Annotated in this window: 56 protein-coding genes, 1 tRNA gene, 1 pseudogene and 1 riboswitch (2 of these 59 running past the window's edge); of the genes and pseudogenes, 26 read left to right on the top strand and 32 right to left on the bottom strand. The window is 60.0% G+C overall.

The genetic code is table 11. The annotated features are described in order from the left end of the window. The 4 genes from ACZZ0D_RS17620 to ACZZ0D_RS17605 all read left to right on the top strand — a co-directional run. Positions 1-385, top strand: partial view of an amidase gene (locus ACZZ0D_RS17620; RefSeq protein ID WP_463553897.1) — the 3' end only. The gene continues 1,073 nt to the left of window position 1, outside the view; only the last 385 of its 1,458 coding nucleotides appear in the window; its start codon lies off the left edge, out of view; it ends in the stop codon at positions 383-385. 59 nt (positions 386-444) lie between these two features. Further along, entirely contained in the window at positions 445-1,215 is a 771-nt protein-coding gene (locus tag ACZZ0D_RS17615; protein ID WP_463553896.1) for an IclR family transcriptional regulator, read from the top strand. A 259-nt stretch (positions 1,216-1,474) separates the two neighbouring features. Then, the gene (locus ACZZ0D_RS17610) at positions 1,475-2,065 is read left to right on the top strand and encodes a YceI family protein (RefSeq protein WP_212545252.1); all 591 of its coding nucleotides are present in this window, start codon (positions 1,475-1,477) and stop codon (positions 2,063-2,065) included. Between the two features lies 1 nt (position 2,066). After that, positions 2,067-3,224: a phospholipase D-like domain-containing protein gene (locus ACZZ0D_RS17605; RefSeq protein WP_463553895.1), complete on the top strand. Its 1,158-nt coding sequence runs from the start codon at positions 2,067-2,069 to the stop codon at positions 3,222-3,224. Between the two features lie 139 nt (positions 3,225-3,363). Here the strand turns inward: ACZZ0D_RS17605 and bglX are convergent, their stop codons facing one another. After that, positions 3,364-5,655 carry a beta-glucosidase BglX gene (gene bglX, locus ACZZ0D_RS17600; protein ID WP_463553894.1) on the bottom strand — a complete coding sequence of 764 codons (2,292 nt, stop codon included), beginning with the start codon at positions 5,653-5,655 and terminating at the stop codon, positions 3,364-3,366. Positions 5,656-5,917: 262 nt separating this feature from the next. Between bglX and ACZZ0D_RS17595 the strand changes: the two genes are divergently transcribed. From ACZZ0D_RS17595 to ACZZ0D_RS17580, 4 genes are all read left to right on the top strand, one after another. Further along, the gene (locus ACZZ0D_RS17595) at positions 5,918-6,526 is read left to right on the top strand and encodes a LemA family protein (RefSeq protein WP_463553893.1); all 609 of its coding nucleotides are present in this window, start codon (positions 5,918-5,920) and stop codon (positions 6,524-6,526) included. A gap of 115 nt (positions 6,527-6,641) precedes the next feature. Further along, entirely contained in the window at positions 6,642-7,397 is a 756-nt protein-coding gene (locus tag ACZZ0D_RS17590) for a TPM domain-containing protein (RefSeq protein WP_053117926.1), read from the top strand. A gap of 33 nt (positions 7,398-7,430) precedes the next feature. Beyond that, on the top strand, positions 7,431-8,048 hold the full coding sequence (locus ACZZ0D_RS17585) for a TPM domain-containing protein (RefSeq protein WP_159815848.1): 618 nt from the start codon (positions 7,431-7,433) through the stop codon (positions 8,046-8,048). Positions 8,049-8,292: 244 nt separating this feature from the next. Then, the gene (locus ACZZ0D_RS17580; protein ID WP_463553892.1) at positions 8,293-9,510 is read left to right on the top strand and encodes a class I SAM-dependent methyltransferase; all 1,218 of its coding nucleotides are present in this window, start codon (positions 8,293-8,295) and stop codon (positions 9,508-9,510) included. A 172-nt stretch (positions 9,511-9,682) separates the two neighbouring features. Here ACZZ0D_RS17580 and ACZZ0D_RS17575 read toward each other — a convergent pair whose 3' ends face one another. Next, positions 9,683-10,573 carry a DMT family transporter gene (locus tag ACZZ0D_RS17575; protein ID WP_212545246.1) on the bottom strand — a complete coding sequence of 297 codons (891 nt, stop codon included), beginning with the start codon at positions 10,571-10,573 and terminating at the stop codon, positions 9,683-9,685. A gap of 269 nt (positions 10,574-10,842) precedes the next feature. On the opposite strand from ACZZ0D_RS17575, the gene ACZZ0D_RS17570 reads away from it, so the two are divergent. From ACZZ0D_RS17570 to ACZZ0D_RS17560, 3 genes are all read left to right on the top strand, one after another. Further along, the gene (locus ACZZ0D_RS17570) at positions 10,843-11,424 is read left to right on the top strand and encodes a DJ-1/PfpI family protein (protein ID WP_463553891.1); all 582 of its coding nucleotides are present in this window, start codon (positions 10,843-10,845) and stop codon (positions 11,422-11,424) included. 13 nt (positions 11,425-11,437) lie between these two features. After that, complete coding sequence (locus tag ACZZ0D_RS17565; protein ID WP_053117936.1) at positions 11,438-11,743, top strand: ribbon-helix-helix domain-containing protein; 306 nt, start codon at positions 11,438-11,440, stop codon at positions 11,741-11,743. A gap of 172 nt (positions 11,744-11,915) precedes the next feature. After that, a complete protein-coding gene (locus ACZZ0D_RS17560) occupies positions 11,916-12,260 on the top strand; it encodes a YegP family protein (protein WP_159815797.1) in 345 nt (114 codons plus the stop codon). A 136-nt stretch (positions 12,261-12,396) separates the two neighbouring features. On the opposite strand, the gene ACZZ0D_RS17555 is transcribed toward ACZZ0D_RS17560, so the two are convergent. Both ACZZ0D_RS17555 and ACZZ0D_RS17550 read right to left on the bottom strand, forming a co-directional pair. Beyond that, positions 12,397-13,278, bottom strand: coding sequence for a dihydrodipicolinate synthase family protein (locus ACZZ0D_RS17555; protein WP_463553890.1), 882 nt, complete (start codon positions 13,276-13,278; stop codon positions 12,397-12,399). Positions 13,279-13,301: 23 nt separating this feature from the next. Further along, positions 13,302-14,084 (bottom strand): aldolase, encoded by a 783-nt coding sequence (locus ACZZ0D_RS17550; RefSeq protein WP_008076855.1) that lies wholly within the window; start codon positions 14,082-14,084, stop codon positions 13,302-13,304. A 106-nt stretch (positions 14,085-14,190) separates the two neighbouring features. On the opposite strand from ACZZ0D_RS17550, the gene ACZZ0D_RS17545 reads away from it, so the two are divergent. Beyond that, positions 14,191-14,733, top strand: coding sequence for a helix-turn-helix domain-containing protein (locus ACZZ0D_RS17545; protein ID WP_159814246.1), 543 nt, complete (start codon positions 14,191-14,193; stop codon positions 14,731-14,733). 186 nt (positions 14,734-14,919) lie between these two features. Here ACZZ0D_RS17545 and ACZZ0D_RS17540 read toward each other — a convergent pair whose 3' ends face one another. Continuing rightward, on the bottom strand, positions 14,920-15,939 hold the full coding sequence (locus tag ACZZ0D_RS17540) for a DUF4917 family protein (RefSeq protein ID WP_463553889.1): 1,020 nt from the start codon (positions 15,937-15,939) through the stop codon (positions 14,920-14,922). 156 nt (positions 15,940-16,095) lie between these two features. Between ACZZ0D_RS17540 and yiaY the strand changes: the two genes are divergently transcribed. Then, on the top strand, positions 16,096-17,244 hold the full coding sequence (gene yiaY, locus ACZZ0D_RS17535; RefSeq protein WP_053117976.1) for an L-threonine dehydrogenase: 1,149 nt from the start codon (positions 16,096-16,098) through the stop codon (positions 17,242-17,244). Here the strand turns inward: yiaY and ACZZ0D_RS17530 are convergent. After that, on the bottom strand, positions 17,241-18,407 hold the full coding sequence (locus tag ACZZ0D_RS17530; protein ID WP_463553888.1) for an MFS transporter: 1,167 nt from the start codon (positions 18,405-18,407) through the stop codon (positions 17,241-17,243). The genes yiaY and ACZZ0D_RS17530 overlap by 4 nt on opposite strands. 15 nt (positions 18,408-18,422) lie before the next feature. After that, a complete protein-coding gene (locus ACZZ0D_RS17525; RefSeq protein WP_463554818.1) occupies positions 18,423-19,667 on the bottom strand; it encodes an aminotransferase class I/II-fold pyridoxal phosphate-dependent enzyme in 1,245 nt (414 codons plus the stop codon). 222 nt (positions 19,668-19,889) lie between these two features. On the opposite strand from ACZZ0D_RS17525, the gene ACZZ0D_RS17520 reads away from it, so the two are divergent. The 4 genes from ACZZ0D_RS17520 (at position 19,890) to ACZZ0D_RS17505 (ending at position 24,640) form a co-directional block, all read left to right on the top strand. Continuing rightward, a complete protein-coding gene (locus ACZZ0D_RS17520) occupies positions 19,890-20,792 on the top strand; it encodes a LysR family transcriptional regulator (RefSeq protein WP_053117982.1) in 903 nt (300 codons plus the stop codon). Positions 20,793-21,020: 228 nt separating this feature from the next. Then, on the top strand, positions 21,021-22,214 hold the full coding sequence (locus tag ACZZ0D_RS17515; protein WP_463553887.1) for a CaiB/BaiF CoA transferase family protein: 1,194 nt from the start codon (positions 21,021-21,023) through the stop codon (positions 22,212-22,214). Next, positions 22,211-23,137, top strand: coding sequence for a hydroxymethylglutaryl-CoA lyase (locus ACZZ0D_RS17510; RefSeq protein WP_463553886.1), 927 nt, complete (start codon positions 22,211-22,213; stop codon positions 23,135-23,137). Before ACZZ0D_RS17515 ends, ACZZ0D_RS17510 begins: the two co-directional genes overlap by 4 nt. A gap of 171 nt (positions 23,138-23,308) precedes the next feature. Beyond that, positions 23,309-24,640 (top strand): MFS transporter, encoded by a 1,332-nt coding sequence (locus tag ACZZ0D_RS17505; protein ID WP_159814235.1) that lies wholly within the window; start codon positions 23,309-23,311, stop codon positions 24,638-24,640. 89 nt (positions 24,641-24,729) lie between these two features. Here ACZZ0D_RS17505 and ACZZ0D_RS17500 read toward each other — a convergent pair whose 3' ends face one another. Continuing rightward, positions 24,730-25,215 (bottom strand): DMT family transporter, encoded by a 486-nt coding sequence (locus tag ACZZ0D_RS17500; protein WP_159814233.1) that lies wholly within the window; start codon positions 25,213-25,215, stop codon positions 24,730-24,732. Positions 25,216-25,292: 77 nt separating this feature from the next. On the opposite strand from ACZZ0D_RS17500, the gene ACZZ0D_RS17495 reads away from it, so the two are divergent. Further along, the gene (locus ACZZ0D_RS17495) at positions 25,293-26,222 is read left to right on the top strand and encodes a LysR substrate-binding domain-containing protein (RefSeq protein WP_463553885.1); all 930 of its coding nucleotides are present in this window, start codon (positions 25,293-25,295) and stop codon (positions 26,220-26,222) included. Positions 26,223-26,237: 15 nt separating this feature from the next. Here ACZZ0D_RS17495 and ACZZ0D_RS17490 read toward each other — a convergent pair whose 3' ends face one another. Further along, complete coding sequence (locus ACZZ0D_RS17490; protein WP_463553884.1) at positions 26,238-26,477, bottom strand: CopG family ribbon-helix-helix protein; 240 nt, start codon at positions 26,475-26,477, stop codon at positions 26,238-26,240. Between the two features lie 298 nt (positions 26,478-26,775). Between ACZZ0D_RS17490 and fos the strand changes: the two genes are divergently transcribed. From fos to ACZZ0D_RS17470, 4 genes are all read left to right on the top strand, one after another. Then, positions 26,776-27,192 carry a fosfomycin resistance glutathione transferase gene (fos, locus tag ACZZ0D_RS17485; protein WP_463553883.1) on the top strand — a complete coding sequence of 139 codons (417 nt, stop codon included), beginning with the start codon at positions 26,776-26,778 and terminating at the stop codon, positions 27,190-27,192. A 60-nt stretch (positions 27,193-27,252) separates the two neighbouring features. Then, positions 27,253-27,891, top strand: a complete 639-nt coding sequence (locus ACZZ0D_RS17480; protein ID WP_053117996.1) for a LysE family translocator — start codon at positions 27,253-27,255, stop codon at positions 27,889-27,891. Between the two features lie 167 nt (positions 27,892-28,058). Further along, positions 28,059-28,217, top strand: coding sequence for a KGG domain-containing protein (locus ACZZ0D_RS17475; protein WP_082341401.1), 159 nt, complete (start codon positions 28,059-28,061; stop codon positions 28,215-28,217). 74 nt (positions 28,218-28,291) lie between these two features. Beyond that, complete coding sequence (locus tag ACZZ0D_RS17470; protein WP_053117998.1) at positions 28,292-28,795, top strand: DUF4142 domain-containing protein; 504 nt, start codon at positions 28,292-28,294, stop codon at positions 28,793-28,795. Between the two features lie 180 nt (positions 28,796-28,975). On the opposite strand, the gene ACZZ0D_RS17465 is transcribed toward ACZZ0D_RS17470, so the two are convergent. Then, entirely contained in the window at positions 28,976-29,386 is a 411-nt protein-coding gene (locus ACZZ0D_RS17465) for a low affinity iron permease family protein (RefSeq protein WP_038358294.1), read from the bottom strand. Positions 29,387-29,525: 139 nt separating this feature from the next. Between ACZZ0D_RS17465 and tam the strand changes: the two genes are divergently transcribed. Next, on the top strand, positions 29,526-30,341 hold the full coding sequence (gene tam, locus ACZZ0D_RS17460) for a trans-aconitate 2-methyltransferase (RefSeq protein WP_463554817.1): 816 nt from the start codon (positions 29,526-29,528) through the stop codon (positions 30,339-30,341). A 222-nt stretch (positions 30,342-30,563) separates the two neighbouring features. Here the strand turns inward: tam and ACZZ0D_RS17455 are convergent, their stop codons facing one another. The 16 genes and pseudogenes from ACZZ0D_RS17455 to ACZZ0D_RS17380 all read right to left on the bottom strand — a co-directional run bounded on the left by ACZZ0D_RS17455 (position 30,564) and on the right by ACZZ0D_RS17380 (position 46,532). Beyond that, positions 30,564-31,292 (bottom strand): class I SAM-dependent methyltransferase, encoded by a 729-nt coding sequence (locus tag ACZZ0D_RS17455; protein ID WP_053118004.1) that lies wholly within the window; start codon positions 31,290-31,292, stop codon positions 30,564-30,566. A gap of 174 nt (positions 31,293-31,466) precedes the next feature. Then, a pseudogene (locus tag ACZZ0D_RS17450) lies at positions 31,467-31,589 on the bottom strand (type II toxin-antitoxin system HicB family antitoxin); the annotation flags it as partial. A 95-nt stretch (positions 31,590-31,684) separates the two neighbouring features. Further along, a complete protein-coding gene (locus ACZZ0D_RS17445) occupies positions 31,685-32,041 on the bottom strand; it encodes a helix-turn-helix domain-containing protein (protein WP_212545229.1) in 357 nt (118 codons plus the stop codon). Continuing rightward, entirely contained in the window at positions 32,041-32,343 is a 303-nt protein-coding gene (locus ACZZ0D_RS17440; RefSeq protein ID WP_463553882.1) for a type II toxin-antitoxin system HigB family toxin, read from the bottom strand. Before ACZZ0D_RS17440 ends, ACZZ0D_RS17445 begins: the two co-directional genes overlap by 1 nt. A 287-nt stretch (positions 32,344-32,630) precedes the next feature. After that, a tRNA-Gly gene (locus ACZZ0D_RS17435) sits at positions 32,631-32,704 on the bottom strand. 156 nt (positions 32,705-32,860) lie between these two features. Next, positions 32,861-33,745 (bottom strand): alpha/beta fold hydrolase, encoded by an 885-nt coding sequence (locus ACZZ0D_RS17430; protein WP_053118011.1) that lies wholly within the window; start codon positions 33,743-33,745, stop codon positions 32,861-32,863. 318 nt (positions 33,746-34,063) lie between these two features. After that, positions 34,064-34,756, bottom strand: a complete 693-nt coding sequence (locus tag ACZZ0D_RS17425; RefSeq protein WP_400750394.1) for a pseudouridine synthase — start codon at positions 34,754-34,756, stop codon at positions 34,064-34,066. Between the two features lie 33 nt (positions 34,757-34,789). Then, positions 34,790-35,020 carry a cysteine-rich CWC family protein gene (locus tag ACZZ0D_RS17420; RefSeq protein ID WP_053118015.1) on the bottom strand — a complete coding sequence of 77 codons (231 nt, stop codon included), beginning with the start codon at positions 35,018-35,020 and terminating at the stop codon, positions 34,790-34,792. After that, positions 35,013-36,500 carry a sensor domain-containing diguanylate cyclase gene (locus ACZZ0D_RS17415; RefSeq protein ID WP_212545225.1) on the bottom strand — a complete coding sequence of 496 codons (1,488 nt, stop codon included), beginning with the start codon at positions 36,498-36,500 and terminating at the stop codon, positions 35,013-35,015. The genes ACZZ0D_RS17420 and ACZZ0D_RS17415 overlap by 8 nt, the downstream gene beginning before the upstream one ends. A gap of 214 nt (positions 36,501-36,714) precedes the next feature. Continuing rightward, the gene (gene atzF / locus ACZZ0D_RS17410) at positions 36,715-38,487 is read right to left on the bottom strand and encodes an allophanate hydrolase (protein ID WP_463553881.1); all 1,773 of its coding nucleotides are present in this window, start codon (positions 38,485-38,487) and stop codon (positions 36,715-36,717) included. Positions 38,488-38,511: 24 nt separating this feature from the next. Next, positions 38,512-42,159: an urea carboxylase gene (gene uca / locus ACZZ0D_RS17405; RefSeq protein WP_463553880.1), complete on the bottom strand. Its 3,648-nt coding sequence runs from the start codon at positions 42,157-42,159 to the stop codon at positions 38,512-38,514. 282 nt (positions 42,160-42,441) lie between these two features. After that, the gene (locus tag ACZZ0D_RS17400; protein ID WP_053118023.1) at positions 42,442-43,083 is read right to left on the bottom strand and encodes an urea amidolyase associated protein UAAP2; all 642 of its coding nucleotides are present in this window, start codon (positions 43,081-43,083) and stop codon (positions 42,442-42,444) included. An 11-nt stretch (positions 43,084-43,094) separates the two neighbouring features. Continuing rightward, a complete protein-coding gene (locus tag ACZZ0D_RS17395) occupies positions 43,095-43,820 on the bottom strand; it encodes an urea amidolyase associated protein UAAP1 (protein WP_463554816.1) in 726 nt (241 codons plus the stop codon). Between the two features lie 25 nt (positions 43,821-43,845). Continuing rightward, complete coding sequence (locus ACZZ0D_RS17390) at positions 43,846-44,634, bottom strand: ABC transporter ATP-binding protein (RefSeq protein ID WP_400750403.1); 789 nt, start codon at positions 44,632-44,634, stop codon at positions 43,846-43,848. Further along, positions 44,631-45,446, bottom strand: a complete 816-nt coding sequence (locus tag ACZZ0D_RS17385; protein ID WP_077571513.1) for an ABC transporter permease — start codon at positions 45,444-45,446, stop codon at positions 44,631-44,633. Before ACZZ0D_RS17385 ends, ACZZ0D_RS17390 begins: the two co-directional genes overlap by 4 nt. 18 nt (positions 45,447-45,464) lie before the next feature. Beyond that, complete coding sequence (locus ACZZ0D_RS17380) at positions 45,465-46,532, bottom strand: putative urea ABC transporter substrate-binding protein (protein ID WP_463553879.1); 1,068 nt, start codon at positions 46,530-46,532, stop codon at positions 45,465-45,467. Positions 46,533-46,595: 63 nt separating this feature from the next. Then, a riboswitch (guanidine-I (ykkC/yxkD leader) is annotated at positions 46,596-46,696 on the bottom strand. Positions 46,697-46,981: 285 nt separating this feature from the next. Here ACZZ0D_RS17380 and ACZZ0D_RS17375 point away from each other — a divergent pair. Together ACZZ0D_RS17375 and ACZZ0D_RS17370 are read left to right on the top strand one after the other, a co-directional pair. Further along, positions 46,982-47,254 carry a hypothetical protein gene (locus ACZZ0D_RS17375; protein ID WP_053118030.1) on the top strand — a complete coding sequence of 91 codons (273 nt, stop codon included), beginning with the start codon at positions 46,982-46,984 and terminating at the stop codon, positions 47,252-47,254. Positions 47,255-47,434: 180 nt separating this feature from the next. Continuing rightward, positions 47,435-47,842 carry a hypothetical protein gene (locus ACZZ0D_RS17370; protein ID WP_212550568.1) on the top strand — a complete coding sequence of 136 codons (408 nt, stop codon included), beginning with the start codon at positions 47,435-47,437 and terminating at the stop codon, positions 47,840-47,842. Between the two features lie 54 nt (positions 47,843-47,896). Here ACZZ0D_RS17370 and ACZZ0D_RS17365 read toward each other — a convergent pair whose 3' ends face one another. Next, complete coding sequence (locus ACZZ0D_RS17365; protein WP_463553878.1) at positions 47,897-49,009, bottom strand: enoyl-CoA hydratase/isomerase family protein; 1,113 nt, start codon at positions 49,007-49,009, stop codon at positions 47,897-47,899. Between the two features lie 132 nt (positions 49,010-49,141). Between ACZZ0D_RS17365 and ung the strand changes: the two genes are divergently transcribed. After that, positions 49,142-49,834 (top strand): uracil-DNA glycosylase, encoded by a 693-nt coding sequence (ung, locus tag ACZZ0D_RS17360; protein ID WP_463553877.1) that lies wholly within the window; start codon positions 49,142-49,144, stop codon positions 49,832-49,834. 85 nt (positions 49,835-49,919) lie between these two features. On the opposite strand, the gene ACZZ0D_RS17355 is transcribed toward ung, so the two are convergent. The 5 genes from ACZZ0D_RS17355 to ACZZ0D_RS17335 form a co-directional block, all read right to left on the bottom strand. Then, positions 49,920-50,954: an AbrB family transcriptional regulator gene (locus ACZZ0D_RS17355; protein ID WP_463553876.1), complete on the bottom strand. Its 1,035-nt coding sequence runs from the start codon at positions 50,952-50,954 to the stop codon at positions 49,920-49,922. Further along, entirely contained in the window at positions 50,947-52,461 is a 1,515-nt protein-coding gene (locus ACZZ0D_RS17350) for a tripartite tricarboxylate transporter permease (RefSeq protein WP_053118038.1), read from the bottom strand. The genes ACZZ0D_RS17355 and ACZZ0D_RS17350 overlap by 8 nt, the downstream gene beginning before the upstream one ends. 1 nt (position 52,462) lies before the next feature. After that, positions 52,463-52,921, bottom strand: coding sequence for a tripartite tricarboxylate transporter TctB family protein (locus tag ACZZ0D_RS17345; RefSeq protein ID WP_053118040.1), 459 nt, complete (start codon positions 52,919-52,921; stop codon positions 52,463-52,465). Between the two features lie 56 nt (positions 52,922-52,977). Continuing rightward, positions 52,978-53,955 (bottom strand): Bug family tripartite tricarboxylate transporter substrate binding protein, encoded by a 978-nt coding sequence (locus tag ACZZ0D_RS17340; RefSeq protein ID WP_053118042.1) that lies wholly within the window; start codon positions 53,953-53,955, stop codon positions 52,978-52,980. A 104-nt stretch (positions 53,956-54,059) separates the two neighbouring features. After that, a protein-coding gene (locus ACZZ0D_RS17335) for an OprD family porin (protein ID WP_463553875.1) crosses the window boundary here: on the bottom strand, positions 54,060-54,885 show its 3' portion. Its footprint extends 467 nt past the window's final position; the window shows 826 of its 1,293 coding nt (coding positions 468-1,293); its start codon lies beyond the right edge, outside the window — the gene reads right to left on this strand; it ends in the stop codon at positions 54,060-54,062.

The following is a 54,885-nucleotide window of genomic DNA, read 5'->3' as shown; positions in this document are numbered from 1 at the left end:
GAGCGCTGCCGATGTTTACAAGGCCTCGGTCGACCGCAGTGAGTGGTATCGCGCGCTGAGTGAATTGTTCGAACGTTACGATTTCCTGCTGTTGCCTACCGCACAAGTGTTCCCTTTTGATGCACAACAGCCATGGCCGCGCGTGGTCGGCGGGCAGACCATGGACACCTATCACCGCTGGATGGAGGTGGTCATCGGCCCGACGTTGGCAGGATTGCCGAGCATCAGCGTGCCGGTCGGTTTCAACCCGGCGGGGCTGCCGATGGGCCTGCAAATCATTGGCCCGGCGCAGGCGGATCGCGCGGTTCTGCAACTGGCGTATGCCCATGAACAACTGACCCGTTGGGTCGAACGGCGCCCGCCACCATGCCTGCAATCGGCTTGAGCGGCCCGCATTTTGCTGCAAAAAGTGTTCATCCATCTGTGCGCAGGGAGATCGAACACATGGGCAGCAAAACAGATACCGGCAGCGTGCGTTCGGTTGAACGAGCGCTGGCGATCGTCGAATTGCTCGGCGAGCATCAGGCGCTGGGGCTGGAGGAATTGCACTACCTCACGAGTCTGCCGAAGGCCACGGTGTCACGGATGCTTGCGACATTGCAGGAGCAGGGCTGGATCTATCGCGGCCTCAGCGACCGGCGTTATCGCCTGTGCGCCAAGCGTCTGTTTGGTGATCGTCAGCAACGTTTCAAACGGCATCTGGTGGAGAGCGCGGCGCCGATGCTGGTGGAGTTGTGCGAGCGCACCGGGCTGGTGGTGGATCTGTCGTGCTTCGATGGCGAGCGGGTTGAGGTGATGGAAAGCGCGATTCCGCAGGTGTTGCGCAAGCGTTATCCGAACAACTGCCAGATCGTCGGGCATCACGCGAGTTTGTTTCACTCAGCGATGGGCCGGGCGTGCCTTGGCGAGTTGGGCAGTGATGAGGTCGAGCGGCTGGCCCAGCGTGAGCAGTTGAGCGCGGAAAGTTTGTTCAGTGCGACAGAGCAGGCGTTGCAACAGGGCTTTGGCCAGCGCACGGAAGGTTATTGGGAGTACCCGGTGCGCCTGCCGTTTCTGATTCGCGCGGTGGCGTTGCCGATTCGTGCTGAAGGGAAATTGGTGGGCAGCATGGCGCTGCACTGGCCGATGGATCAGGCGCCGGTGGAGCGGGTGTTGAGTCTGCATTTGAACAGTCTGGCGGCGACGATTGGCGATGTGCAGCAGGTATTGGCCTGACAGCCAAAAGATCGCAGCCTGCGGCAGCTCCTACAGGGGAATGCATTTCAAATGTGGGAGCGGGCTTGCTCGCGAAGGCGTCGTGTCAGTCAATACATGCACAGTCTGGCACACCGCTTTCGCGAGCAAGCCCGCTCCCACAGGGGATCTGCGCTTTAGGCAGGAGCTGCCGCAGGCTGCGATCTTTTGATCTTGATGTTTGCAATAACCCCATGGCCAGTTAAGGTTCGTGCAGGTTTATCGGCCCCACGAGTCCTCAATGTTCAACCGCTCCCTCATTGCATCCCTGTCCAGCCTGCTGCTCGCCGCTGTCGCGTTGCCGGCGCAGGCCAATTGGTATCTGGACGGCGAGTCGTCGCGGCTGTCGTTCGTCAGCACGAAAAACGCCAACATTTCTGAAGTGCAGCGCTTTCTGGTGCTGCACGGCAAGGTCGACCCCAACGGTCGTGCCGAAGTCGAAGTCGAACTGGATTCGATCAACAGCGGCATCCCGCTGCGCGATGAGCGTATGCGCAAGGAGCTGTTCCAGATCGAGCAATTCCCCGAAGCGACCATCACCACGCAGATTGACCTGCGCCCGATCAACGATCTGGCGCCCGGCGCGCAGCTGGAATTGCGTCTGCCGCTGACCGTCAACCTGCACGGCAAACAACACGAATACCCCGCCGAATTGCTGGCGACGCGGCTCGATGATCGACGCTTTCAAGTGGTCACCCTCGAGCCGCTGGTGATCAACGCCGAAGATTTTGATCTGGCGCCGGGCCTCGAAAGCCTGCGCAAACTCGCCGACCTGTCGGCCATCAGTCTGTCGGTACCGGTGGGTGCGGTGCTGATTTTCACGGCGCGCTGACATGCGCGGCGCGGTGTTCCCATGGCGTGACGGCAACCGGTTCGAGCTGTTGATCGACGGCCCGCAATTCTTCCCGCGCATGCTCGAGCAGATTGCTGGCGCGCAGGAGCAGATCGAACTTGAGCTGTACCTGGTCGAGGCCGGCGCCTGTGCCGAAACCATCGTCCAGGCGCTGGTGCTGGCGGCCGAACGTGGGGTGCGCGTGCGCTGCCTGTTCGACGATTACGGCAGCCTCGCGTTCACCCTCAATCTGCGCCAGCGCCTGACCCATGCCGGGGTGGAACTGCGTTTCTACAATCGGCTGAACTGGCGGCGCTGGGTCGGTAATTTCTATCGCGATCACCGCAAGTTGCTGCTGGTCGATCAGCGTCTGGCGGTGGTCGGCGGCACTGGCGTCACCGATGAATTCTGGACGCCGGGGCACGACACCAGCGAATGGCACGAAGTGATGGTCGAGATCAGCGGCCCGTTGGTGATCGACTGGCAATTGCTGTTTGATCGCCAATGGATCGCCAACCGCTACCGCCGCGCCTGGCGCCCGGCTGCGCATTTCGGTCTGCCACGGTTGCCGCGCGTGCCGGACAAGGGCGAGGGCATGGGCCGCGTGGCGTATGCCGATGCCCGTCAGCATCGCGACATTCTGCAGTCGCTATTCCGTGCCCTGAACAGTGGGCAAAAACGCGTGTGGATGGCCACGCCGTATTTTCTGCCAACGTGGAAAATCCGCCGCTCCCTGCGCAAGGCTGCCGCGCGTGGTGTCGACGTGCGTCTGCTGCTGACCGGGCCGCGCACCGATCACCCGTCAGTGCGTTACGCCGGGCATCGTTACTACCCGCGCCTGCTCAAGGCCGGGGTGCAGATCTTTGAATATCAGCCGTGCTTCCTGCATTTGAAAATGGTGCTGGTGGACGATTGGGTGAGCATTGGTTCGTGCAACTTCGACCACTGGAACCTGCGCTTCAATCTGGAGGCGAATCTGGAGGCGCTGACCTCGTCGTTGACGGCAGCGGTAGAGGCGAGTTTTGTGAAGGACTTCGGGCTGAGTCAGCTGGTGAGTCTGGAAGAGTGGCAGCGTCGGCCGTTGTGGCGGCGGGTCAAGCAGCGGATCTGGGGGTGGGTGGATCGGGTGGTGGTGAACATCCTCGACCGCCGCGGATAAAACCGATTTTGAATACACCCTAAAACCAATGTGGAGGGGGCTTGCTCCCGAAAGCGGTGTGTCAGGCAATAATATGCTGAATGACACTCCGTCTTCGGGAGCAAGCCCCCTCCCACAGGGTTTTGCAGTGTTGCTGGGGTTACAGCAGTTCAAAGCTCTGCTGTGTGACGTCCTGCGAATCCAGGCCGATCTGTACGTTGAACTTGCCAGGCTCGGCCGCGTATTTGAGCTGGGCGTTGTAGAACTTCAGGTCATCCTCGGTGATGGTGAAGTGCACGACTTTCTGTTCGCCGGCCTTGAGCATGATTTTCTGGAAGTTCTTCAGTTCTTTGACCGGACGGATCATCGAGCCGGTAACGTCCTGAATGTACAACTGCACCACGGTTTCGCCGTCACGCTTGCCGGTGTTTTTCAGCATGACGCTGGCGTCGAGCTTGCCGGTGGCGTTCAGGGTGGTCGACGACAGCGCCATGTCGCTCAGGGCGAAATGGGTGTAGCTCAGGCCATAACCGAACGGGAACAGCGGCCCGGTGGTGTCATCGAAATACTGCGAGGTGTAGTTGCCCGGTTTGCCAGGCGTGAACGGCCGGCCAATGCTCAGGTGGTTGTAGTACGTCGGGATCTGGCCCACGGAACGCGGGAAGGTCACCGGCAGTTTGCCCGACGGGTTGTAGTCGCCGAACAGCACGTCAGCGATGGCGTTGCCGCCTTCGGTGCCGCTGAACCAGGTTTCCAGAATCGCGTCAGCCGACTGGTTCTCTTCGAGAATGGTCAGCGGGCGGCCGTTCATCAACACCAGCACCAGCGGTTTGCCGGTGGCTTTCAACGCGCGGATCAGCTCACGCTGGTTTTCCGGGATGTTCAGGTCGGTTCGGCTGGACGATTCGTGGGACATGCCACGGGATTCGCCCACAGCCGCGACGATCACGTCAGCATCCTTGGCCGCTTTGACCGCTTCGTCGATCAACACGTTAGCCGGGCGCGGGTCATCGACCACTTCCGGCGCATCGAAGTTGAGGAAGTTCAGGTAATCCAGCACTTTCTTGTCGCTGGTGATGTTGGCGCCACGGGCGTAGATCAGGTTCGCCTTGTTGCCGATCAGCGAGCTCATGCCGTCGAACAGGGTGACCGATTGCGTCGGTTTACCCGCCGCTGCCCAACTGCCCATCATGTCGATCGGCGCCTTGGCCAACGGGCCGACCAGCGCGACTTTCGCGTCTTTCTTCAGTGGCAGGGTTTCGTTCTGGTTCTTCAGCAGTACCAGGCTGCGACGCGCGACGTCGCGGGCCTCGGCGCGGTGCAGACGGCTTTCGGCGTAGGTGTCGGTCGGATCGTCTTCAGCCTTGCCGATGCGCAGGTACGGATCCTTGAACAGGCCCATGTCGTACTTGGCCGCGAGCACTTCACGCACGGCGTTGTCGATGTCTTTCTGTTCGATCTCGCCGGACTTGAGCAGCCCCGGCAGCTCTTTGCCGTAGAGGGTGTCGTTCATGCTCATGTCGATGCCGGCCTTGATCGCCAGCTTCGCCGCTTCACGACCGTCGCGGGCGACGCCATGTTTGATCAGTTCGAAGATCGCGCCGTGGTCACTGACCGCCAGGCCTTTGAAGCCCCAGTCGCGACGCAGCAGATCGTTCATCAGCCAGGTGTTGGCGGTGGCCGGAATGCCGTTGATCGAGTTCAGCGCAACCATCACGCCACCGGCGCCGGCATCAATCGCGGCGCGGTACGGCGGCAGGTAATCCTGGTACATCTTCACCGGACTCATGTCGACGGTGTTGTAGTCGCGACCGCCTTCAACCGCGCCATACAGGGCGAAGTGTTTGACGCTGGCCATGATGCTGTCGGCCGCGCTCGGGGTGGCGCCCTGATAGGCACGAACCATGACGCCGGCAATGCGCGAGGTCAGGTAGGTGTCTTCACCGAAACCTTCGGAGCTGCGGCCCCAGCGCGGGTCGCGGGAGATGTCGACCATCGGCGCGAAGGTGATGTCGAGGCTGTCGGCGGCGGCTTCTTTGGCAGCGACGCGGCCGGATTTGCCGATCGCGTCCATGTCCCAGCTCGAGGCGAGGGCCAGCGGAATCGGGAAAATCGTGCGGTGACCGTGGATCACGTCGTAGGCGAAAAACATCGGGATCTTCAGACGGCTGCGCATCGCCGCGTCTTGCATCGGGCGGTTTTCCGGGCGGGTGATCGAGTTGAACGTGCCGCCGATGTTGCCGGCGGCGATCTCTTTGCGGATCAACTCACGAGGCATTTCCGGGCCGATGCTGATCAGGCGCAACTGGCCGATCTTCTCGTCGAGGGTCATTTGCTTCATCAGGTTGCTGATGAACGCGTCCTTGTTTTCCAGGGGTACCGGGGTCGTGGCGGCCAATACTTGATGACTGGCCAGGCTGACGAACAGACCCAGCAAACACAGCTTCTTCATGAATTTTTTTCTCAAGGGCCCAAGCGGCGATGCAACGCCGGCCAGCCAAAATTTAGGGAGCGACTATTGTTGTTCGGGTGCAGGCTCAAAAAACCAGAGCCAAAAACGACAGCCGACACTGCGGCAGCGTGATCGCGCAGGGCACTTTTTAGCCCATTGGCGCGTCGTAATCCAGCGGCGCGGCCGATTATGCCCCAAGAGCCGGCGCAGAGTGTTTCGCGCTCGGTTTTTATAATGAAATGTGCCAAGGAGCATCACTGCGATGAATGTAAGCCCAACCAATCGCTCGCGTTTGCAGGTCGTCACCCTGCTGATGCTGGCCACGCTGTTGACCGCGTGCGGCATCAACAATATCCCGACCCTCGACGAACAGGCCAAAGCCGCGTGGGGCCAGGTGCAGAACCAGTACCAGCGCCGCGCCGACCTAATCCCCAATCTGGTGGAAACGGTGAAGGGTTACGCCGAGCATGAAGAGGAAACCCTGACCGCCGTAATCGAAGCGCGGGCGAAAGCCACGTCGATTCAGGTCGACGCCAGCACCCTCGACAATCCCGAGAAGCTCAAGCAGTTCCAGCAGGCGCAGGATCAACTGACCGGTGCGTTGAGCCGTTTGATGGTGGTCTCCGAGCGCTATCCGGATCTGAAGGCCAACCAGAACTTCCTCGCCCTGCAATCGCAACTTGAGGGTACGGAAAACCGCATCGCCGTGGCGCGCCGCGATTTCATTCTGGCGGTGCAGAAGTACAACACCGAAATCCGCACCTTCCCCGGTCGCCTCTGGCACAGCGTGATGTACAGCGACCTGCCGATCCGCGAAACCTTCGAAGCCACCACACCAGATGCCGATAAGGCACCCCAGGTCAAATTCTGAAAACACACCTGTGTAGGAGCTGCCGAAGGCTGCGATCTTTTGATTTTGACCGTAAGAACAAGATCAAAAGATCGCAGCCTGCGGCAGCTCCTACAGGGATTGGTGGGGGTAATAGATGCGCGTGTTGAAGATGGGGCTGGTGTTGCTGTTGTGGGTATTCGCCCTCAGCGCTCGGGCCGAGTTGACGTTCCCGGCGCTGAGCGGGCGGGTGGTGGACGAAGCGCAGATGATCGAGCCGTCGGTGCGCGCGCAACTGGGCCAGCAGTTGCAGGCCCACGAGCAGGCGACCGGCGAGCAATTGGTCGTCGTCACTGTGCCGGATCTGCAGGGCACCACCATCGAGGATTTCGGCGTTCAGCTCGGCCGGCACTGGGGCATCGGCCAGAAGGACAAAAACAACGGCGCGCTGCTGATCGTCGCCCGTGACGAGCGCAAACTGCGCATCGAAGTCGGTTATGGTCTGGAGGATCGGCTGACCGATGCGCAGTCGTCAGTGATCATCCATCAAGTCATCACGCCTGCGTTCAAGACCGGTAACTTCAGCAAAGGCATCAGCGACGGCGTCGCGGCGATGCTGGTGGTGCTCGGCGGCAATCCGCTGGACGAGCCGTCGACGGTGTATGAATCGAGCGGTGATCCGTCCGATGATTTCATCTCGCGGCATCCCGGTTTGTTCGTATTTTTGGTGATGTTGTTCATCCTGACCGTGTTTGTCTTCCAGATGCTCGGTATCCTGCCCGCCGGCCGGGGCGGTGGTGGCGGAGGCGGCGGCTTTGGCGGTGGAGGTTTTGGTGGCGGCGGCGGTGGAGGCGGGGGCTTCAGCGGCGGCGGGGGCAGTTTCGGCGGCGGTGGATCGTCCGGCGGCTGGTGACATTAAAAGAATAATGAGCAGGCACTTTTCAATATGGCATTACTGACCGAACACGAACAACGCAAAGTCGCCGAAGCGATTGCCCGGGTCGAGCGCGACACCGACGCCGAACTGGTGACGGTGCTGGCTGCCCGCGCCGACGATTACGCGTACATCCCGCTGCTGTGGGCGAGTTTGCTGGCGCTGGTGGTGCCGGGCGTCGTGCACTACCTGACCGGCTGGCTGACCATGCACAGCCTGCTGTTGGTGCAGTGGGGCGCGTTTATCGTGCTGTGCCTGCTGTTTCGTTTGCCGAAAATCACCACGCATTTGATCCCGCGTCGCGTGCGCCATTGGCGGGCGTCGAACCTGGCGCGACGGCAGTTTCTCGAACAGAACCTGCATCACACGGTGGGCAGCACCGGGATGCTGATTTTTGTCTGCGAGGCGGAGCGGTATGTGGAGATTCTGGTGGATGAGGGGATTTCCAAGCGGCTGGATAACAAGAGCTGGGATGTGATTGTCGCGGCGTTTACCGAGCAGGTGCGGCAGGGGCGCACACTGGAAGGGTTTGTGACGTGCATTGAGGCGTGTGGGGAATTGCTCAAAGTGCATGTGCCGGTGACGCAGGTGCGCAATGAATTGCCGAATCGGTTGGTGGTGTTGGCCTGATTCTCCCAGGCTCAGCAGTCCCCTGTGGCGAGGGGATTTATCCCCGTTGGGCTGCGAAGCGGCCCCATGCGATGTGTCAATCAAAGCAGACATTCAGATTTTGCGCCTGCTGCGCAGCCGAGCGGGGATAAATCCCCTCGCCACAATGGATTGTGCCGTTCGGTAAATAAGAGCGTGTCCCCAACCCCCATCCCCCCTAAAATACCCGCCATTCCCGATTTCGCCCGTCCGAGGCCGCTTTTTCATGTCCGTTACCGCCCCGTCCACCAAGCCTGCGCCCGATCACCACGCCCAGTTCATCGAGCTGCTGCAAACCAGCCTCGAGCAGAACGGCTTCATTAAACTGGTGCTGGCCAAGTACGTCGGTGAAGAGGCGGAGCTGCAGCGGGTCATCATCAAAGCGGTCACCGTCAAAGCGCAGCCGAACCTGTCCTTTGTCTATCGCTACAAAACCCGCGACATCACCAAAAACCTGCCGCTGAGCGAAGGCGTGGCGACGATTGCCGCGCTGTTGCCGGCCTCGTTCAAAAATGCGCATTTACTCGCTGTGACTGACGAAGCTCAGCTCGAATACAGCAAAAAGGGCAAGAGTTCGCTGTTCAAGAGCAAACCTCAGCAATTGCGTGAAGCACCGTCCGCCGAGCACAACCGAGAGAAAAACCGCTTTCTTGAGTTGAGCCGACCGTTCCTCAAGGATCTGGGCGTGACCAACGCGCAGCAAGAGCTGATCCCGGCGATGTCGCGCAAGTGGAAGCAGATCAACAAGTTCATCGAAGTGTTCAGCCATGCGCTGACCACCTCGCCGCTGGCGCTGGACAAACCGGTGCGCGTCGCGGATTTCGGCTCGGGCAAGGGCTATCTGACCTTCGCGATTCACGATTACCTGCGCAACACCTTGAAGGCCGAGGGCGAAGTCACCGGCGTCGAGTTGCGCGAAGAAATGGTCAACCTGTGCAACGCCGCCGCGGCGAAGCTTGATCATCCGGGGCTGGTGTTCAAGTGCGGTGACGTGCGCAGCGTGGCGCCGAGCGAACTGGACGTGATGATCGCTTTGCATGCCTGCGATATCGCCACTGACTACGCGATCCACACCGGCATTCGTTCGGGGGCGTCGATCATCATGTGCTCGCCGTGCTGCCACAAACAGATCCGCCTGCAAATCCAGAGCCCGGCGCCGCTCAAGCCGATGCTGCAATACGGTTTGCACCTTGGTCAGCAGGCAGAAATGGTTACTGACAGTTTGCGTGCGCTGTTCCTGGAAGCATGCGGTTACGAGACTAAGGTGTTCGAGTTCATCTCGCTCGATCACACCAACAAGAACAAGATGATTCTCGCGGTGAAACGCGCCGAGCCGGTCGATCCGGCTCAGCTGTTGGTGAAGATTGAAGAATTGAAAGCGTTCTATCACATCAGCGAACACTGCCTGGAAACCCTGCTGCGCGCCGACGGTTACCTCTCCTGACGGCCATCTGCCTTGGAATAAACATCCTGTAGGGGCTGCCGAAGGCTGCGATCTTTTGATCTTAAAAACAAAATCAAAAGATCGCAGCCTTCGGCAGCTCCTACATAATCAACCGTTCAACCGTTCAACCGTTCAACCGTTCAACCGTTCAACCGTTCAACCGTTCAACCGTTCATACGGTGGCAATGCGGGCCGGTTGCACCGTGGTTTTGCGCCCGAGCATGACGGTCGCAATCACCCCGCAAGCAAACACCCAGGTAATCGGCTCGACGTGCTCGCCAAAGAACAGCGCCGAAAACGCGATGGTGAAGAAGATCTGCAACAACTGGATCTGACTGACCCGAGCGATCCCGCCCATCGCCAGCCCGGCGTACCAGGCAAAGAATCCAAGAAACTGCGAAAACAGCGCAACATAGCCAAACGCCCACCAAGCCTTGGCCGACACCGCGCCGTGATGTTGCAGCGCCAAGTAAACCACCGGCCCGATCAACAACGGTGTCGACAGCACCAGCGCCCAGCAGATCACCTGCCAGCCGCCCATCTCCTTGGCCAACCGGCCGCCCTCGGCATAACCCAGCCCACCCACGGCAATCGCGCCGAGCATCAGCAAATCCCCCGCCTGAATACTCCCAGCCCCGGTGTACAACGCATAACCGAGCACCAACGCACTGCCCAACGCGGCGCAGGCCCAGAAGGCTTTTGACGGACGCTCATGAGACAACCACGCGGCATACAGCGCCACGCACAGCGGCTGCAAACCGTTGACCAATGCCCCGTGCGACGCCGGCAGCGTTTGCATGGCCCACGCCGACAACACCGGGAAACCGAGAATTACCCCGGCGATCACCAGGCTCAGGCCTTTGACTTGCTGCCACGTTGGCCACTTCTCACGGCGCCACAACAACAGCATCGCCGCCGGAATCGCCGCGAATAACGCGCGACCCAAGCCGTTGAGCAGCGGATGCAGTTCCTGCACCACGATGCGGGTGAAGGGCAGGGTGAGGCTGAAAATCACCACGCCGAGCAGGCCGAGGGCCATGCCGGTGTTTTCGCGCGAGGACATGAGGGGAGACCAGGATCGTAGAGAATTGGAAGGTGTCCTCATCTAGCCATAATCCGCGAATTTCGGGGTGTTACAGCTAGGCACTCACTTATCCGTACAGTTTGCCGGCGCCATCGCGAGCAGGCTCACTCCTACATTTGAAATGCGTTCCCCTGTAGGAGTGAGCCTGCTCGCGATGGCGTTAACCCGGTAGTAGCCCGTTGTTACCCGTCACTGTCGAATAGGTCTACCTTGAACACTCCCAAGCATTTCCCAGAGGAGTCCTCCCCATGGCCGCGAAAAAGATTCTAATGCTGGTCGGCGATTACGTCGAAGATTACGAAGTGATGGTGCCGTTCCAGGCCCTGCAAATGGTTGGTCACACCGTCCACGCCGTGTGCCCGGACAAGGCAGCCGGTAAAACCGTACGCACCGCGATCCATGATTTCGAAGGCGATCAGACCTACAGCGAAAAACCCGGTCACCTGTTCGCCCTCAACTTCGACTTCGCCAAGGTCAGCGAAGGCGATTACGACGCGCTGTTGATCCCCGGCGGTCGGGCGCCGGAATACCTGCGCCTCAACGAAAAAGTCCTCGACCTGGTGCGCGCCTTCGACAAGGCTGGCAAACCGATCGCGGCGGTCTGCCACGGTGCTCAGTTGCTGGCAGCGGCCGGCGTGCTCGAAGGTCGTGAGTGCAGCGCCTATCCGGCCTGCGCCCCGGAAGTGCGACTGGCGGGCGGTACGTACATCGACATCGCCGTGACGGATGGCCACGTTCAAGGCAATCTGGCCACAGCCCCGGCATGGCCGGCGCACCCGAACTGGCTGGCCGGTTTCCTCGGCTTGCTCGGCACTAAAATCACCCTGTAACGAGGATTCGCCGATGTGCGAGCTCTACGTCAAGGCCGACCCGATTCTCTACGAATCACGCTCGCGCTCGCTGCGCATCTGCGGCGTGGTGACGACGTTGCGTCTGGAGAATCAGTTCTGGGACATCCTCAGCGAGATCGCCGAGGTCGACGGCATGACCACCAACCAATTGATCGCCAAGCTGTATGAAGAGGTGATGGATTATCGCGGGGAGGTGGTGAATTTTGCGTCGTTCTTGCGGGTGAGTTGTACGCGGTATTTGAGTCAGCGGCGGGTGAGTGCGCCGGAGTTGTCGGTGGTGCGGGCGCAAGTGAAATAGTCCAGACCGGGTTGACCCTATCGCTGGCAAGCCAGCTCCCACAGGTATCGTGTGTGCCTCGAACCCTGTGGGAGCGGGCTTGCCCGCGATGGGGCCGGTATAGGCGACAGATACGCTTGGCTGGTCTTTACTCTGAAGCGCGAAATCTCTTAATTGCCCAGGAGAAACGAGCATGTCCGGATGGTACGAGTTGAGTAAAAGCAGCAACGGCCAGTTCAGGTTCGTCCTGAAAGCGGCGAACGCCGAAACGATTCTGACCAGCGAGCTGTACACCACTCGCGCGGCGGCCGAAGGCGGCATCGCCTCGGTGCAAACCAACAGCGCGCTGGATGACCGTTACGAGAAAAAATCGACGAAGGACGGCCATCCGTACTTCAACCTCAAGGCGGCCAACCATCAGATTATTGGCAGCAGCGAGGCGTATTCATCGGATGCGGCGTGCGATAAAGGCATCGCCAGCGTCAAGGCGAACGGGCCGACAAAAGCCATCAAGGACAAAACCCTGCCTGTCCTTTAACCCCATTTTAAATCCACCATAAATCCCCTGTAGGAGCTGCGGCACGCTGCGATCTTTTGATCTTGATTTTTAGAAGATCAAAATCAAAAGATCGCAGCGTGCCGCAGCTCCTACAGGGGTTTTGATTGCCGGGGGATCAGCGCAGGGTTTTCAGGATTGTTTGTAGTTGGGTCTGGCCTGCCGCGCTCAATGCAAATACCGGCAGGCGTGGATCACCCACTTCCAGCCCGGTCTGGCGTAACCCGGCCTTGATCGTCGCCGGCAAGCCGCCCTTCAGAATGAAGTCCAGCAGCGGCAACTGGCGATAAAACAGATCCCGCGCGCGATCCAGATCGCCCGCCATCGCTGCTTCATACAGATCCAGATTCAACTGCGGAATCAGGTTCGGCGCTGCCGTGCACCAGCCCTTCGCCCCGGCCGCGAACGCTTCCAGTGCCAGTGGATTGCAGCCGTTGTAAAACGGTACCTGACCTTCGCCGAGCAATTGCAGTTTGTGCATGCGCTGGATGTCGCCGGTGCTCTCCTTGACCATGGTCACGTTTTCCACGGCATTGACGATGCGCAGAATCAGATCGACCGACATGTCGGTGCCGCTGGTGGCCGGGTTGTTGTAGAGCATGATCGGCACGCCGATGCTCTCGCCAATCGCGCGGTAGTGGGCGAGGATTTCCGCTTCGGTGAGTTTCCAGTACGAGGCCGGCAGCACCATCACCACGTCGGCGCCATGGGCTTCGGCGAAGCGAGCGCGGCGCACGGCTTTGGCGGTGGTCAGGTCGGACACGCTGACGATGGTCGGTACACGTTTGGCCACGTGCTTGATACTGAATTCGGCGACTTGATCCCACTCCGAATCGCTCAGGTAAGCGCCTTCGCCAGTGCTGCCCAATGGCGCGATGGCGTGGACGCCGCTGGCGATCAAGCGATCAATCGATTGGCCGAGTGCTGGCAGATCGAGCCCTTCGCCATTGGCACTGAACGGGGTGATGGTGTAGCCGATGATGCCGTGAATGTTGGACATGGGAGCGTCTCCGTAATGAGGTTTCAGTTCAGGCAATCGGCGTGTTGGCGCAGGTTCTGCCGAGCGTAATAGTTGAAGGCGGCGGCGTGGCGTTTCGGTTTGGCGATCCAGTCATGGGCTTCGCGGCCCAGCGCGGGGATGATCGGTTTGATCGTGCCTGCCGCCATCGCCAGCAGCTGCAACTTCGCCGCGCGTTCGATCAATTGGGCGATGACACACGCCTCTTCAATCGTCGTGCCGGTCGACAGCTGACCGTGGTGCGAAAGCAAAATCGCGCGTTTGTCGCCCAGCGCACCGGCGATCAACTCGCCTTCTTCATTGCCCACCGGCACGCCCGGCCAGCCTTCGAGAAACGCGCAGTCGTCGTACAGCGGGCACAGATCCATGTGCGAAATCTGCAGCGGCACTTCCAGCATCGACAACGCGGCAACGTGCGTCGGGTGGGTGTGGATGATGCAGTTCACGTCCGGGCGAGCGCGGTACACCCAGCTGTGGAAACGGTTGGCCGGGTTAGCCATGCCGTGACCTTCGAGAACCTCCAGATCCTCGTTGACCAGCAGCAGGTTGCTCGCGGTGATTTCGTCGAAACCCAGGCCCAGTTGCTGAGTGTAATAGGTGCCGGGCTGCGGGCCACGGGCAGTGATTTGTCCGGCCAGGCCGGAGTCGTGACCATTTTCGAAAAGAATCCGGCAAGTCAAAGCCAGCTTTTGCCGGTCTGTCCACGTATTATCCGCGAGGCTTTTTTGCATCTGGGTCAGCGCTTGCTTGACCAGTTGGTCTTTGGGTAGTGCTAATGTCTTGGCCATGTCTGTGTCCTTTGGGGGATTGCAAATGACACGAAAGAGGCTATATGACACAAAGTGTCATTGGCAAGCACAAATCGTCGCTTCCTTGATGGAATAACCGCTGCGCATGTCTATCCGTTTGAAATTATTGAGAAAAAAACTTGGCGTAACCCTTGAGGCACTGGCCGAAAAATCCGGCATGACCAAGAGTTATCTGTCGAAAGTCGAGCGCGGGCTGAACACCCCGTCGATTGCCGCCGCGTTGAAACTGGCGAAAGCGCTGAACGTGAAGGTCGAGGAATTGTTCTCGGAAGACAACGTCAGCCTCGACAGCTACAGCCTGGTACGCAGCCACGAGCGGCAGTCATTGGCGGCAAACGATCAGAGCCCGGGTTATGCGGTGCTGGCGCATCAGGTCAGCGAGCGCAATTTGCTGCCGTTCATCATCTATCCGCCGAGCGAATTCAGCGACAAGACCTTCAAGGAGCATCTGGGCGAGGAGTTTTTGTTCGTTCACGAAGGGCAAGTTGAAGTGGATTTCATGAACGAGAAAGTGCTGCTGCAACGCGGTGACGCGCTGCACTTCAATGCACAGAAACCGCACCGAATCCGGTCGGTGGGGGAGGTGCAGGCGCAGTTGCTGGTGGTGGTGCACAGCGCTGAGGATTGAGGCGCCCCCAAAAGCTTCGCGAGCAAGCCCGCTCCCACAGGGGAATGCATTCCAAATGTGCGAACTGGCTCTCCAGCGATTGATGCTGACTGACTCAACGATATCGCTGGCAAGGCAGTTCCCACAGGGGAATGCGATTCACATGTGGGAGCGGGCTTGCTCGCGAAGGCGTCGGTGCGGCTTACATCAAACCTCGACCGGCACCGACAATTTCGGACTGCCCAGCGCATGCGTCTTCGCATCAAAAAACCGCAACTCAACCCCCGTCCCGTCAAACACCTGCGCGTAGTGCCGCTTCTGGTGCTGCACAAACGCCGCACTGCGCGGATAGATCGAGATCGCTACAGTCTTCGGTTTCGCCAAGCGTAGCGCCCGCACAATGTGCGCATCCTGCTCGGCCAACGCGTGGCCAAAGATGCACAAACCGCCGCCATGCCCGAGCAATTGCTCATAACAGAACGACAGATAATCCGAACTGCGAATGGTTTTGAGCTTGTCCGCACTCGGCCCTTCGGTGACGAACAGCGGCACGTCATCCAGCGTCTTGATCGTATTGTTGATCGCGAAGCTGCCGAGCAGCGTGCCCTCGGTCGAGGTCAGTTTGCGCGCGGTGCCGTCCTGATTTCGCACCAGGTGCAGGCCACCGTGCAGGTACAGCAAACGCGGTTTGTCAGTGGCGCTTTCGGCCAGATCGAAACTCGCGTTGGCGCCGTTGAACAGGTCGTCGATGGCATCGCTTTGGTGTTGCAGCGCCCAGTAGTTGAGCAAGTCGTAATTGGTGGTGAACACTGTGCGATAGCGCGCCAGTTCTTCATTCAGCGTCGCCAGCGTCGAGGCTTTCACCAGGCGCCACGGAATGTGCACGGCGTGCACCGTGTTGATCAGCGCTTCTTTGATGGCGTAGTAGCGATTGCGCGGGGCGGCGGAGCTGACGGCCAGCGCCTTGTTGACCCGGCTGGTGGTTTTCAGCGCGCCGAGCACCTGCTCGAAACTGCGCGTCTGCATGGCGTCGAACACCGCCAGTTCCGAGGCACTCAACGGTTTCTCTTCGACGGTGCGGGCGTTTTCGAACAGCGAGTCGTAGCCGAAATCGTCCCACACCGCGCGGCTGGCGCCATTGCCCACCAGCAGGCCGTTGAAATCGGTCGCGGCGCGCAGGGTGTTCCAGTCTTCAAGGCTGGCGTCGACATCCAGAAAATCGGTCATTGCGTAGGCGGTCTCAAAACATAGGGGCTGATGGGCGGCGACTTTATCACGAGCGGGCATTGAGCCAGATCAACATCGGCGCTGACCGATCGGTCGATGCTGTGCTTATCCGCTGAATCGCAGCAGTCGATTCGGCCCCTGTCAGGAGACGCGCGCATGACCAGCACCTTTTTCATTCCGGCGGTAAACATCATGGGCAACGGCTGCCTCGACGAAGCCATGGTCGCGATCCGCAACTACGGTTTTCGCAAAGCGCTGATCGTCACCGACACGGGGCTGGCCAAGGCCGGCGTGGCGACGATGGTCGCCGAGAAGCTGGCCATGCAGGACATCGATTCGGTGATTTTCGACGGCGCCAAACCGAATCCGAGCATCGCCAATGTCGAATCCGGGCTGGGTTTGCTCAAGGAAACCCGCTGCGATTTCGTCGTGTCGCTGGGCGGCGGTTCGCCCCACGACTGCGCCAAGGGCATTGCCCTGTGTGCGACCAACGGCGGGGAAATCGGTGATTACGAAGGTGTTGATCAATCGAGCAAGCCACAACTGCCGCTGATCGCGATCAACACCACCGCCGGCACCGCCAGCGAGATGACCCGTTTCTGCATCATCACCGACGAATCGCGCCACGTGAAAATGGCCATCGTCGACCGCAACGTCACGCCGCTGCTATCGGTCAACGACCCGGAACTGATGGTCGCCATGCCCAAAGGCCTGACCGCCGCGACTGGTATGGACGCATTGACCCACGCCATCGAGGCTTACGTTTCGACCGCCGCCAACCCGATCACCGACGCCTGCGCGTTGAAAGCAATCACCCTGATCAGCAACAACCTGCGCCTGGCCGTGCGCGACGGCACAGATCTCGCCGCACGGGAAAACATGGCCTACGCGCAGTTCCTCGCCGGCATGGCTTTCAACAACGCCTCGCTCGGTTTTGTGCACGCGATGGCGCACCAGTTGGGCGGTTTCTACGACTTGCCCCACGGCGTGTGCAACGCGGTGTTGCTGCCGCATGTGCAGACTTTCAACGCGCTGGTCTGCGCCGATCGCCTGACCGATGTCGCCCACGCGATGGGCGCCGACATTCGTGGTTTCAGCGCCGAGGAGGGCGCGCAAGCGGCGATCACCGCGATCCGCACCTTGGCCAAAGACGTCGACATCCCGAGCGGTCTGCGCGAACTCGGCGCCAAACTCAGCGACATCCCGATCCTCGCCACCAACGCACTGAAAGACGCCTGCGGCATTACCAACCCGCGCGCGGCGGATCAACGGCAGATCGAGGAAATCTTCCGCAACGCCTTCTAACGCTTGCCATCCCCCGGCGCAAACCTTACGCAAAGCATCGCGCCGACGGCCAGCAACGTGCACAGCAGCGACAATGGCCAGGCTTGTGGACTGGCGATCAGACTGGCCATCGCGCCAATGATCGCCGCCATCAATTGATGGATAAAACCGCTCAGCGCCATCGCATAAGCACCGGCAATCGGCGCGCCATCGTTGGCGCGTGACAGGCTGATCGGGTAGTTCAACGACTGCCCGAACACCGCCACGCAATACGGCAGCCAAAACAGTAGCGCGATGGAACTGGCCGCCAGACTGCCCAGCAACATCACGCCGCTACCGGCCAGCACCAGACCGACGCCAACGGTCATCAACCACGCCTGACCGGTGCGCAACACGAAGTGATTGACCGCCACCGCACCCAGAAAATACGCCGCGCTGATTGGCCAGCCGAGCAAACCGTAATCCACCGTCGACCAGGCGAACGGCCCCTGCAAAATCAGTGGCCCCGCAGTGTTGAACGCAATGATCACGCCGTAGCCCAAACCACCGGCCAGCGCCGGCAAAAGAAATGCCCGATGCAGCAGAATCTGCCGATAAGCCGACCACGATGAAGCGCTGACCGGTTCGTCGGCGACTGCAGGGAACGCCACCCGCGACACGATCAGCGCCATCACCAGGCAGACCACGCCGAGCAGGTAGAAAATCGCCGGCCAGCCCAGCGTCACCTCAATGATCGAGCCCAGGTATTGGCCGATGCCCAGCGCCACTACGAACGAGATCGAAATCCACGACAACGCCTTGGCCAGCAGATCGCCGCGAAAGCTGTCGCGGATCAGCACCCGCGCCATCACCGAAATACCGCTGGCGCCGACGCCTTGCAGCAGTCGCAGCAGCAAAAACCACTCAAGCGTCGAACCCAGCGGCAAGGCCAGATTGGCCAGGCCGTAAATCGCCAGCGCCGCCAGCAACACCGGTTTGCGGCCGATGCGCTGGGCCAGACTGCCCCAGAACAACATCGGCAGCGCCATGCCGATCAGGTACAGCGACAAGCCCCACGACACCTGCGCAGGTTCCGCCGCCAGATAGCGGGCGATTTCCGGCAGCGCCGGCAAATAAATACTCATGCCCAACTGGGCAAGAAAAACCGTGCTACAGGTGATCAGGAGAGTGACGCTGGCGTTCATGATTCGTCCCTGTTTTCAGTCGTCGAGATCACAGCGGTGGGTGCGCAACAGCTCGGTGATCAGTTCACAGAAGCGGCGGATCAGTGCTGGCGGCATGTCCGCGCGCAGCGTAATGCGGATGGCTGCCTTACCTTGTGCAACCACCGGAAAAAACACCGCACTGGTGAAAAAACCCTGTTCGGCCAGTTCGCTGGCCACTCGATTGGCTACCGCTGCCTGCCCGCATTTGATCAAGCGGATGGCCATGTTGCTGTGGCATTGATCGGTGCTGATCAGGCTGTCGAAGAGGCGAATATTAGCCTGAAGGTTGCTTTGCAGCGCGGCGAATTCGGCGCTGCGATGCAGGCGGATCGACGCTCTGCCGGCACCGATCGCCGCGCAGTTGAGACTCTGCGACCAGTTGCTCGGCCCGCCGTAACGCTGGATCAGGGTTTTCTGCCGCTCATTGCCCAGCATTACCAAACCGCCGCTGGCGCCAAACGACTTGGCCAGCGACGCGACGATCAGGCAGTCCTCTTCCAGCGCCGCCACCCGTGGCCGCACAAGCCCGGCGCCGTGCTGACCGACCGCCGACAACGCATGGGAATCATCCAGATACAGAAACAGCCCGTAGCGATCCTTCAGATACAACAGACCTTCCATGTTGGCGACGCCGCCCATGCTGTACGCGCCATCGGCGACATACGCCACGCGACCGTGTTGCTGGCAGGCGCGTTCGAGAAAATCCATGTCGTTGTGCGGCGCGGTGACCACGCGGGTCTCATCGGCGCACGCAGCTTTCAAATGATTCATCGAGTAGTGCGCGTGGCGGTCGAAGACCATCACCGGCGGCTGACCTTCGGTGAAGATGCCGCTGGCCAGCAACGGCAGGATTCCAGCGCTGGCGGCGCTGCAAGACAAAGTGCTCAGACAGACCGTATCAAAGAGTTGCGACAACTCGTTTTCGTACTGCTCGAGAATCGCCAATTTGCAGCGGTTCTTCGAATTTGCGACGCGCAAACTGCCGGTTTCACGGAGGGCAGCGATGGCGCCCTCGAGCAGGGCCGGGTGATGATCGAGCCCCAGATAAGAGGTCGTGCAGAAGTGATGGAATTCACGCCCGTACTGATCGAGCAAGTGATTCGGACTTTTTACTTCGACATTGAGGCCGGCGACTTTGCCCTGTTCGGCGATGTCCCAATCGTAGTCGGCGAGGGCAATGATCTTGCGGAAATTGGAATACAGATTCGGGGTGTGCAACGGAAGATTCACAGGCGACATTCCTTGAGCGTAGCGATCCATGGGTGTTGCAATTTGTGTGTGTTGCCAGACTTTACAGAGCGAAAAGTCGGACAAAAATAGGCCGATTCCGCGAATCCTGAGAGGCAAAAGAGTTTTGTTTGTAGGGCGAAGCCATGAACGTTGGCGGATTAATCACATGTCTGACTTCAACGAAAACCGGGCTATCCTGCCGACTCGAATGTCCCCGCCAGCGAGCCTTCCATGCTGCAAAAAAGCCTGATTCGCCGCCTCGACCTGATCACCCTGCAACTGTTTGTCGCCGTGCATGAAGAGGGCACGCTGACCCGCGCCGCCGCGCGTGAAGCCATCGCGGTGTCGGCGGCGAGCAAGCGCTTGATGGAACTGGAAGAAGCGCTGGGCATCAGCCTGTTCGTGCGCCAGGCCAAGGGCATGACGCTGACGCCGGCGGGGGAAACGCTGCTGCACCATGCGCGGCAGATGTTGTTTAACGTCGAGAAGATGGGCCTGGAGCTGGGCGAGCACAGCCACGGTGTGCGCGGCTATGTGCGGATGCTGGCGAACCTGTCAGCGATCATTCAGTTTCTGCCGGAAGACTTGCGCGACTTTTCCGCGCGGCATGCGCAGGTCAAGACTGACCTTGAGGAACGGCCCAGTGCCGGGGTGATTCAGGGCGTGCTCGATGGCGTCGCGGATCTCGGTATTTGCTCCAACGACAGTGACATCAAGGGCCTGCACAGCGTGTTGTACCGCGAGGACAAACTGGTGGTGGTGATGTTGCCGGAGCATCCGTTGGCCGCGCGTGAATCCGTAGCTTTTGCCGAAACGCTGGACAGTGATTACGTCGGGTTGCACGCGGCCAGTTCGATCAACATGCGCACCCACGCGGCGGCGCGGCAGGCGGGCAAGGTGCTGCGCATTCGCATTCATGTGCCGGGGTTTGATGCGGTGTGCCGGATGGTGCAGGCCAACATGGGCATCGGAATTTTGCCGCAGCGGGCGTATGAGTTGTTCGGCCAGGCGCTGGGGCTGCACGCGGTGCCGTTGACCGATGACTGGTCGGATCGCGCGTTGATTGTAGTGGTGCGCGATGAGGCGGGGTTGTCGCCGGTGAGCCGGTTGTTGTTTGAGCATTTGCGCGGCTGATATTCCAATCATCTGCGTGGCCGAACCCCCCTGTAGGAGCTGCCGAAGGCTGCGATCTTTTGATCTTGCCCTTGAAACAACAGATCAAAAGATCGCAGCCTTCGGCAGCTCCTACAGGGGTGGTGCGTTCGCATTTCGCGAACGCCCTTTGCCGAACGAAGGTTGGATTCCTTCACCATCAGGCCTCTAGTCTTGCCCGCATATTCCAAGAATAAGAGGTACCCCGCGATGACTGCCCCCCTGAGTGCGATCAAAGTGATCGAAATCGGCACCCTGATCGCCGGACCGTTCGCCGCGCGCATGCTTGCCGAGTTCGGCGCCGAGGTGATCAAGATCGAAGCCATGGGTCAGGGCGACCCGCTGCGCAAATGGCGCAAGCTGCACGAAGGCACGTCGCTGTGGTGGTACCTGCAATCGCGCAACAAGCAGTCGCTGGCGCTCAATCTGAAATCCCCGGAAGGCATCGAACTGGTCAAACAACTGGCGACCGACGCCGACGTGATCATCGAAAACCTGCGCCCCGGCGCGCTGGAAAAACTCGGCCTCGGCTGGGACGTGCTCCACGCGCTCAATCCCAACCTCACCCTCGTGCGCATTTCCGGTTATGGCCAGACCGGCCCCTACCGTGATCGCCCCGGTTTCGGTGCGATCGGCGAGGCGATGGGCGGTATCCGCTACACCACCGGCACCCCCGGTTCGCCACCGGCGCGGGTCGGTGTCAGCCTCGGCGATTCGCTGGCATCCTTGCATGCGGTGATCGGCGCGTTGATGTCGCTGCTGCGGGTCAAAACCGGGCGGGGCGGCGGGCAGATCGTCGATGTGTCGCTGGCCGAAAGCGTGTTCAACGTCATGGAAAGTCTGGTGCCGGAATACGACATGCTCGGCCACGTTCGCGAACGCAGCGGCGGTGCGTTGCCGGGCATTGCACCGTCCAACACGTACCTTACGGCTGACGGCGCTTACGTGGTGATCGCCGGCAACAGCGATCCGATCTACAAGCGGTTGATGCAAACCATCGGTCGCGATGATCTGGCTGACGCCGAAGAATTCGCCCACAACGACGGCCGTGCGGCCAAGAGTGGCATGCTCGACGCCGCGATCACTCACTGGACGAGCAGCCTACCGATCAACGACGTGCTCGCCGCCCTCGAAGCTGCCGAAGTCCCGGCCGGGCGCATCTATTCGGTGGCCGACATCGTCGCCGATCCGCACTATCAGGCGCGCGGCATGCTGCTCGACGCCGAACTGCCCGGCGGCGCAACCGTGAAGATGCCCGGCATCGTGCCGAAACTCTCGGAAACCCCCGGTGGCGTGAACTGGTCGGGGCCGACACTCGGCCAGCACACCGACGGTATTCTCGCCGGTCTCGGCCTGACTGAACTCGACATCGAACGCCTGAAAAACCAGGGAGTAGTGCAATGATTTCCGACTATTCGCAAACCTTGATCGTCCAGGAAGTCTCGCCTCGCGACGGCTTGCAGATCGAGCCGACGTGGGTGGAAACCGTCGACAAAATCGCGCTCATCGATCAACTGTCGCTGGCGGGTTTCAGCCGCATCGAAGCCGGCTCGTTTGTGTCGCCGAAAGCCATTCCGGCGCTGCGTGATGGCGAGCAGGTGTTCCAAGGCATTCAGCGTCAACCGCAGGTGATTTACGTCGCGCTGATCCCCAATCTCAAAGGCGCGCAGCGCGCACTGGAGGCCGGTGCCGATGAGCTGAATCTGGTGATGTCCGCCAGCCAGACGCACAACCTCGCCAACATGCGCATGCGTTGCGAGGATTCGCTGGCGGCGTTTGCCGACATTGTTGCTTTTGCCGATGGCTCGGGCGTGCGGCTCAACGGCAGTATCGCGACGACGTTCGGTTGCCCGTTCGAAGGCAAGATTGACGAGGATCGCGTGCTGCAGATTGTCGACGCTTATCAGGAACTGGGCATTCAAGGCATCACCCTCGCCGACACCACTGGCATGGCCAATCTGCGTCAGGTGGAACGCTTGGTACGGCGGGTTTTGCAGCGGGTTTCGACGGCGGATCTGACCCTGCATTTCCACAACACCCGAGGTTTGGGGTTGTGCAACGTGCTGGCGGCTTACGAGGCAGGAGCGCGACGTTTCGATGCAGCGCTGGGCGGTCTCGGTGGTTGTCCGTTTGCACCGGGGGCGTCGGGCAATATTTGCACTGAAGACTTGGTGAATTTGTGCGATGAAATCGGCATTCATACCGGCATCGACTTGCCGCTGCTGTTGAAGCTCTCGCGCGGATTGCCAGACCTCCTCGGCCACGAAGTCCCCGGCCAACTGGCCAAGGCCGGGCGCAATTGCGACCTACACCCGATCCCCACCTGATCACATCATTCCCCTGTAGGAGTGAGCCTGCTCGCGATTGCGGTCTGTCATCCAGCACGGATGTCGACTGATCCATCGCCATCGCGAGCAGGCTCACTCCTACAGTTAAAAAACCAAACCAGACAACAAAAACAATCGGACGCCCACCGGCAGTCCGCCTGGAGAAAAGCTATGAGCCTCAATGTAATGGAGGCGGGCGCGAGCTCGTCTGTCGATCACGACGCCGAAAAAGCCCTGGTCAGCAAAGTCGCCTGGCGTCTGATGCCGCTAATCATGGTCTGCTACCTGTTCGCCTTTTTCGACCGCATCAACATCAGCTTCGCCAAGTTCCAGCTGCAAGCCGACCTGAGCCTGAGCGACACCGCTTACGGCCTCGGTGCCGGGCTGTTCGTGGTCGGTTACGTGCTGTTCGAAGTGCCGAGCAACATGATGCTCTACAAGGTCGGCGCGCGCCGCTGGATCGCGCGGATCATGATGTCGTGGGGCGTGGCGACGGCGCTGATGGTCTTCGTCACCAGCGAATGGCAGTTCTACGCGCTGCGCTTTTTGATCGGCGCGATGGAAGCCGGTTTTGCGCCGGGCGTGTTGTATTACCTGACGCTGTGGTTCCCGCAGCACTTCCGTGGACGCATCACTTCCCTGTTGTTTCTTGCCTCTGCATTCGCCGGGTTGGTCGGCGCACCGTTCTCCGGGCTGGTACTCGAACATCTCGACGGTGTGATGCAGATGCGTGGCTGGCACTGGCTGTTTCTACTCGGTGGTCTGCCGTGCATCGGCCTAGGGTTTCTAGTGCTGACGCTTCTCAAGGATCGCATCGAGGACGCGCACTGGCTGACCGCTGACGAGAAAAAATTGCTGTCCAGCCGTATCGCCCATCACGAACCGCACAAGAGCGGCGGCTCATTGCTGGCGGCGCTACGGATTCCGGGTTTTCTGACCTTGGGGCTGATCTACTTTCTGATTCAGGTCGCGTCTTACGGACTGAATTTCTGGGCGCCACAACTGATCCGCAGCGCGGGCACCGAGAGCCCGGTGATGATCGGTCTGCTGACCGCCATTCCGTACATCTGCGGTGCGATCACCATGATCGTGATCGGGCGGTTGTCGGACGCAACCGGCGAGCGCCGCAAGTTTGTCGCGGGGCTGGTGGTGGTAGGTGCGATCGGGTTCTTCAGTGCGGGGATTTTCGCCGATCACACCACGTTCCTGATCGTCGCCCTCGGCTTGCTCGGCGCCGGCATCATCGCCGCTATTCCAAGCTTCTGGACGCTGCCACCGAAGTTGCTGGCCGGTGCCGGCGCAGGTGCGGCGGGCGGGATCGCGGTGATCAATACGCTGGGGCAGTTCGGCGGCATCGTCAGCCCGGTGATGGTCGGGCGGATCAAGGATCTCACCGGCAGCACCACGCCAGCGCTGTATGTCATTGGCGTGGCGGCGTTGATCGCAGCGGCGTTGTTGCTGTGGGGGTTGCCGCAGAAATTGCGCACGCTCGATAAGTACTGAACCGCTGAAATGATCGCAGCCTTCGGCAGCTCCTACAGAGTGCGAATCCAATCCTGTAGGAGCTGCCGAAGGCTGCGATCTTTTGATCTTTATTGCGGTGCCAAAACTCTTCCCGGCGAGTTGCCAAACTGAATCAACACCACCCCCGCAATCAACAACACCGCGCCAAACAGCCGAGGCAATGTCAGCTGTTTCTCCACCAACCCAAACAAGCCAAAGTGATCCAGCAGCATTGAGGCCAGCACCTGCCCAGCCAGCGCCAACGCCACAAACCCCGAAGCCCCGAGCTTAGGCAGTAACACCACCGCCAGCGCGACAAAACAAACCCCAAACGCGCCACCGGCCCACATCCACATCGGCGCCTTGCTGATAAACGCCAGCGACGGCAGCGGCAGCCGCAATGCCAAAATCACTGGCAACAACACCAGCACACTCACCAACAACGACGCCAACGTCGCCCACAGCGGATGGCCCAATCCGCGCGCCAGGTTGCTGTTGATCGCGCTCTGAAACGGCACCACCGCCCCGGCAAACGCGGCCAACGCCAACAAACCGGCCCACTGCAACGTACTCATGATCATTCTCCAACAGGTTTTGCTGGACTCTAGAGTATTCGTCGCGCAGATTTAAATTCCGTTTCGTCATCCAGAACATGCATCAGATGAATGATCTGCGCCGCATCGATCTCAACCTGCTGGTGATCCTCGACGCCTTGCTCAGCGAGCAGCACGTCACCCGCGCCGCCGAGCGCCTGCACCTCAGCCAACCGGCGGTCAGTCATGCGCTGGCGCGTCTGCGCGATTTGCTCGGCGACCCGCTGCTGGTGCGCGCCGGCGCAACCCTGGCGCCCACCGCGCGAGCGCTGGAACTGGTCGCGCCGCTCGCCGAAGCGCTGGCCCAAGTGCAATCGCTGCTGGCACCAAACACCTTCGATCCGGCCAGCGCCCGACGCACCTTTCGCGTAGCGATGTCGGACTACGGCGCGGCGATCATTCTCCCCGATCTGATCCGAACCCTGCGCCGCGAAGCGCCGGGCATCGACCTGCAAATCAGCCACGCCAGCCGCGAAGGCATGCTCGAAGGCGTGCTCAATGGCGATATCGACCTCGCCGCCGGCGTCTTCCCGGAAATGCCCCACGAATTGCGCAGCACGCTGCTGTTCGAAGAACGCTACGTCTGCCTGCTCGACCGCCAGACCTTGCCGGCCAACGGCGTGCTCGATCTGCCCACCTACCTGTCGCGCCCGCACGTCTTGCTGGAAATGCGCGGCAGTGGCACACCGGAAATCGAGCGAGCCCTGACGACACTGCGCGAACGCCGTCGCGTCGCGATCAGCCTGCCGCACTGGAACGTCGCGCCGCAGTTGATCAGTGGCACGGATTTGATTCTCACCGTGTCATCGCGCAGCGTGCGCGATTTGGGGCATGGGGATTTGATTGTTGTGCCGCCACCGTTTGATATTCCGCCGTTTACGTTTGTGCTGGCTTGGCACAAGCGACGGGGTGGGGATCAGGCGTTGAATTGGTTGAATCGGAAGATTGAGGAGGGGGACGAGGAAAACGCCACAGACTGGAAATCTTGATTGTGCCGTTACTGATTAACGCGTATTGCCACTCCACTTTGCAGTGATGGTTTCAACTGCTGCAGCGGAGGCGAAATCTCCAGCATCGGCCTCTATTATCGCTTGCTGGATTTGCGCAGTTTTCCAGGTTTCGCGCTCCAGATACTCACTCAAGGCGTCATTTGCCAAGCTAGATTTGCTGCGCCCCGTTGCTTTGGCGAGGTCGGTTAGTGCGTCAGCGATTTCATCTGGAAGATGTAAAGAAATGACAGGCATAACGCTCTCGCTGTAGTCGTAGGCAATTCACGACGCTACAGCTTTGCGCGGGGCGGAGCTATCTCTGGTGCTGCCTTGACTCAAGTAATTGCGAATGTGGGTTGCGATTACTTCAGTTGAATCCGTCGAAAGAGGAGGGGATAGTGCGCGGCTGAACAGTCATCAAGGAGCGGGACGTGAAGCCAAACCAGTGCTGACAACACTGCGCTACGACGGCAATGCTTATGTTTTGCCAAATGGGTTCAGTGGGCTGTAATTGACGACGTTACTCCCGAATACCTCAGAGGTTATCGTACCGATGCTCACCGGCCTCAACCACCTGACCCTCGCCGTCAGCGATCTGAACCGCAGTCTGGCGTTTTATCGTGACGTATTGCAGTTGCGCGTCGAGGCGACGTGGGACGACGGTGCCTATCTTTCGCTTCCGGGGCTGTGGCTGTGCCTGTCGCTCGATCCATTACGCACTAGCGAGCCGGGCGCCGACTACACCCATTACGCCTTCAGCCTCAACGCTGCGGATTTTGCGCTTTTTGTACAAACGCTAAAAGCAGCAAACGTGCGGGAATGGCGCGATAACCGCAGCGAAGGTGCGTCGTTCTATTTTCTCGATCCTGATGGCCACAAACTCGAAGCTCACGTCGGCGATCTGGCCTCGCGACTCGCAGCGTGTCGGCGGAAACCGTACGCCGGTATGCGTTTTTACGACGGGCAGTGATCAGGCGCAATCGGCTGATATAGACTGGCCGCCACGTGTTCTGGCGCTTGCAGGTTTTCCATGACTCTATCGTTGCTAATGGCCGTTCTGGCCTCGGGTTTCATTTACGGCATCACGCCGGGGCCGGGTGTGCTGGCGGTGTTCGGTATTGGCGCGGCCCATGGGCGACGGGCCGGGGCGGGGTTTCTCTGCGGGCATCTGCTTGGCGATGTGGTCTGGTGCAGCACGGCGCTGATCGCGATTGTTGGCGCTCGGGAAATCGGCAGCACGGCATTCGACGTGCTCGGCGTGCTTAGCGGTCTGTACTTGTTCTGGCTCGGCTGGCGCGCGGTGCGGGCGCAGCGACGCAATGCGGACGAACCGCAGGGCGCGGCGCGCAATCCATTCTGGCACGGCATTCTGTTCGGGCTGACCAATCCCAAAGCCTACCCGGTGGCGGTGGCGACGTTTACTGCGCTGCTGTCGAGCCGTGCCGAGTTGCTCAACTGGTCGATGCTGCCGGCGCTGATCGCCCTGAGCTTCCTTGGCGGGCTGCTCGCCTACGCTATTCTCATCGGTGTTGTCGGCGCGCAGCGGGTGCGCACGCTGTATCAGCGCCACGAGTTGCTGATCACCCGGTTGTGCGGGGTGATGTTCATCGGTTTCGCCATCAACGCGCTGGTGCATGCGTTGCCGGGGCTGATGCCGAACAAGGCTTGAACGTGACTGTACATCGCGCAGCGCGGCAATCATCGGCGCTGCATTAGCTGATTGCGCTTCACCGTTCGTCAGTGCAACGACAACTTTTCTAAACCTTTGCCGGCCAGAAAATTCTCAATCTAGGCGGGCACCTGCTCGCCACGATCATTACCAAGAGGTAGAGAATCATGCCTAATTCAAGAAACTCGAACTCGGGAAACTTCGCTAACGATCGAACGAAGGCGTCTGAAGCCGGTCGCAAAGGTGGGAAAACCACTACAACGACTGTCGACAAAGACCCTGCGAAAACAGAAATGGGCCGCAAGCCCGGTCAGAAATCGAAGTAGTCAGTGAAGTCGTTTTGATTGAGAGGCGGGGGCGTAAGCTCCCGCTTGAATTTTGAGAAAAGGAGGGCGCGACCATGAGCCGGATGGCCACCCGTTTACGCAATTTGAGTGTTGTTTCGCTGTTGAGCCTGTGCGCCACCAGTGCGTTTGCCCAGTCGCCTGCCGATTTCATCAACGATGCGTCGGCCAAAGGCATGGCTGATATCGAAGCCAGCCGCTTGGCCCACGGGAAAACCGAATCCAAAGAGGTCAAGGATTACACCATCGTCGTCATCAATGACCGAACCACCGCCAATCAGCATCTGGCGAAAATTGCCAAGAAGCTCGACCTGCCGATCGCGCCGCGCGAAGAAATCGCCGACAAGGCCAAAGAGCTGATTCCAGAAGTGAAGGACGGCGCGACGTTTGACCAGGCCTACGCCGCGAGTCAGGTCAAAGCCACCGAAGAGGCCATTCAGCAGATCGAGCAGGAAGCGCAGACCACTGACGTGCCTGAGATCAAAGCCTTCGCCGACGAGACCCTGCCGAAACTGCAGAATCACCTGGAAATGGCCCGAGCCTTACAGGCCAGCCGCTAATCTCACAGACAACACAGATCCCCTGTGGCGAGGGGATTTATCCCCGCTCGGCTGCGCAGCAGTCGTTAAACCATTCAATGCAGTGTGTCAGGTTGAATTCGGCAGCAAGAAATGGGGCTGCTTCGCAGCCCAACGGGGATAAATCCCCTCGCCACAAGTGTTTTTATTCGCCCGACCAACTTAGCACTCATTCAAATCCTGCTTCGACTTGCTCTTCTCACCCAGCCCTTCAAGGTTAAACACCTCGCCCTCGCCCAACGAACGGTAATGCCTGCGCAACGCCTCCAGCTGTTTCAAATCCAGCGCCTCCAGCCCGAGCATCGCGTTCTGCGCTTCCTTGGTCACCAGTAGCAACTCATCAATCTTCAAATGCAGAATGTCGGTGTCGCGGTTCTGCGTGTTCTGAATCAGGAACACCATCAGAAACGTGATGATCGTGGTCGAGGTGTTGATGATCAGTTGCCACGTATCGTTGTAATCAAAAATCGGCCCGCTCAACCCCCACAGCCCGATCAGGATCAACGCCCCCATAAACGTCTTCGGGCTACCGGCCCACAGAGCAAGCTTCTGGGAAATCTTCGCGAATTTCATAGCCGTATTCCTTATTGGGGGGAGTGCATGAAATTCAGACACTGACGGCGTTGTGAAAATTCTAATTACAAATCAGCGAATGGAACCGGACGTTGGTAGGGCAGCGCAGGCCAGTCGGATCACGGTATGGTAGCGGCAGCTGTTTTTTCCAGGTTTTGAAGCAAGCGCCTTACAGGAGAACGCAATGAGTTGGTCCGCCAAGCAATACGTCGCTTTCGAAGATGAACGCACCCGCCCGGCCCGCGATCTGCTGGCGGCGATTCCCACGGCAGAGGCGCGAGCGGTGGTTGATATCGGTTGTGGCCCGGGCAATTCGACGGAGCTTCTGCTGCAGCGTTTTCCTGAGGCGCAGGTCTGCGGGCTGGACAGCTCGCCGGACATGATCGACGCGGCACGCAAGCGTTTACCGCAGTTGCAGTTCGAGGTGGCAGAGATTGATCGATGGGTGGACGCCGGGCCGTTTGATGTGATCTTCGCCAATGCCGTGTTGCAGTGGGTGCCGGATCACGCAGCGTTGTTGCCCGCGTTGGCCAACAAGTTGTCGGCGGGCGGCAGTCTGGCGATTCAGATGCCGGATAACCTCAACGAACCGTCTCACCGCTTGATGCGTGAAGTCGCCGCCAATGGCCCGTGGGCCGCGAAGCTCGCCGGCGCGGCGGGGCAGCGAACGGACATGGCGAGTGCCAGCGATTATTTCTCGATGTTGCGCCCGCACTGCGCGCGGGTCGATGTCTGGCGCACGACGTATCACCATCAATTGTCGGGTGGCGCGGCAGGGGTGGTTGAGTGGTTCAAGGGTAGCGGGTTGATTCCGTTTTTGAGTCCGCTGACTGAAGCGGAGCGGGCGGAGTATCTGGAACAATACCTGGGGGAAGTCGCGAGGGCTTATCCGGCGTTGGCGGATGGGTCGGTGCTGTTGCCGTTTCCGCGATTGTTTATTGTTGCGACTTGCTGAAACGAACGAATGCGTTGTTCGACTTGAGAGCGGTGGGGTGGCGTCAAGCGAGCCCCTCACCCCAGCCCTCTCCCAAGGGAGAGGGAGCTGAATTGGGTGTTTTTCAGAATTTCAGTTCGGCTGAATATCCCAGGTCGATGTAGCTCGAACAGGCACCTCGGTCAGTTCCTTCTCCCTCTGGGAGAGGGCTAGGGTGAGGGGCTATTCCAAGGTTGAATCCGTTCAGCGCTGCACCGCGACCAGCATCATCATCGGCCGCTCCCGCTCTTCCGCCAGCGCCGGTTGCGCCGCCACCTCGGCATCACTCGGCCCCCATTCATTGACATGACGAATGGTGAACCCCGCCTCAATCAAAGAATTGAGTAGCGTCCCGATCGTACGATGCTGCTTGATCACGCCCTCCGCCAACCAATGGGTCACCCGCTCACCTTCCATCTGATAACTGTCCAGCGGCCAACGCTTGTTGCCCTCGCTATCAACCAGCCACCCCGGATTACGCGGGGCCATAAAGATCGGGTGCTCGATGGAAAACACAAAGTGCGCACCCGGTTTCAACGCCGCATACAGATGAGCAAACAGCCCCGACAAGTTCTTGATGTAGTGCAGCGCCAGTGAACTGTACGCCAGATCAACACTGCAAACCGGCAGGTCGAGCTGCTCAAGATCGGCACGTTCATAACGGATATTCGTCGCCACCGTTGTCTGCCGCGCGCGCTCCAGCATCTTCTCCGAAACATCCAGACCCAACACATTGGCGGCGCCGCTCTCACTGGCCCAACGGCTGAACCAGCCATAACCACAACCCAGATCGACCACATTCAAACCATGCATGGCCGGCAGCAACGCTCTGAGTGCCGGCCATTCCGGCGCGGCATCAAGCCCGCCGATGGAGCGGTTCATCTGGCTGTAGCCTTGGAAAAACTCGGGATCGTCGTAGATGTTTTGCGTCATGGTGCGGGAGCTCTTTGAAGTTCTGACGAGTTGAGTGTGTCGAGACAATGTTTGATAAACAACCTGTGGCGAGGGAGCTTGCTCCCGCTGGGCTGTGCAGCAGCCCCAAGATTGTTGGGGGCGCTTCGCACCCCAGCGGGAGCAAGCTCCCTCGCCACAGGTTCACTGTGTTTTTTAACTTTGCTGCAATACTTTCAAAGCCGCCGACGCAAGAAAACCCGAGCGGCTCTTTTCTTCCGGATGGTGCAATAGATCTTCATCAATGCAATTAAGCAACTGGCCCGGCGCCGTTAAGGAGGGTGTGTTTCAAGGATTTGCGCTCGAGTTTTTACCAAACCCCAAACACAAAAAAACCGGCCTTTAAAACCGGTTTATCTTGCAGCCAGAAGCATTCAAGCCCCTGCAAGCAAGCTCTCGTAGGGGATCCGCAAGCCTTCATGCAAGCGCTTGATCATCGACAGGCTCAGTTTGCGCTTGCGATTCAATACCTCGGATACGCGTCCACTGGTGCCAATGAACGGTTCCAGATCACGTGGCGTCAACCCCTGCTGTTCCATGCGAAATTTAATCGCTTCAATCGGGTCGGAAGGTGGCATTGGAAAATGCTGGTCTTCGTACTTCTCGATCAGCAATGCGAGAATTTCCAGCTCGTCGCCCTCAGGCGAGTTGAGTTCGGCGCCCCACAGCTGCTCCATGCGTACAAACGCGGCGGCGAGGTCTTCCGGACTCCGAATGGGTTTGATGTTCATTACACGGTCTCCGCGTTGATCTGGTCATATTGGGTATGGCTGCCAACGAAGCGGATGAAGCCGAGCTGCCGTTGATAGTCGATCGCCAAAATCACTCGATACTTGTTACCGCCAATATTGAACACCACTCTCGCGCCTTTAAGGACGCTTGCGGTTCTCAACTCGGCTTTAACCTCCTGTGGCGTACGGTATTCGGCCTTTTCCATGTGGCGATACCATTCAACAAGCGGTGTCTCGGAGTCAGCGAAAGCAGGATGGCTTTCCCAGAATTGCCGCAAAGTTGATCTTGCCATTATCCGCATCCATGTCTCCTCCCATTTTGGGAGATGCTAGTCGTCAATGTCCAGTGATGCAATCACTGATGTCAAAGGAACAGGGCGAGGTAGCAGCCCCAGCTTCAGGTTAGAAGGCATCTGAACTAGAAAACCGAGGTTTGTTTTGCAAGGAGTGACAAGACGAGGCGAGGAGAGAAAACCTACGGAATATCGAACTCTACAAACCCCAGACACAAAAAAACCGGCCCTATAGGCCGGTTTTCTGTATTCCTGCATCCCCCGTCAAAAAATCACGACGTGAGACCAAATTTGATTGGAGCGGGTAGAGGGAATCGAACCCTCGTCGGAAGCTTGGGAAGCTACTGTTCTACCATTAAACTATACCCGCTCAGAGCGGCTGACTTTGTACCAGACTCGGCCACGGATTTGAAGTTTCTTTTGCAAAATAAGCCTTTGAAGCGTTAAAAACGGTCAATCGCGTACGAGCGCTGCGGGTCGCAAATCAAAAGCTCAACCCTGCAGGCTCGTGCGCGACGACACTTTTTCAAATAGCCAATGCATGTTGATCCTGAACAAACGAGTAACGCGTTCGGCTGGTTTGCTGCGCCGGTTTCAGAAAGCCGAGCAAGGCGTTCTGGCTATCGCGGCACGCCGCTTTGTGCTCCATGTCGAGAAAATGCCCGGTGGCTTGCAGGGTGGTGAAGGTACTCTGCGCGACGTGGTTGCCGAACAGGCGCGCATCGTCGGCGGCGGTGTATTCGTCCCATTCGCCGTTTAAAAACAGCACTGGCACGTTGATCTTTTTCGCCGCGTTCAAGTAGCACTGGCGGTCGCTGTGCAGCACGTCGCTGATGTGGAAATGCATCTGCCCGTATTCGTGCTCGGCCAGGCTGCTGACGTGGCGGTAGTTGAAGCGCTTGAACAGCGAAGGCAAATGTTTGCCGATGGTGTCGTTGACCAGATGGCCGACGCGGTCGCCGTCGCGCTGGCCGAGGTAGTCGACGCCACGTTCAAGGTAGTCGAGCATGTGCGCGTTGATCACCGGCGAGAACGAGCTGATCACCGCCCGTTCGATGCGCCGAGGCTGGTGGGCGAGGGCGACCAGAGTCGCAGCACCGCCCCAGGAAAACGACAGCACGTGCTCTGCGCCAAAGTGGTCAATCAGCTCCAGCAGGATTTGCCCTTCGACTTCCTTTGTCAGATGTTTCTCGTGGCGGTTGTGGGCTTTTGACCGACCCGCGTAGGGCTGGTCGTAGCAGACCACGTTGAATTGCGGGTGCAGGTTCTTCACGGTTTGTGCAAACGACGCAGTCGTGGCCATCGAGCCGTTGACCAGAATGATGGTCTTTTCTGCGGCGTCTGCGCGATAGAACTCCGTGTAAACCCGATACTGACCCTGTATATCCAGCACAGCGATTTCTGGCCTCATGTCATAAGACTCCTGGCAAGCAAGCGGGTATGCGCGCAATGGTGAGATTGCACGAGCTTTGTGACAGGTAGGCATACGCCTGGAATTTGCTTGGCCCATGTCGATCCGATAAGGCAGGTCGACGGGTATTGTTATTGGCGGGCAGTTTGTCGGCTGAGGCGCAGCCCTTGGGGCTGACGACCGACAAAAAGTTTCTTAGAGGTATGTTGTGACTCATCGGTCACATTTCGGCCGACGTCCTGATTCAAGCAGGGGAGGCAGGATCGCGCAAGTGCCGTTGGTAAATTGTTCGACAACTTCTGCTGAGCGGTCGCGGGCTTAGAACAAATGAATCTCTTCGGTGCGCAAAGCGCGGTATTCGCCCGGTTTTAGCGCGTCATCAAGCTGCAACAGCCCCATGGATTCACGGTGCAAGCGCAGGACTTTGTTGTTGAAGAAACCAAACATGCGCTTCACCTGATGATAACGCCCCTCGACGATGCTCAGCCGCGCCGAGCGTGGGCCGAGCAGCTCCAGTTGCGCCGGCTGCGTGGTCAGATCCTCGAACGCGAAGTAAATCCCCTCGGCAAAGGTGATCGCATATTCCGCGCCAATTTCCTGCTCGGTCTCGACGTAATAGACCTTCGGCAGTTTGGTCTGGGGCTGGGTCAAGCGCCGCGACCACGCGCCGTCGTTGGTGATCAGCATCAGCCCGGTGGTGTTGAAGTCCAGACGCCCGGCGATGTGCAGGTCGTCCTTGTTCGGCTCATCGATGAGATCGAGCACGGTCGGGTGTTGCGGATCGCGGGTGGCGCTGACGCAGCCGGGCGGTTTGTGCAGCATGAAATAGCGTGCCGGTTTGCCGACTTGCAGCACTTCGTCATCAACCTCTACGCGACTGAATTCCAGCACCTCGCTGTGCGGATCGCTGACGACTTTTCCGTCAATCCGCACGCGCTTTTCCACCAGCAACAGGCGCACCTGCTGACGGTTGAAGCGCGGTAGATTGCTGAGGAAACGGTCGACGCGCATGTTCAGTGTTCGATCAATGAAGGGGCGCGCATCTTACGGGATCGGCCGCTTGGCCGCTTGCAGTTGCGCCTCGACCTGCGCGCAACGCGGGCACAGGCACGATTGGTTGCGCAGTGCTGGCGGCAGCGCTTCGAGCACCGCCGGGTCGATGCTCACGCCGTAGCACCAGCATTCGCGGTCGGCGGTGCGCGGGTCGGCCAGGCTGCAGTCGTTGCGGGCGCCGCAGGCCGGGCAATGGTCGGGTTTAACGTCGGAATCAGGCATAAGTCGAGTGAGGCATTTCCACGCAGGTGCGGTTGCGGCCGGTTTGTTTGGCCCGGTACATCGCATGATCGGCCCGCGACAGCAGACTGTGCAAGGTGTCATCGCGTTGCAGGGTGGTCGCGCCGATGCTCACCGTCAGATTCAGGGTGTGACCGTTGTAGGCATATTCCTGTTGTTCGACGTGCTGACGAATTTTCTCGGCGATGTTCTGACCGGTGTCGCCGTCGGTGTCCTTCAGCAGCACGATAAATTCCTCACCGCCCCAACGGCAGACGATGTCGGCGTGGCGCAGGCAACTTTGCAGATCGCGGGCGAAGCCAATCAACACCTGGTCACCGGCCATGTGCCCGTACGTGTCGTTCAGCGCTTTGAAGTGATCGAGGTCGATCAGCAACGCCGTCAGCGGTTTGGTCTCGCGTTGCGCTTCGTGCAGGGCTTGCGCGGCGAGCAGGTCGAAGCCGCGACGGTTAGGCAGTTCGGTGAGGCTGTCGAGGGTTGCCTGCGCCTGGATTTTGCGCTGATAGCGTTTGATCACGCGATTGAGCAACGCCAACACGCTCAGCGTCACCAGCAAGCAGATCAACAGATTGAGATAGAGCGACTGACGGATTTCGCTCAATGCACCGTCTTCGCGTTTATCGACGAACAGGTACCAGTTCAGCTCGGGAATGAAGCGCACGTTGAGAAAATGCCCCTGGCCTTCAGCGGAATACTCGTAGCTGCCGCTGTGTGGTTTCGGCAACTGACTGACCAGACTTTTCATACTCTCGATTTCGCCAAGACTCTGGCCGATGTGCGCGCCTTCCGGGCCGCCCTCGGCGCCGGTCAACACCAGTCGGCCGAAGGTGTCGACAAAGTACACGCTGCGTTGATAGCGCTGCTGGTATTTGTCGATCAACTTGATCACTGCGTCGACGGTCAAACCGACGCCGGCCGCGCCGATGAAACGCTCGTGGTAGTCGTAGACTTTGTAGTTGATGAAGAAGGTCAGGTTGTCCTTGTTGGCCAGATCGGGGTCGACGTTGATCTCGTACGGATCCTTCATGTCGCGCACGCGGAAGTACCAGGCGTCGCGCGGTTCTTCGACTTTGATCTGCTTGAGCACGCCTTTGGCGTGGTAGTAGGTGAGGGTGCTGTTGGAGACGAAAAACGCGGTGTAGGCGCCGTAATGGGTCATGACCTCGTTGAGGTAGCGGGTCATCTGCTCGGGGTTTTGTTCGCCGTTGACCACCCAGTCGCGCATGAAGGTGTCGCGGGACATCATCGAAGAAATCAGGATTGGTCTGACGAGGTCTTTCTGGATTTCCGAATAGACCGTGTCGGAGGTCAGCGGCAGCTCGGTGTTGACGATGTTGTCGCGGATCGAGGCGCGCGAGGCGTAGTAGCTCAGCAGGGACGTGGCAAGGAAACCGGCGCCGAGCAGGGCGATCAGCGTGAGTACCAGCGAGCGTTGGGAGTACAGCGCAGATCGATGCGGCATGGCAGTTCCGTTGGCAGTGGCCCGATGGCATGCATTCTAGTGGGACTGCGGGGAAATAACTGCTCCATGTGCGGCGCGAATGGTCGTTCCTGTATTTCCCTGTTGCTACGCTGTCCTTGTAGGAGTGAGCCTGCTCGCGATAGCGGTAGATCAGTCACATCTTCGGTGAATGTCATACCGCTATCGCGAGCAGGCTCACTCCTACAGATGGCGGTCAGGCCTGGGTTTTCAGGTAGGCCCGCCAGCCGCCGAGGTGGCTGATGTCTTTGGCGCCTTCAAGACCATACTGCTCACAGATAAACCCACTCTCCCAGCGCCCATCCGCCAATTGCACTTTGCCCAATCCCAACGGCGCCGGAATCCCCATCAGAAACGAACCCAACTCGCTACTCGGCAACTCCCACACCTCCACCGCAATCGCCACGCCGCCGTCCTTCACCCGCACCATCCCCGGACGCAACGGCGGGCCGCCGGCCAAGGCATGCAGTTGATAATCCGGCGAGCTCAGCGTGGTTTCCAGCAACCGCCCACCGCGCTGCGTCAGTTGCCAGTTCAACGCCAAGCCTTGCAGATGTGCGCCACACACCACAATCCGCGCACGATCATTGCGCGCTACGTTCGCGGGCGTCGGCAATGCAGTGTCCTGCTGACGCTGCATCGCATCCGCCACACTCAACAGATATTGATCGGTAAACACCCGCCCAAACAACGTCACGCCCCACGGCATCCCGTTAGCCATAAATCCGCTCGGCACGGCGACGGCGGCGTAGTCGAGCAGGTTCATGAAGTTGGTGTAGTAACCCAGTTCGGAATTGCGCAGCACCGGTTCGGCGTGCAGTTCGGCGAGTGTCACCGGGCGGCCGATGGTCGGCGTCAGCACACAGTCGAGACCTTCGAGCGCTTGATCGCACAGCGCTTTCAACGCTTGCAGCCGGTACTGCGCGCGGAAAGTCTGCACGCCGCTCACCGCCGGGGCTTTGGCCAGCACGGCGCGGATCACCGGCAAAACGGCTTGCGGATTCTGCTCCATCAATTCGCCGGCAACGCTGTAACGCTCGGCGACCCACGGCCCTTCGTAAAGCAAACGCGCGGCTTCAAGAAATGGCGTCAGATCCAGTTCAACCGCTTCGCCACCCAAGGCCTTGAGTCGGTCGATGGCATCGCCGAACAACAGCGGCCCTTCGACACAGCCGAAAAATTCAAGATCCTGCGCACGCGGCACACCGAAACGAAACGGCCGCGGCGCACCAAACGCCGAGGCGTCATTCCACGACGGATTGCGGCGGCTGTACTCATCGCGCGGATCGATTTTCGCCGTCAGCGCCAGCAACTGACTGGCCTCACGCGCCGTTGCGGTAAACGTGGTCACGCAATCCAGCGTACGGCACGCGGGCACCACACCGGCGGTGGAAATCAGCCCTTTGCTGGCCTTCAATCCGAGCAGATTATTCAACGCCGCCGGCACCCGACCGGAGCCTGCGGTGTCGGTGCCCAAAGCAAAACTCGCCACGCCCAAGGCCACCGCCAACGAGGAACCGGCGCTGGAACCGCCCGATGGATATTCCGGCAATACGCTGTTCGGACAAGCGCCGTAAGGCGAGCGGCTGCCATTGAGCCCCGTGGCAAATTGATCGAGGTTGGTCTTGCCCAGCGGAATCGCGCCCAACGCGATCAGTTGCTCGACGATGGTCGCCGAGCGCTCCGGCACATAAGCAAAATCTGGGCAGGCGGCGGTGGTCGGAATGCCGGCCAGATCGATGTTGTCCTTGATCGCAAACGGCACGCCGTACAGCGGCAGACTGTCGAGATCACGACCATCGAGGGCCGCCAGATACGGCTCCAGTTCGGCGACGCTGAGCAGGTGGATGAACAGGTGATAATCCGGGTTCAGCGCGGCTGCTTTGTCGCGCAGTGTCGGCAGCAATTGACGCGGTGTGGTGTCGCCATTGCGGTAGGCCTGGCGCAGAACATCGAGTTGCAGATTCATGGGTTGATCCTTATTCAATTGGCTTCAGTCGAGTTCCAGCACCACGACCCGTTGTCCCGCACGCACCGCCGAACCGGGTTGCACACGAACCTCGCGCACGACCCCGGCCATCGGCGCGAGCAGCGGAATCTCCATCTTCATCGACTCGAGAATCACCAGCACATCGCCGGCCGCAACACGGCTGCCAGCCTCGACCTGCACCTGCCAGAGATTGCCGGCGATGTGGCTGTCGACGCTGTGTTCACCCTCCGCCAGCAGCGCGTCCTCGCTGGATTCGACCACCGCTTCTTCACTGTCGAAATGCGCCTGACCACTGGCGATCCAGCGTTCGCGTTCGGCATTGAAGGCACCCTGTTGCTGAGCGCGAAAGGCGCTGATGCCCTCGGCCTCGCGACTTAGAAACGCTTGATAATCGGCGAGGTTGAGCTGGCTGGGTTCGATGTTCAGATCGAAGCGCCCCAGCGGAAAATCGCGGCGGATGCGCAGCAGTTCTTCAGCGCTGACCGGGTAGAAACGGATCTGATCGAAGAAGCGCAGCAGCCACGGTTTACCGTCAAACGCCGCCACTTCGCGATAGCGATTCCACATCTGTAAGGTACGCCCGACAAACTGATAACCGCCGGGGCCTTCCATGCCGTACACGCACATATAAGCGCCGCCGATGCCCACCGAATTCTCGGCCGTCCAGGTGCGCGCCGGGTTGTATTTGGTGGTCACCAAACGGTGGCGCGGATCGAGCGGCGTGGCCACCGGCGCACCGAGGTAGACATCGCCGAGGCCCATCACCAGATAGCTCGCATCGAATACGGTGCGCTGCACTTCGTCGAGGTTCGGCAGGTCGTTGATGCGGCGGATGAACTCCAGATTGCTCGGGCACCACGGCGCGTCCTTGCGCACGGTGGTCATGTATTTCTCAATCGCCAATTGGCAGGCCGGATCATCCCAGGACAACGGCAAATGCACGATGCGCGACGGCACTTGCAGGTCGTTGGCGGCGCACACCGCGTCCCATTCGCCGGCGATGATGCCGAGGAGATCGGCGAGCGGCAGTTGCTCCGGCTGGTAGTGGATTTGCAGCGAGCGAATGCCGGGGGTGAGGTCGATCACGCCGTGCAGGGCTTTGTGTTCCAAGGCTTGCATGAGGGCGTGGGCGCGGAAGCGCAGGACGAGATTGAGCTCCGGCTCGCCGATTTCCAGCAATAGATGCGTATCCCCAGAGACACGCGCAACAAGCCGCACATCCCCCTGACCCAGTTCCAAAACCACAGGCGATACTAAACCCTGTGGGAGCGAGCCTGCTCGCGAATGCGGTGGATCAATCAATACTGAGGTGTCTGAAATATCGCGTTCGCGAGCAGGCTCGCTCCCACAGTGGGAATCCCATTTCAGGGCGAGGTTGCGGGCGGTTTTGAGGTCGATCGGAATGAACTGGACTTTATCGCCCGCCTTGAGCTGCCCCAGCTGCCACAAATCCGCCTCGATCACCGTCACCGGGCAGACAAATCCGCCAAGGCTCGGGCCATCCGGGCCGAGGATCACCGGCATGTCCCCGGTGAAATCCACCGCGCCAATGGCGTACGGATTGTCGTGAATATTCGAAGGATGCAACCCGGCTTCACCTCCGTCCGCGCGTACCCATTCCGGCTTCGGCCCAATCAGCCGAACACCGGTGCGGCTCGAGTTGAAATGCACTTCCCATTGGGTTTCAAAGAACGTGCCGATGTAGTTCTCAGTGAAATACTCCGGCGCAGCGTGCGGGCCGTAAATCACCCGAATCTGCCGCACCGCAGGTAACGCGGTGACGTGTTCTTCAGCCAGTTGTTGACCGCTGCTGCGATCACTCAAAGCAGGCACATGCAACACATCACCCGCGCGCAACGCGCGACCACCGTGGCCACCAAACTGACCCAACGTGAAAGTGCTTTTGCTACCCAGATAATCCGGCACCTGCAAGCCACCGCGCAGGCACAGATAGCTGCGCGCCCCGGCACCGCTGATGCTACCCAGATGCAACGTCGCACCCGCCGGGATCAGCAGGGCGGTGTTCATCGGCACGCTGTCACCCTCAAGCGTCAGCGCGATCGGCGCACCGGTCACCGCGATCACCGCTGCACAATTGAAGCGCAGCAGCGGCCCGCTCATGGTGATTTCCAGCGCCGCCGCGCCTTCAGCATTGCCGAGCAAGCGATTGCCCAGACGCAATGCGCGGCTGTCCATCGGCCCCGACGGCGGCACACCGACCGCCCAGTAACCGAGGCGACCGGGATAATCCTGCACGCTGGTTTGCGTGCCTGCGCTGAGCACTTCAAAAGTGTTGGCGCGATAGACCAGACCTTCCAGACAACGCGTCCACGGCTCACCGCTGGCGAACGGCGTGTCGAGGAGAATCTGCCGCAGGTAATCACGGTTGGCTTCCACGCCGTACAACAGACTGTCGCCCAGCGCTTGATGCAATTCGGCCCGTGCCTGTTCACGAGTGGGCGCCCAGGTAATGACCTTGGCGATCATCGGATCGAAATACGGCGGGATCTCGCAACCCGCTTCGACCCATGTATCGATACGCAACTGAATACCGTTGGCCGGCGGAAACTGCACCGCCGTCAGCAGGCCCGGGCTCGGCTGAAAATCACGCCCCGGATCTTCCGCATACAGCCGCGCCTGAATCGCATGGCCTTCGGGTTTCAACTGACGAGACAACTCGCTCAGCGGCGGCAGATCACCGGCGGCCAGCTCCACCATCCAGCGCACCAGATCCACGCCCCAGACCTGTTCGGTGACACCGTGCTCGACCTGCAAGCGCGTGTTCACTTCGAGGAAATAGAAGCGCTGCGCCTCGCTGTCGAAAACGAATTCCACGGTGCCGGCGCTGCGGTAGTTAACGGCTTTCGCCAGTTTGATCGCCGCCGCGCACAGCTCTTCGGCCATGCCGTCCGGCAGGTTTGGTGCCGGGGTTTCTTCGAGGACTTTCTGATTGCGCCGTTGCACCGAGCAGTCGCGCACGCCGAGGGCGATGACTTCACCGCGACCATCGCCGAACACCTGCACTTCCAAATGGCGGGCGCGCTGGATGTACTTCTCGATGAACACGCCGGCGTCGCTGAAGTTGTTCTGACCGAGGCGTTTGACTGTCTCGAACGATTCGCTCAACTCGCTGGCGCTGCGGCACACGCGCATGCCGATGCCGCCACCGCCAGCGGTGCTTTTCAGCATCACCGGGTAGCCGACTTGTTCGCCAGCGATCAGCGCGGCGTCGAGGCTGTCGAGCAGTTCGGTGCCTTCGAGCATCGGCACGCCGTGCTGTTTGGCCAGGGCGCGAGCGGTGTGCTTGAGGCCGAATACGCGCAGCTGCTCTGGCGTCGGGCCAATGAAGGCGATGTTCTGCGCCTCGCACGCTTCGGCGAACGCGGCGTTCTCGGACAGAAACCCGTAGCCGGGATGGATCGCCGTGGCACCGCTTTGCTTGGCGATGGCGAGGATCTTGTCGACGGCCAGATAGGTACCGGCAGCCGCGCCTTCACCGAGGCTGTGCGCTTCATCGGCTTGCAGGATGTGCAGGCTGGCGGCGTCGGCTTCGGAGTACACGGCCACGCCTTTGACCTGCAATGAGGCGAGGGTGCGCAGGATGCGGCAGGCGATGGCGCCACGGTTGGCGATAAGGATTTTTTCGAACATGGCATAACCCCTGAAGGGGAAGCGGGCCGTCCCGCCGTTTTTCGACAGACATCCGGGCCGTCCCGGATGAAAAAACATGTCTCTCAAACTCACCACAGCCCCCCTGTGGGAGCGGGCTTGCTCGCGAAAGTGGTGTGTCAGTCAGCGGTGATGTATCTGATACACCGCATTCGCGAGCAAGCCCGCTCCCACAGGTTGATCAGGGGTGTTTGGGGGATTTCAGGCACTGCCCGGAACGCGCTTGGCACAGTGCAAAAAACCAACGGCGCAACCGGCTTGTTTTCAGTTCCATACCAGCAGCTCCGCAGGTGTCGGGTTGTAGGCATTGCACGGATTATTCAACTGCGGACAATTGGAAATCAGCACGATCACATCCATCTCCGCGCGCAAATCCACATACTTGCCCGGCGCCGAAATGCCGTCTTCAAACGTCAGTCCGCCATCCGCCGTGACCGGCACATTCATGAAGAAATTGATGTTCGGCCCGATGTCGCTTTTGCCCAGTCGCCCGTCATGTACACAGGCGCGCAGGTAGTTGTCGCGGCAGCTGTGCATGTAGCGTTTTTCCAGGGCGTAACGCACGGTGTTGCTCTCTTGCGCGCAGGCACCGCCGAGGGTGTCGTGGCGTCCGCAGGTGTCGGCGACGATGGTCAGCATCGCGTGGCCGAGGTTGGAATAGAGCACGCTGCCGGTGCTCAGATATACGCTGTTCTGTCGGCGCAAAGTGCGTTGCACGTCGTAGCGTTCCTTGGGATTGGCGACGCTGTAGAACAACGTATCGACCGCTTGATTACCTTCCAGATCAAGGATGCGCAGGGTCTGCCCGGCCTTGACCTCCATCAGCCACGGCTCACCGGCCGGGATCGTGGCGCGGTACACCGCAGCGTCGGGTTGTTTTTGCGAAGTGGCGATAGCAACTGACATGGCAGCGATCCTCAGGCGAACAAACGGTCGGTGTTGACAAAGCCGCGCTCATTTTCCGGGCGCGAGGTACGGCAGTGTTCGGCGACGCTGGCGTCGGCGTTCATCCAGCTCAGCTTCAGCGGTTTTGGTGCATATTCCGGCGCCGGATCCATCGGGTGCTGCAGCGCGGTGAGCACCACCAGCGTGTCCATCGGCGCGTACAGTTCGATGTAGTCGCCGGCCTTGGAATTGCCCTCGACGAAGTGGAAACGTCCGGCCTCATCGACGTTGACGCGGCTGAACAAATTGAGGGTCATCAACAGGTCGGACAGGCCCAGGCCCCACTTGCCGAGTTCCACCAACAGGTTGTCGGTGCCGTTGCGAAAGAAGCCGTTGCGCAATTCCTGATAGCGGCCCTGACCGTACTTTTGCGCGACCTCTTCGGCGCAGAGCACACCGCCGAGGCTGTCGCTCCAGCCGCACGTGTCGGCGGTGATTGCGGCCAGCACGCGGCCCATGTCCGAGTACAGGCAGTGACCGCTGGTGAGCTTGGCGGTGTGTTGGCATTTGAGGCTGTCGGGCAGGTTGAGCCGCTCGGTTTTTTCGTTGGCGTTGAGCAGGGTCAGGCTGACGTTGGCGCCGCCACGCAGATCGGTCAGGCGCAGCAATTGGCCGCGCTTCAACACGAAGGAACGGTGGCCGCCACCGGGGAGCATTTCTTCGGCGAAGGGTGGAAACAGTTGAGTCGAATCAGTCATCGGCTTATTCATCAGAGCAGTCCTCTCAAGCGGTGCGAAGGGCGCCTGCCAGTGGCAACGGCAGGGCGTCGACGGCGGCGCGTTGGGCGCGGCGGTCGCTGTTCAAAGGGATGTCGTAGGTGATGCGTGCGCCATAGGCGCCGGGGGCGTGCGGGTCGAGGCGCACCTTGTCGAACACCAGCAAACGTGTGCCGAGGCTGAAGCCTTCGGATAAGTCATGGGTGACCATGAACACCGTCAGTCTGGTCTCGCGCCACAGCTCCAGCAGCAAGGCGTGCATGTCTTTACGGATGCCCGGATCGAGCGCGCCGAACGGCTCGTCGAGCAGCAACACGCGCGGTTTCATGATCAGCGCCTGAGCAATCGCCAACCGTTGCTGCATGCCGCCGGACAACTGCGCCGGGTACTTGTCCAGCGCATGACCGAGGCCGACTTTGTGCAGCAGCGCCGCAGCCTGTTCGCGCGCATCACGTTTGGCGCTGCCGAACAACCGCCCCAGCAACGGCGCACGCGGCAGTTCAAGGCCGAGGGCAACGTTGTCGAGCACGCTCAAATGCGGGAACACCGAGTAGCGCTGAAACACCACGCCACGGCTGGCATCCGGCTCACTGGCCAGCGCTTGACCGTCGAGCAGAATCTCGCCGCGACTCGCCGTTTCCTGACCGAGCAGCAGACGCAGGAAGGTTGATTTGCCGCAACCGGAGGCGCCGACCAAGGTGCAAAATTCACCTTCGTTGACGTTCAGGTTCAAGCCTTCGAGCACCACTTGATCGGCGTATTGCTGCCAGACGTTTTTCACGGTGATGAAGCTCATTTGGCCGCCCCTTCATACCAAGGGAACGCCCGCCGCGTCAGGTATTTCAGGCCCCAATCCATCAGCCAGGCGAGGAGGGTGATCCACACCACGTACGGCAGAATCACGTCCATCGCCAGATAACGCCGCACCAGAAAAATCCGGTAGCCGAGGCCGTCAGTGGAGGCGATTGCTTCGGCGGCAATCAGGAACAACCACGCCGAGCCGAGCATCAGCCGCAATGAGATCAGCAAGCGCGGCAGCAACTGCGGCAACACCACGCGCAGCATCAGCGTCCAGGTCGAAGCGCCGAGGGTCTGCGCCTTGATCAGCAGTTCGACCGGAATTTCGCGGGCACGCTGCTCCAGATCACGAGCAAGCGCCGGGGTGATGCCGATGACGATCAGCATGACTTTCGACAACTCGCCCAGACCGAAAACGATGAACAGAATCGGCAGGATCGCCAACGGCGGCACCATCGACAACACCGTCAGCAAGGGCGACAACGGCGCGCCGAACAGCGGCAGTGTGCCGGCGGCGATGCCCAGGCACAGCCCGGCGAGTGCAGCGATGCCGAGCCCAATGGCCAAGCGCCGCAGACTCGACGCGGTGTCCTGCCACAACAGGTAGTCACCGGTGCGGCTGTCGGCATTGAAGGCCAGACGTTTGACCGCATCGGTCATCTGCACGGCGCTGGGCAGCAGTTTGTCGTTAGGGTTGTCCGCCAGGCGCTCGGCCGAGCCCATGAAGTAGGCGAACAGCAGCAGAGCGAACGGCAGGATCACCAACAACAGGCGACTCGGGCGATCCGGGTGGCGATTGATCAGGCGCATGGCCAAATCCTCCGTGGCTTACAGCTTGGCGTCGGCAGCCATCTGCACGTAAGTCGGATCGAAACGCAGCTTGAGGTTGCCGGTGTCGCCGCTGGTCACGCCGTTGGCGAAGGCCATGCCGACCGCGCTGGTGTCTTTTGCGCCTTCACCGAGCAAGCCGTGCTGGAAGGAAAATTCGGCGACTTTGCGCATGGTTTCCGGCAGCTGTTGGCTGGTGGCGAAGTTCAGCGCTTCGCTTGGCGTGGCGAACAGTTTGGTGGTGTCGAGTTGCGCATGGAATCCAGCGAGGTCGGTGCCCGAAGCTTTGGCCATGTGCTCCAGCGCAGCCTTGCTCGCGGCGTTCTTCGCGTTCATCAGTTCGACCACTTCGAACCACGCGCCGGTCAGGGCTTTGCCCAGTGCCGGGTTGTCTTTGAGGGTGGCGCTGTTGACCACCATCATGTCCATGATCTCGCCGGGAATCTGGCTGGAGTTGAACACTTCGGTCACGCCCGGTTTGGCCTTGATGTCCGAGAGCATCGGGTTCCAGGTCGTCACTGCGTTGACCTGTTCGGTGTTGAATGCGGCGGAGATGTCGGCGTCGGAGGTGTTGACCACTTTCAGGTCTTTTTCGGTCAGGTCGACCGAATCCAGCGCGCGGGCCAGCAGGTAGTGCGAGACCGACAGTTCAACCAGATTGACGTCCATGCCCTTGAGGTCGGCGACTTTTTTACCGTCGCCCTTGAGCACGATGCCGTCGTTGCCGTTGGAGAAATCGCTGACGATCAGCGCGGTGCTGTCGACGCCGCCGGCGGCCGGAATGGTCAGCGCGTCCATGTTGGTCATGGTGCAGCCGTCGAACTGGCCAGCGGTGTATTGATTAATCGATTCGACGTAATCGTTGAGCTGCACGACGTCGATCTTGATCCCGTATTTCTTCGCCCATTTATCGACGATGCCTTGGCTGCCGGCGTATTCCCATGGCATCCAGCCGGCGTAAATCGTCCAGCAGACACTGAAGTGATCTTTCTGAGCGGCGGGGGCTTGGCTGCTGATGAGCGCAGCGAACGCGGCGGCGAGCAGGGCGGGCAAACGTAGTCGGGTCATGGCGGATTCTCCAGTTGATCAAGGGCGGACAGGAAGGCAACGCGGCACCGCGAACGGTGGCTTGTCTCCCGGGCTTTTGTCCCGCCGTGTAACCTCAACTGGAGGTCGCCAACTCTCGGACCAGCCACTCGCGATTGCGAGCCGGAACCCTAGTCAGCCATTGCAAATTGTGGTGCCGCGAACCTGTGATATGACTCCTGCACGGGTTTGCTAAAGCGAGAGGCGTGCCAAGTCACGGAGAGCGCTCTGGCACGGGGCTATGGGATGAACGAGGTTTGACGCGAGGACGGGGCGGCGCTTTGTGTTGGTGCGCCGATGCACCGCGATGCAGCGTGAATGCCGCTGATCCGATGTCATCTTGCGGCTGGCACTTGGTTTGCGAATGCCAGTCAAAACAGGTGTCAGCCGGCCTGCGCCGACTGCGCTCGCAGGTCTTTCAGGAGGCCGCCATGCTCACTCACAAAACGTTGCGTCGGGTGCTGCTGTGCGCAGTGCTCGGTCTGGGGCTGTCCGGTTGTTATTACTACGGGCCACCCGCCGATGTGTATTACGCCCCTTCCTACTATCCCGGTTACTACTCGCCCTATTACTACGGTGGTTATTACGGCCCGCGCTACTTTTACGGCGGCCCGCGTTATTACTACGGCGGGTATGGCTACGGTTATCGTGGCGGTTATGGACGCGGTTATCACGGCGGCGGATATCACGGTGGCCACCATTAATCAGCGGCTGAATGACCGCGTCTGGCGGATGAACAGGCTTTCATAAATCACTTGTTTCAACTTGTTGCAGGGTCGCACCAGATTCGGAAAACGCTGTCTGATTTTTCGACAGTCACCGATTAAATGACTGTCGCCTGCCAGCGTCGCTGGTGCGGCCAACCCGCGGTCCAGGAGGCCGCCATGTATAGACGAATTCTTCTGCTTGCTGCGTTGATGTTTTCCGTTGCCGGTTGCGCCCCTTACTCCTACGCGGACTCGTATTACAGCTCCGAGGTTTACACGTCACCGGCACCGGCCTACTACAACACAGGCGGCACTTATTACAACGGCGGCAGCCGCTATTACGCCCAGCCGCGTTACTACCAACCAGCACCGCGGTACTACCAGCAACCGCGTTATTACCAATCGGCGCCGCGCCACTATCAACCGGCCCCACGCTACTACGAAAGCCGCCGCTGGCACGGCAATGACCGCGGCAATTGGGATGGCCACCGTCGCGGCGGTTGGGACAATGATCGCCGCGGTCGTGGCAACTACGACCGACACAGTGGTCGCGGCGATCACAACGGACGTGGCAACCGCTGGTAATCACCCGCAAACAGAAAGCGGCGCATGAAGCGCCGCTTTTTTTGTGCGCGAATTTTAATACTGCGTCAAATCCGCCAACGGATGCCGCCCTTCCCAAACCTTGTGAAAGTGCGCCTGAACCACCGCGTCCGGCACGTTGTTGATGTCCGGCCAGTGCCAGTGCGGTTTTTGATCCTTATCGATCAACCGCGCGCGCACGCCTTCGCTGAATTCCGGGTGCCGGCAGCAATTGAGGCTAAGGGTGTATTCCATCTGGAAAACCTCGGCCAGCGACAGGTGCCGCGCACGAATGATCTGTTCCCAGACCAGATGCGCGGTCAGCGGCGAGCCTTCGCTCATGGTCTTCGCGGCCCGGGCGATCAATGGATCGCTGCTGTCGCGTTGCAGGCTGATGGCTTTCCAGGCGCAGGCTACATCGCTGACGTCGAGCAGTTCGTCGATCTGCTGACGACGCGGCAGCCACTGCGCTTCGGGCATTTGCGCCACGGCTTCCTGCTGCAAAGCCTTGAGCAGGCTGTTGAGCTGCCGAGCGATCTGTTCCTGCCAGTTGAGCTGCAGCAGGCCTTCGATCAGTTCCGGTTGCTGTTCGTCGAGCAGGAAGCGGTCGGCCAGATCCAGATCGATCGCATCGCGCCCATTCATGTGCGCGCCGGTCAGGCCGAGGAACAAACCGAGCTTGCCCGGCAGCCGCGCGAGAAACCAACTGGCGCCGACATCCGGATACAGACCAATGGTGATTTCCGGCATCGCCAAGCGGCTGCTCGGCGTGACGATCCGCGTGCTCGCGCCTTGCAACAGGCCCATACCGCCGCCCAGCACATAACCGTGGCCCCAGCAGATCAGCGGTTTCGGATAAGTATGCAGGTTGTAATCCAATCGATATTCCGCGCTGAAAAACTGCGCGGCCAGCGGCGGCACTTCTCCGGGGTGGGCACGGCAGGCTTCAACCAGGCTGCGCACTTCACCGCCGGCGCAGAAGGCTTTGGCGCCGTTGCCGCGCAGCAATACGCAGACGATTTGTGGATCCTTGGCCCAGGCGTCGAGTTTGTCGCTCAGGGCGTTGATCATCGGCAGGGACAGCGCGTTCAGCGACTTTTCAGCATCCAGGCTGGCGATACCGATGCGGGCGCCGTCGGTGCCGGTGAGTTCTTCGAAGTGCAGATTCATCGTGACCTCGATCGGGAATTTGAACGATCAGTATGATCGTTGTGGGGGAAAGTGCCGGATCTGCGTCAGATCAATTGACAAGCGTGGTCGGCTTTCCTAGGGTTCGCCCCATTGTTTTTGCCGGGTATGACCATGACTGCTGACGACCGTATCAAACTCGAACCGAGCTGGAAGGAGGCACTGCGTGCTGAGTTCGACCAGCCCTACATGACAGAGTTGCGCAATTTTCTGCAGCAGGAGCGGGCGGCCGGCAAGGAAATCTACCCGCCGGGGCCGATGATTTTCAATGCCTTGAACTCGACGCCGCTGGAAAAAGTGAAGGTGGTGATCCTCGGCCAGGATCCGTATCACGGCCCGGGTCAGGCCCATGGCCTGTGCTTCTCGGTGCAACCGGGTGTGCCGGCGCCGCCGTCGCTGGTCAACATCTATAAAGAGTTGAAACGCGACCTGAACATCGATATTCCCACTCATGGCTACCTGCAGAGCTGGGCCGATCAGGGCGTGTTGATGATTAACACGACGATGACCGTCGAACGCGCCAACGCCAATGCGCACAAGGACAAGGGTTGGCAGTTTTTCACTGACCGGATCATTGAACTGGTCAGCGAGCGCCAGCCGCATCTGGTGTTCATGCTTTGGGGCGCGCATGCGCAGAGCAAGCAGAAGCTGATCGACGCGACCAAGCACTTGGTGCTGACGTCAGTGCATCCGTCACCGTTGTCGGCTTATCGCGGGTTTTTGGGGTGCGGGCACTTTAGCCGGACGAACAAGTTTCTTGAGCAGAATGGCGAAACGCCGATTGAGTGGCGCCTTCCGCCGATTTGAAAAGCATCGCGAGCAGGCTCACTCCTACAGTTGGAATGCGTTCCCCTGTAGGAGTGAGCCTGCTCGCGATGGGGGCAACTCGGTTTTATTCGGGACTACGATTCCAGTACTTGAACAACGGCTCCGCCAGAAACAACACAAACAACAACCGCATCACCTGCATCGCTGTCACCAACGGCACTGACAACTGAAGTGTTTCCGCCGTCAGACTCATTTCGGCAATCCCGCCCGGCATCATGCCCAGCGTCAGCGAACGCAGATCCAGATGCGTCAGCGCACTCAACCCCAACGCTGCCAACGACGCGATCAACATGGTCAGCGCCGTGCCAATCAACGTCCGCCCCATGAATGAAGGCGCACGCCGGAAGAACTGCCGATTGAAGTGACAACCCAAGCCGCTACCAATCAACCACTGGCCAATCTGACTGCCACCATCCGGCAAACCGATGTGCAAATCCCAGACAATGCTGACCGTCGCACTCACCAGCAACGGCCCGAACAACCACGGATTGGGTTGGCGCAAACGCTGCCAGAGCCACGCGAGCAAACCGCCCGCCGGAAACAGAATCGCCAGCCAGCGCCAATCGACGCTGCCAGCATGAGAAATCGGGTTGCCGTCACCGAGCAAATACTTGAACGCCGCCGGCACGCACAGCACCACCACCAACACCCGCAAACTTTGCCCCGCCGCCACATGGCTAAGCATCGCGCCATTGCGCGCACCGAGGTTGACCATCTCGCCGGAACCGCCGGGCATGCTCGAGAAAAACGCCGTGGCGCGATCCTCACCGGTGCGGCGCATCAACCACACGCCAACCACCGCCGACACACTGGTGACCAGCGCACCGAAGAAGATCAAGCCGAAATGACTGAGCACCTGCTCCATCACCACCGGGGTGAAGTGCAGTCCGATGCCAATCCCGACGATCCACTGGCCACACTTGCGGCCGCCAGGAATCTCGGTGAGTTGCCACGGGGTCAGGCAGCGCACGAGGATGATCGCCAGCAACGAGCCGACCATCCACGGCAGTGGCCAGCCGATCTGGCTGGCGAGGTAACCGCCGAGCAGACCGACCAGCGGGGTTCCCCACCAGGATTTCAGTGAGGCGCGATCAAACATCGGCAATGGCGCGACGCGCGACCGAACGTTTGCGCCAGATGCGGATCAGCGGGAAGGCCAGCATCAGCGCGGTCAGCACCCAGACACCGAAGGTGATCGGGCTCGACCAGAGGATCTCCAGTGCGCCATTAGAGATCGACAACGCACGACGCAGGTTCTGCTCCATCAGACCGCCCAGGATGAAGCCCAGCAGTACCGGCGACAACGGGAAGTCGAGCTTGCGCAGGATGTAACCGAAGATGCCGATGCCGACCATCAGGAACAGGTCGAACGTGGTGGCGTGCACCGCGTAGACGCCGATCCCGGTGATGATCGCGATCACCGGCACCAGTGCCCAGTTCGGCACGGCAAGGATGCGGGTGAAGATGCGGATCATCGGGATGTTGAGGATCACCAGCATGATGTTGGCAATGAACAACGAGGCGATCAGGCCCCAGACGATGTCCGGTTGTTGCTGGAACAGCAGCGGGCCCGGGGTGATGTTGTACAGCGACAGGGCGCCGATCATCACCGCCGTGGTGCCCGAACCTGGCACACCCAACGTCAGCATCGGCACCAAAGCACCACAAGCCGACGCACCGATAGCGGTTTCCGGCGCGGCGAGGCCACGGGCATCACCCTGACCGAATTTGCCGCTGGCACCGGCGATGCGTTTTTCGGTCATGTACGCCACGGCGCTGGCCAGCGTCGCGCCAGCACCCGGCAACACGCCCATGATGAAACCAAGCAGGCCGCAGCGAATGTTCACCACGAACACCGACGACGCTTCCTTGAAGTTGAACATCATCCGCCCGGTGGCTTTCACCGCTTCCTGACCGCGATGGGTTTTCTCCAGCAGCAACAGAATTTCACTGACCGAGAACAGGCCCAACACCAGCACGACGAATTGAATGCCGTCAGTCAGGTGAATGTTGTCGCCGGTAAAGCGGTACACGCCGCTGTTGGCGTCGATGCCGACACTCGACAGGAACAGGCCGATCAACGCCGCGATAAACGTCTTCAACGGTCGATCACCGGCCATGCCGCCGAGACAGACAATCGCAAACACCATCAACACGAAGTATTCCGCCGGGCCGAAGGCTATCGCCCATTTCGCCAGCAGCGGGGCGAACAGCACCATGCCGCAAGTGGCGATAAATGCACCGATGAACGAACTCCACGCCGACAACGACAGCGCTACACCGGCCAGACCTTTGCGGGCCATCGGGTAACCGTCGAGGGTGGTCATCACGGTCGATGCTTCGCCCGGAATATTCAGCAAAATAGAGCTGATCCGGCCGCCGTATTCGCAGCCCAGATACACCGCTGCCAACAGAATCAGCGCCGATTCCGGCGGCAAACCAAGAGCAAAGGCAATCGGGATCAGCAGTGCCACGCCGTTGATAGGGCCGAGGCCCGGGAGCAAGCCAACGACGGTGCCGATCAGCGTGCCGGTCAGGGCCGTGACCAGGTTGTACGGGCTCAGCGCGACGCCGAAGCCTTGGCCCAAATAACCGAGGGTATCCATATCAGTTCTCCAGCACGTCGAGCAGGCCAAGGGGCAGCGGAACGTCCATCACACGGTCGAATAGCAGGTACAGACCGATGGCCATCAGCGTGGTGACTACGATGCTCGGCATCCAGCGACCGCCATACAGGCGCGCCATCGGAATGCCGATGAGGATGCTGCTGAGGATGAAACCCAGCGGTTCGAACAGACCGGCGAACACCAGCAGCAGGGCGACGCAGATAGCAATCTTGGTCAGGGTTTCGCGATCCAGTGGCGGCTCGTCCTCACTGTGTTTGATCGGCGCCGGGCGAAACACCATGTACAACAGCGCCGCGCCCATCAGACCGAGCATCAGCAGCGGGAAGGCGCGCGGGCCGACCGGTTCGTAGGAAAAAGCCGCTTGGTACGGCCACGCCATCAGTGCCAGGCCGACACAGACCAGCAACAGCACCGAGGCGAAAATGCGTTGAATAAGCATGGGAGCTCCTGTGCCGCGTCCCCGCAATCGGGAACGCAGCCGCTAGACAGAGGCGATCACTGGATTAGGCCGAACTCTTTGGCCAGCACTTTGTAGTCGGCAACTTGCTTCTTCACGTAGGTGTCCAGCTCCGGGCCAGTCATGGCGAACGGGAACAGTTCACGCTGATCGCGCAGCTTGGCGAACTCGTCGGATGCCAGCAGTTTGTCGAACGAGTCTTTCCACCAGGCGTAGTCTTCGTCGCTGACTTTTGGCCCCAGGTAGAACCCGCGCACCACCGGCCAGACGATGTCGTAGCCTTGCTCGCGAGCGGTCGGGATGTCTTTCATTTCCGGCTCGTCGAGGCGCTTGTCGGAGAACACCGCGAGCAAACGCATGTCGCCACTTTGAATGTGCGGCATGGAGTCGGAGATGTCGGTACTGCCGACCTGGATGTGGCCGCCGAGCAGGGCGGTAGCGATTTCGCCACCACCTTCGAGGGCGACGTAACGCAACTCACGCGGGTTGATCCCAGCTGCCTTGGCGATAAGCGCGGTTTGCATCCAGTCCTGGCTGCCGACGGTGCCGCCGGAACCGATCACCACCGAGCCTGGATCTTTCTTCAGCGCTTGAACGAGATCGTCGAGGGTCTTGTAGGGAGAATCGTTTTTCACTGCGATGGCGCCGTAGCTGGTGCCGACGGCTGCCAGCCAACGCACATTGGTTTCATCGAAACGACCAAACTTGCCTTGGGCCAGGTTCAACAACGAACCGCTCGACCACGCCACCAGCGTGCCGGCATCGGCCGGACGCTGAGCGACCACCGCGTTGTACGCCACCGCGCCGACACCGCCGGGCATGTAGGTCACGCGCATCGGTTTGCTCAGCAGTTTCTGGTTGACCAGTGCGCTCTGCACCAGTTTGCAGGTCAGGTCAAAACCACCACCGGGCGAGGCCGGCGCGATACACTCCGGACGTTTCGGTTCGGCCATCAACTGCCCGGCCACCAGCATCATGCCGGCCGCTAAAGCAACTTTACGCAGTGAAAAATTCATTGGTCTCTCCACAGATTTCTTGTTGTAAGGACTGTTTGTGTAGGAGCTGCCGAAGGCTGCGATCTGTTGATCTTCCGATCACAGCGCCAAGGCATTTCAATCAATTACCAAAGAGCAACGCTATAGCTCACCAGCAACCGCACTTCATCCGCATCGCGAGCCGAGTAATTGGAACGGTAAGTGGCATTCCTCAAACGCACGGCGACATCCTTCAAAGCGCCGCTTTGTACTACATATTTGATCTCGGTGTTGCGCTCCCACTCCTTGCCTTCCTCGCCGGTCTTGAGCTTGATGTTGTCACCGCTCAAGTAGCGGCTCATGAAGGTCAGGCCGGGGATGCCGAGTTTGGCGAAGTCGAAGTCGTAACGTGCCTGCCAGGAGCGTTCTTCCGCGCCGGCGAAGTCGTTGATCTGCACGAAGTTGACCAGGTATGGATCGCTGCCATCGACATACGGGAACGCGCTATCGCCAGACATATGCTGATAACCGGCGCTGAACTTGTGCCCGCTCAGCGCATAGCTGACCAGACCGTTGAGCGAGCGGTTGTCGATCTCGCCACCACGGGCCGCGCCCTGATCATCACTGACGGCGAAACGCAGATCTGTGCCAAACGTGCCCGGGCCCATCGGCCGCGAGGCGACCAGGCCGAAGAAGTGCTGGTTGTAGACTTCGTCGAGTTGCGCGAAGTGGTAACTGCCGGTGATCTTGTCGGTGAACTTGTAATCGACGCCGCCAAAGTCGAAGTGCTTGCCGGCAGCGGTACCGGCGAAACGGCTGTTCTTGTTGTTGAGGGCAATGTCCTCGAAATCGGTGCTGTCGCGATCCTTGGCTTTCTCCAGTCGGCCACCGGTGAAGGTCAGGTTTTTGATCTCTTTGGAGGTCAGCAAACCGCCTTCAAAGGTCTGCGGCAGGATGCGTCCGTCGTTCGGT

This window comes from Pseudomonas sp. AC193 (genome assembly GCF_979258075.1).
The sequence above is the reverse complement of the archived record's forward strand: the minus strand, read 5'-3'. Positions and strand labels throughout refer to the sequence as shown.

Excerpts from the sequence above, each read along its gene's own strand:
- ACZZ0D_RS17340 (WP_053118042.1), bottom strand. The coding sequence starts at position 53,955 with ATGAATTTTTCACTGCGTAAAGTTGCTTTAGCGGCCGGCATGATGCTG.
- ACZZ0D_RS17350 (WP_053118038.1), bottom strand. The coding sequence starts at position 52,461 with ATGGATACCCTCGGTTATTTGGGCCAAGGCTTCGGCGTCGCGCTGAGC.
- ACZZ0D_RS17420 (WP_053118015.1), bottom strand. The coding sequence starts at position 35,020 with ATGCCTGATTCCGACGTTAAACCCGACCATTGCCCGGCCTGCGGCGCC.
- ACZZ0D_RS17455 (WP_053118004.1), bottom strand. The coding sequence starts at position 31,292 with ATGACGCAAAACATCTACGACGATCCCGAGTTTTTCCAAGGCTACAGC.
- ACZZ0D_RS17480 (WP_053117996.1), top strand. The coding sequence starts at position 27,253 with ATGACTCTATCGTTGCTAATGGCCGTTCTGGCCTCGGGTTTCATTTAC.
- ACZZ0D_RS17590 (WP_053117926.1), top strand. The coding sequence starts at position 6,642 with ATGCGCGTGTTGAAGATGGGGCTGGTGTTGCTGTTGTGGGTATTCGCC.
- ACZZ0D_RS17615 (WP_463553896.1), top strand. The coding sequence starts at position 445 with ATGGGCAGCAAAACAGATACCGGCAGCGTGCGTTCGGTTGAACGAGCG.
- atzF (WP_463553881.1), bottom strand. The coding sequence starts at position 38,487 with ATGAATCTGCAACTCGATGTTCTGCGCCAGGCCTACCGCAATGGCGAC.
- ACZZ0D_RS17380 (WP_463553879.1), bottom strand. The coding sequence starts at position 46,532 with ATGACCCGACTACGTTTGCCCGCCCTGCTCGCCGCCGCGTTCGCTGCG.
- ACZZ0D_RS17580 (WP_463553892.1), top strand. The coding sequence starts at position 8,293 with ATGTCCGTTACCGCCCCGTCCACCAAGCCTGCGCCCGATCACCACGCC.
- ACZZ0D_RS17545 (WP_159814246.1), top strand. The coding sequence starts at position 14,191 with ATGTCTATCCGTTTGAAATTATTGAGAAAAAAACTTGGCGTAACCCTT.
- ACZZ0D_RS17445 (WP_212545229.1), bottom strand. The coding sequence starts at position 32,041 with ATGAACATCAAACCCATTCGGAGTCCGGAAGACCTCGCCGCCGCGTTT.
- ACZZ0D_RS17440 (WP_463553882.1), bottom strand. The coding sequence starts at position 32,343 with ATGCGGATAATGGCAAGATCAACTTTGCGGCAATTCTGGGAAAGCCAT.
- ACZZ0D_RS17610 (WP_212545252.1), top strand. The coding sequence starts at position 1,475 with ATGTTCAACCGCTCCCTCATTGCATCCCTGTCCAGCCTGCTGCTCGCC.
- ACZZ0D_RS17520 (WP_053117982.1), top strand. The coding sequence starts at position 19,890 with ATGCTGCAAAAAAGCCTGATTCGCCGCCTCGACCTGATCACCCTGCAA.
- ung (WP_463553877.1), top strand. The coding sequence starts at position 49,142 with ATGACTGCTGACGACCGTATCAAACTCGAACCGAGCTGGAAGGAGGCA.
- ACZZ0D_RS17385 (WP_077571513.1), bottom strand. The coding sequence starts at position 45,446 with ATGCGCCTGATCAATCGCCACCCGGATCGCCCGAGTCGCCTGTTGTTG.
- ACZZ0D_RS17560 (WP_159815797.1), top strand. The coding sequence starts at position 11,916 with ATGTCCGGATGGTACGAGTTGAGTAAAAGCAGCAACGGCCAGTTCAGG.
- ACZZ0D_RS17510 (WP_463553886.1), top strand. The coding sequence starts at position 22,211 with ATGATTTCCGACTATTCGCAAACCTTGATCGTCCAGGAAGTCTCGCCT.
- ACZZ0D_RS17605 (WP_463553895.1), top strand. The coding sequence starts at position 2,067 with ATGCGCGGCGCGGTGTTCCCATGGCGTGACGGCAACCGGTTCGAGCTG.
- ACZZ0D_RS17495 (WP_463553885.1), top strand. The coding sequence starts at position 25,293 with ATGCATCAGATGAATGATCTGCGCCGCATCGATCTCAACCTGCTGGTG.
- ACZZ0D_RS17345 (WP_053118040.1), bottom strand. The coding sequence starts at position 52,921 with ATGCTTATTCAACGCATTTTCGCCTCGGTGCTGTTGCTGGTCTGTGTC.
- ACZZ0D_RS17470 (WP_053117998.1), top strand. The coding sequence starts at position 28,292 with ATGAGCCGGATGGCCACCCGTTTACGCAATTTGAGTGTTGTTTCGCTG.
- ACZZ0D_RS17570 (WP_463553891.1), top strand. The coding sequence starts at position 10,843 with ATGGCCGCGAAAAAGATTCTAATGCTGGTCGGCGATTACGTCGAAGAT.
- ACZZ0D_RS17425 (WP_400750394.1), bottom strand. The coding sequence starts at position 34,756 with ATGCGCGTCGACCGTTTCCTCAGCAATCTACCGCGCTTCAACCGTCAG.
- uca (WP_463553880.1), bottom strand. The coding sequence starts at position 42,159 with ATGTTCGAAAAAATCCTTATCGCCAACCGTGGCGCCATCGCCTGCCGC.
- ACZZ0D_RS17355 (WP_463553876.1), bottom strand. The coding sequence starts at position 50,954 with ATGTTTGATCGCGCCTCACTGAAATCCTGGTGGGGAACCCCGCTGGTC.
- ACZZ0D_RS17370 (WP_212550568.1), top strand. The coding sequence starts at position 47,435 with ATGTATAGACGAATTCTTCTGCTTGCTGCGTTGATGTTTTCCGTTGCC.
- fos (WP_463553883.1), top strand. The coding sequence starts at position 26,776 with ATGCTCACCGGCCTCAACCACCTGACCCTCGCCGTCAGCGATCTGAAC.
- ACZZ0D_RS17505 (WP_159814235.1), top strand. The coding sequence starts at position 23,309 with ATGAGCCTCAATGTAATGGAGGCGGGCGCGAGCTCGTCTGTCGATCAC.
- ACZZ0D_RS17415 (WP_212545225.1), bottom strand. The coding sequence starts at position 36,500 with ATGCCGCATCGATCTGCGCTGTACTCCCAACGCTCGCTGGTACTCACG.
- ACZZ0D_RS17550 (WP_008076855.1), bottom strand. The coding sequence starts at position 14,084 with ATGGCCAAGACATTAGCACTACCCAAAGACCAACTGGTCAAGCAAGCG.
- ACZZ0D_RS17595 (WP_463553893.1), top strand. The coding sequence starts at position 5,918 with ATGAATGTAAGCCCAACCAATCGCTCGCGTTTGCAGGTCGTCACCCTG.
- yiaY (WP_053117976.1), top strand. The coding sequence starts at position 16,096 with ATGACCAGCACCTTTTTCATTCCGGCGGTAAACATCATGGGCAACGGC.
- ACZZ0D_RS17395 (WP_463554816.1), bottom strand. The coding sequence starts at position 43,820 with ATGACTGATTCGACTCAACTGTTTCCACCCTTCGCCGAAGAAATGCTC.
- ACZZ0D_RS17530 (WP_463553888.1), bottom strand. The coding sequence starts at position 18,407 with ATGAACGCCAGCGTCACTCTCCTGATCACCTGTAGCACGGTTTTTCTT.
- bglX (WP_463553894.1), bottom strand. The coding sequence starts at position 5,655 with ATGAAGAAGCTGTGTTTGCTGGGTCTGTTCGTCAGCCTGGCCAGTCAT.
- ACZZ0D_RS17555 (WP_463553890.1), bottom strand. The coding sequence starts at position 13,278 with ATGTCCAACATTCACGGCATCATCGGCTACACCATCACCCCGTTCAGT.
- ACZZ0D_RS17525 (WP_463554818.1), bottom strand. The coding sequence starts at position 19,667 with ATGTCGCCTGTGAATCTTCCGTTGCACACCCCGAATCTGTATTCCAAT.
- ACZZ0D_RS17465 (WP_038358294.1), bottom strand. The coding sequence starts at position 29,386 with ATGAAATTCGCGAAGATTTCCCAGAAGCTTGCTCTGTGGGCCGGTAGC.
- ACZZ0D_RS17575 (WP_212545246.1), bottom strand. The coding sequence starts at position 10,573 with ATGTCCTCGCGCGAAAACACCGGCATGGCCCTCGGCCTGCTCGGCGTG.
- ACZZ0D_RS17490 (WP_463553884.1), bottom strand. The coding sequence starts at position 26,477 with ATGCCTGTCATTTCTTTACATCTTCCAGATGAAATCGCTGACGCACTA.
- ACZZ0D_RS17540 (WP_463553889.1), bottom strand. The coding sequence starts at position 15,939 with ATGACCGATTTTCTGGATGTCGACGCCAGCCTTGAAGACTGGAACACC.
- ACZZ0D_RS17515 (WP_463553887.1), top strand. The coding sequence starts at position 21,021 with ATGACTGCCCCCCTGAGTGCGATCAAAGTGATCGAAATCGGCACCCTG.
- ACZZ0D_RS17365 (WP_463553878.1), bottom strand. The coding sequence starts at position 49,009 with ATGAATCTGCACTTCGAAGAACTCACCGGCACCGACGGCGCCCGCATC.
- ACZZ0D_RS17500 (WP_159814233.1), bottom strand. The coding sequence starts at position 25,215 with ATGAGTACGTTGCAGTGGGCCGGTTTGTTGGCGTTGGCCGCGTTTGCC.
- ACZZ0D_RS17565 (WP_053117936.1), top strand. The coding sequence starts at position 11,438 with ATGTGCGAGCTCTACGTCAAGGCCGACCCGATTCTCTACGAATCACGC.
- ACZZ0D_RS17400 (WP_053118023.1), bottom strand. The coding sequence starts at position 43,083 with ATGTCAGTTGCTATCGCCACTTCGCAAAAACAACCCGACGCTGCGGTG.
- ACZZ0D_RS17430 (WP_053118011.1), bottom strand. The coding sequence starts at position 33,745 with ATGAGGCCAGAAATCGCTGTGCTGGATATACAGGGTCAGTATCGGGTT.
- ACZZ0D_RS17375 (WP_053118030.1), top strand. The coding sequence starts at position 46,982 with ATGCTCACTCACAAAACGTTGCGTCGGGTGCTGCTGTGCGCAGTGCTC.
- ACZZ0D_RS17475 (WP_082341401.1), top strand. The coding sequence starts at position 28,059 with ATGCCTAATTCAAGAAACTCGAACTCGGGAAACTTCGCTAACGATCGA.
- ACZZ0D_RS17585 (WP_159815848.1), top strand. The coding sequence starts at position 7,431 with ATGGCATTACTGACCGAACACGAACAACGCAAAGTCGCCGAAGCGATT.
- ACZZ0D_RS17390 (WP_400750403.1), bottom strand. The coding sequence starts at position 44,634 with ATGAGCTTCATCACCGTGAAAAACGTCTGGCAGCAATACGCCGATCAA.